The organism is Butyrivibrio sp. AE3004, from assembly GCF_000703165.1.
GTDB lineage: Bacteria > Bacillota > Clostridia > Lachnospirales > Lachnospiraceae > Butyrivibrio.
This window is the reverse complement of record NZ_JNLQ01000001.1, coordinates 1-57,671: the sequence shown is the minus strand read 5'-3', so window position 1 is coordinate 57,671 and position 57,671 is coordinate 1. Positions and strand designations below refer to the sequence as shown.

Genomic DNA, 57,671 nt, shown 5'->3' with positions numbered 1-57,671 from the left:
ACGGGATTGAATCCATCTGCATACAGATCAGAAATCTCATATGAATGTCCTGCACTCTCCAGTCCTTTGATAAAAGCTTCTTTCACTTCGTATGTAAAACTGTTTTTACTTGGATGACAATATACAATGAATACCTTCATTTCATACTCCTTTACCTATGGCTACTTATCCATCCCTATCCACTGTATGAAAGCTGTCTTATCGCTGCTGTTATACCCAGCCTTCTCATAGAAATGCATAGTCTCCGGCTTCTTTGATCCTGTCAGTAGCATCATTTTGTAACAGTTTTCCTTCTCCGCAATCTTCTTTGCATAATTCAGACATTCACCTGCATATCCGTTTCCTCTGAAATCCGCATGTGTTACCACATTCTCAACAAAAGCATATGGTCTTATATTTCTTGTTAAATTCGGGATGATCACACAAACACAGGAAGATATAATCTGACCATCAATTTCATTTACGATCAGATGGTGATTCGGATCTTCAATGATCTGATTCCATATTTTTTCAAGATGTTCATCATGCTTGGGAATACTGTCTTCATGTAAGTAAAGATACAGTTCCAAAAGTGCTTCCAAATCTTCTTTTTTTGCTTCTCGTATCATCAGCTGATAATCCTTACCTCCCTAACCCGGAATAAATTCCGATATTATGTTCTAACGATCATCTCGACAAATTCTGGATTTATTTTTCATAAAAAAACTCTATTTCTTCTCCCAGCGGTCCAAAGCAAAATGCCATTCTAAATTGATATTCAGGCAAAGAATTAATAACTTTATCATTTGGTTCAATAAAAACTTCATATCCCGCTTTTTTTACTTTATCTATAACATTGTCAACATCTTCTGTTGCAAATGCAATATGACGAATAGACCCTTTCCTATGTTCGCCATTACCAGTTACAAATACTTCAATCAGCCCGTTGCCGCTATCTATCATTATTCCTTCTGGCCATTCCCGGCAAATAGACATACCAAGTACATTTATATAAAAGTCTTTTACTCTATCTATTTCTCCAATATTGCATTTCATCGATATGTGATGTATACCTTTTACCATTTTCGTCCTCTCCTTGGTCGATGTTTTCGACAAACTCCGATTTTGTCATCGTCTATAAAACTGTAAGTTATCCTTGCACATGTAACAGATAAAAATCATCCGCATATATTCGCTCTCCCTGCACATATGGGATCAGGTTTTCCTTATTCCACCGTTGCATTCTCGATGCAAACCACTCTTGCTTACTCCACTGTTCATAATGAATTCCGAGACAATCTAACAAGGTAAGTACAAAACAGGCATCTAACACATCGTAACGGATCGTACCGCCTGTATTCCGATATCCTTCTGCCATTTGTTGCCTACGCGCCAATGATCCGCCGATATTTCCAAACAGAACAGCAAGATCATACATCGGATGTCCCATACCGAAAAAAGAAAAATCAATAGGCACAAGCCCATCCGGTGTTTGCAAGATATTCGATGCAGACAGATCCCCATGGATCATCTGAAATTCATCCTGCACGTTTTCCAATACAGCTCCGGCATGATCACAGCACTTTTGCATGATCAAAGAATACTCGTTGCTTAACCCCAGATTTTCCAGTGCCTGAAATCTCCTTTTCGTGCATTCGCAATGTTGCTTTCCATAGGTTTTTACCGGTGATACCCGGAATCCCTTTGCCTTCTGATGCAAACGCGCAAGCATATCACCTATCTGATAGCAGATTGCATCATTCAACTCAAGCTTGTCTAACGATTCGCCATCCAACCATTTTGAAACCGTAACATATGTACCATTCTGTAACTTTGTAATGAGTTCACCATAACGGTTTTCAACAGCTTCGCGTATCTGCATGCTCTGTTTCTTTAAGTAGGCTTGAAAATCAAGTTCTGACTTATATATCTCGACACGATCAACACCGTCGTAAAAAAACTCTGCTGAAACCCCCTCTGTCGGCTCATGTATTTGCAGCAAATACTCGTTTCCCACGCGATAGGTCAGATTCTCATTGTGTCTCAGCAATTCTATTTCTGTCGCTGTTATATTGTAATGAGCTAACGCTTCTAAAGCTTTTTGTCTGTATTCTATCGTCATAAGTATTACCTTAAACCGAATACCCCAAGTTAATATCAAATGGAGAAATCAGCATTTTTTGCAAAACTTTATTGTAATTATCGAAAAAGATTTTTATGGCCTTGCCATAGTTTTCTTTCGTATCAAATTCCCAGTATGAATAATACTTAACGCACTTTACAACCTTGGTTAACTCCCTCGGAGACTCGCCAAGCTCGACTCCATCTATGGTATAGAATCTCTTGAAATACTTGAGTGATATGCAGCCTTCACATTTAAACTGATTTGCGGTCATTTCCTCAATCTTAGCTTCGAATTGCTCGAGTTTATCGGGCTTTACCTGAAAGAGTTTCATCTCAATAAATGTCTTTTTCATTATGCATTCCTCTGATTATTTTTTCATTTATATCTCTACCTCAAAAGGTGATTCGTTATCAAAAATATCACTGTAGAAGCCAAACCAGCTAAGCCCCTCCACAAGGCACTTCACATTGTAGCTTTCTTCCTCATCGAAAACGAAATCTTCGCCGGAAGCCTTCTTTACCTCAAAGACATCAATGATATTTTCCATCAATACTGCATTGACCATCATTTCCAGATGCTCAAGTTCTTCATCGGTTATGGTACACTCAGTCCGGTATCCATTAATGACTGTCTGCATATATTTTTCCATATATGCCCGTCTTTCATCTGCGTCTTCATTCCAGGCAATCCACCCAAGACCATGGGACCATAAATTGGCAATATCATATAAATACCAGCAAGTACGGCAGTTATCAAAATCAAATACATTGATTTTTCCTGTATCATACTCAATGTTATAGTTTCCATCACTATAGTCAAAGTGAACCATTCCATAGTTTTCGGAGTTCCGCGGAAGTCTGCGCAGTTCCTCCAGAAATTCATGCAGTCTGTCTTTAACCCGACGCCCCATCTTCATATGTAAACAAAAGAAATCATCCGGGATAAGGCTCTCGAAATAGTCCTCATTGTACTTCTCGAAGAAATCAAAACGCTTATGTATCGGGCTGTAGCTCTTTGAAAGAGCATGTATTTTTCCTAAAACCTTGCCGGTAAGATAGAAGTACTCGTCTATCGGAACTCCATCAATATACTGGTAACCATGATCGGCTATCTGATCACCTTTTGCAATCTCGAACATGGTTACTACCTTCTCATCGATAATTTCAATTCGATTCCCTTTCCTTGAAGGAATCGAATCTGCCACGCTGGCTCCACCTTCAGAAAGATAATGTACATACTCGATTTCCGCCTCATAATCCTCAATGCTTCTATCTGAAAGAGAAGACACTCTGAGAACCAAATCATTTCCAATCAAAAATACCAGATTCCTTCCGCCTTCATGCCCGTGGACTTCCTTGGCTGAGGCAGTATCGAATCCGTAAAGCTGTGCCGCTTTGAATAAAAGATCTTTTTTCATCATATGGCTATTTTTAATCCTTTTCTTCTTGGTCGATTATCCTGAAATTGAACTAAGTCGCTGCGCGACGGCCTGCCAAGGCTGTGGCGCAGCGTTTCTTTTACTTAAAAAGCAGTAGATAGTGACGTCCTGATGATGTATCGTTTAAGTTACCACACAAAAACCAAACACTACCAAAAGCCACTACTACTGCTATGAAGAGAATATCACCTACAAACAAGCCTTACAAGTATATTCACAGAATTCGTTACCCTCCGTAACCAGTAGTAACCACATTTTTACTACTACATTTACGGAGGTTTTATTATGGACGAATCATTAAAAAGGCAGATTCATGAAGAGTGCAGGATCAGGAATCGATCTGAGGGCACTTGTAAGCAATACACATATCATATAGGTAAATTTCTGGAATGGACCGGAAACAAACCTTTCAATGAACTTACGCTTTATGATGCGCGAGAATATATCATAAAGAAGCGAAATGATGGTGTCACGCCGGAAAGCTGTAATGGCATTAATTCTGCGCTTGTTTTCTTCTACAGATACATTCTTCACATCACCTGGGACCTTGATATAGTTCCCCGAATGAAGAGAAACTGGACGTTACCCCAGGTTGCTTCCAGAGATGATATTGAAAAGCTGATTGATACTTCTACAAATATCAGAAACAAAGCAATCATCGCTCTTACCTATTCATCAGGTCTCAGAGTCGGTGAGGTTTGCAAGCTTGCTCCAACAGATATTTACATGTCTACCATGCAGGTTCATGTAAGAAATTCAAAGAATCATGGGGATCATTGGACCATTCTGTCTGAAAGAGCTCTGGAACTTCTCAAACAGTATTGGTATTCCTGTCCTGATCCACGTGATACTCTCTTTGTTACTCTCAGAAGGCCACATAAACCTTTGAAACCCGGAGCAATACAGACAATGCTCAAAAAAGTCGGAGCCGAAGCTGGTATCAAAATCCATCCCCACGTTCTTCGCCATTCCTTCGCAACACATCTCATTGAGGATGATACTAAGCGCGAGTATGTACAGTCCATGCTTGGACATAGGTCTCCCAATTCTACAGCAGTATATATAAACGTTACAAATAAATCTTTGATGGGTATAAAGAGTCCCCTGGACAGAAAAAAGAAATCCCCTCGCAAGGGCTCTTCTACCAGCGAAAAGTCTTCAAAAAAGAAGTCTGAGGGCAAGAAGGATGAGTAATGTAACTATACAGGATGTGTTTGAGCAGTTTCTTCCCACTATTGCTGACAGATCTTTTTCTGATGTGCAGCTCAATGCCATACGCTGTATCAGGAGTTGCCGGACTGCTGAGATGGGTGCACATGTCAGCGAGTGTGAATCCTGCCATTCAACTTACATCCACTATAATTCATGCAAGAACCGCCATTGTCCGATGTGTCAGGGCATGAACATAGATGAATGGATTGATCTGCGCCGTGAGGATGTGCTGGATGCCCCATATTTTCACACAGTATTTTCCATTCCAAGCCAACTTTATGCACTTGTGTATTCAAACCAGAAACTCCTATACGATGCTCTTTACCATGCAGCTAACAAAACACTCTCAGAATTATCAAAGGATCCCAAGCACTTTGGAGCCAGGATTGGTTACATCTGTGTTCTTCATACCTGGGGTTCCATGCTTAATTACCACCCACATCTGCATGTAATTGTTCTTGGCGGCGGGCTGGATAAAAACAATCACTGGAAAGACAAAGGCCATAAGTTTTTTCTTCCTGTAAAAGTCATGTCCCCTGTATTCAGGCGTTACTACTTAAGCGAGTTGAAGTTATTACATGACACAGGAAAACTCAAATATACCGGCCAATCATCCTATCTTAAAAACGATTATGAATTCAAGGAACTGATGAATAAGCTGTATGAAACGGACTGGATTGTCTATTCAAAGAGGACATTTGCTGGTGCACAGGAAGTTTTCCAGTATCTTGGAAAATATACTCATCGCATTGCCATCAGCAATCGTCGAATTGTAAATCTTTAGTTTGTCTTAATCAGTTTTAACTGAAATCTAATCAGCGAAATGAATCACTTCTACAGATTATAATGTCTTAATTTTCTCCACAACTTTTTTAAACTCATCATATCTAATTTGCTCAGAAAAGGTTTCATACCCTTATATTTTAATAGTTGAAACAAATAAGGAAAAGCCTTGTCATCAAGGCTTTTCCATTATAAAATCCATCTTTAGTTATCAGTTCTCGAATCGGCGGATTAACAAAAATATTGCGTCTTTGGGCTAACCTTCTAGGATGTCCAGTTTATCATCAATAGCTCTGGATACAAACTGGTTTATTGTGATTCCTTCATTGGCAGCATATAATGCAATTTTCTTGTGCTGTTCGGGTTTAATACGGACATTGAAGGAGCCTTTAAACTCACGCTCAGGCTCTTTACCAATCTTTTTGCAGTAATCCAGGTAATTATCTATACAGTCATGCATTGACTGGGTAAGCTCTTTTACCGATTCTCCATGAAAGTTCAGAGAATCATTGATTCCGAGAACATGACCGATAAAAATCTGATCTTCCTGGTCAAATTCTACCTTTGCATGATATCCGTTGTATTCCATCAGTGAACTTATCATTCTATCTCACCTACTTCCTTAAGAAATGCTATGACCATCTTTACATGATACCTGTACAGCTCATTGCCTGGGTGTGGACCGTCAAATTGAAGGATGCGCTTGGTTTCAACATGATAATAGCCTATTCCTGATCCTCTTCCGCCCTCGAACTTTTCGCAGCCACATTGCTTCATAAGTGCGTCCAGTTCTCTTATTGTAAAACTTGTCGGTGCGGGTTTTGACAGTATTTTTTCTAGTAATTTTGATTTCTTTGGCACAGTAATTCCTCTTGCAACTATTTTCTAGTTACAATATAACACTTTAGCCCTACCTCGTCAATTCCAACAGAGTAACAGCTAGCATTTCCTTATTTCATACATATCTTCATGTTTCAGATACAATACCTGATATGTCGGGATTATTAGTGTGTTCCATGGATCAGATATATATACTCCGCCTGTAGACGTTGCTGATTTCTTGAACTGGATCCATAGGTCATCTATCATATCTGACATGATGAAAAGTTTAAGATAAACTTTATCTGCTTCAGATTCGCCAATTTCGTAAAAACGTATCCCACCTACACAAGTAACATCTTCCAGAGTATATGACCGTAAATTTCTTTGCATTACAGGCCGGATGTTGTGTCCAAGGCAGGCTGCGCTGATAGCATCACTGGGCTCTTCGAAGCCCTGCATTATCCATGTGAAGCATATTGCGAGCAGTGTCATATCCGAATCACGGATACTGTCCACGTAATGTAAGGTGTTAACATCGTTTTCTGACAGTGAGAAAATGCCCTTGCCTATGATAGACATATATTTTGCGAATAAAAAGCAGTCAACCATATCATAAGAGTCATACTCTGCAGGCATAATACGGAAGAACTTCTTTATGCGCTCAAATGGATTATATACTACATTCTGCTGATTAAACCACGTGAAGAAACCCGCTTGAAAACAATCATATGTTTCCGGGCGTCGATCAACATACATTTTCGATATTATAGGCGTTTTATCTGCTTCTTTAGAAAGAATAGGTGAATAAAGATAACTTATATTTGAAGTGTACACTTTCCCATATTTTTCAAAAGATCTATTGATCACATCTGTATCATAAAAGTCATTTGGATTAGTCCTGCAGCAAGGAAGGGGTAATAAATAAGCATTAAATCCTGTCCCTTTCTCATACGGACTGCATCTGATTCCTTCTGCGTGATAGAAATTATGTTCAAAAACAAATCTCCCATTCGTCCCTGTTCCCGGGTGGAAAGGGCAGGTCTTTACATAATTGAACTGATGGATTATGCTATGATATCCATCTTTCAGGCATTTGGGGCATATTCGCATATGATATGTACCAAAATAAGATCTTGCAGTGTTATAATCCATATGCGCAAAGATTTCCATTTTGTCTATATACCACTGGGGCAAAATTTTATTAAGGCACTTGATTGTTTCTAAACTGTTTCTGCAATGTCCATCCATCTGAAATCCTTCTATATATTTCTTCTCGTTGGTCGCTTCAGCTCCAAGCATTTTGAGCGCATGTTTACTTGAACATATGTTGACCCTGCAAAAGTTTGCAAGAATGCTGAATATGGATTCATAAGGTCTCACCCATTCTTTATCCCATCTGTATTTTCTGGAAAAAAGTAAATCCTCTTTATTTAGTGTATTCATCATCTGATTCACCATAGCCCGAAAGCGCTACACAACTTTCAAGTTCCTTTCTCGTAGGGAATGCAATTGGACTGCTTCCCAGTTTTCCATGCATATTGAGGCAGATCACCATTGAATCTATGAAATATTTCATGGGAATATCTTCTGCCGCAATCCTCTTTTGAATCCTTACACTCTGAAATGCTTCCCAGAAGTCATTGCTGATATCAAAAAAGGTCTTACCATCTGCGTAAGGAAAATAAAAATCCACAAGTCCATCCGATAATATTTCATAGTCTGTCATGCAAACATGAAGTTTATCTACCGAAGCCATGCAGAACTGGAGCTCTTTGGGATCCTGTATACCAAAGAACTGGCTTTCATTGATCATGAAACGTCCAACTATCTGATCTTTGCCCTGAAGTTTAAAGGAATGCTTAAGATCCTTAAGTTCCCTTGTCCCGTACATGAACACAGATAACTGGATATCTTTTCCGCTAAGATTGTTATATAAATCCATAAGCCAGTAAAAATCCTTTTCCCTTAGTTTCCAGGCTTCATCAATGAACATGACTGCTTTCTTAAAGGGGGTCTCGTGAGCACGTAATATAAGCTCATTAAGAACTCGTTCTTTTAGTATTAGTGCAGTGCTGTATCTGGGACATTCATAGCCCATAGCCATAAGTATCGAGGCATAGAAGTTTCTCTCAGTTTCGGGGTGGTCAGTCACATTCCATATAATGACCATTTCACGGCTCCCATATTGATTTCTTATGGATTCAGCTACATAGTTCATGCACACCGTCTTGCCTATCCTGGCTCTTCCATAAGTAATACTCCCACAAGCTCCTATGCCGAGCCATGAATTGATTCTCCGTTCTTCATCAAGGATGCTCTTAGTCGGAAATACAAGCTTACGGGAAGTAAGATAGCGGATAGTCATCTGTGATATGAACTGTTCTGATATATTATTAGCTGATACAGCTTCTTTTGCAGAATACACGCATTAACCCTCCTTTCTGCTTTGGAACATCAACGTATAAAGGTCTTCCGGTGAAAGCCCCGCTTGAAACAGTTTGCAGCTCATGCACTCTAAGGGTGAAAGTCCATCTACCCCTTTATGGGGTGTGTTATTATACTCAGCTATGAGAACATCTATCAGTTCAGTCATCTGTTCATATGTGACATCATATTTTATTGCATTTTTTTCGGGGTTTTTTCTGACAGGATCTTTGGTATCTGACCCGGTTGTTGATGGCAGCATATGGAATCCTCTGGACTCTAGCGTTCCGAAAAATCTTTCAACAATTCCTCTTGTTTCGGGAGTTGCAACAGATCCATAGTTAACGCAGCAGCCAAGCTCATCTACAAGTTTTCCTACCGTGTATGCTGACAGATGCGATTTTGCATTATCCAGCATTATTGAATCAAAGACTGCATATTTGAAATCAGGAAACGCGATTGAATAGAAACCGCCATTAGATGGATACTGAAGTCCTTCGATGGTCAGATCCAGCAGAGTTTTCGGTATGATGGCATTTTTAATAGCATCCATGACATCATACTGGTCGTAATTAAATTCCTGAGAAAGGGAATATCCAAGGATACATCTTGTTGCTATATCTATCACGGCTATTAACCACGCCCTTGTAGCAACAACCTTGCTAACAGTGCCGTCTGTATTGGGTACATCAATTACATATTCGATATCTATGATGTGGCCGTCAATCTGTACTGTAGCAAAAGGAGCCACCGGATTGACTGTAAGCCTGTGCCCAATCCCTGTAGACGCAAGCTTCTGGGCAGTATTTTTATCAAATATTCTGGCATTTAAAGAAATGTTATCAGCTTCAAGTTTATGGACGTAGGCACACATGCTGACATATCCACGGTTTTCTGTAGTAAATGGGTACTGCCACTCTGTGATGCCAAGATTGCGGCATTCTTTAAGAAATAACCTGTGAAGTGATGTTATGTTCATGTTCCTGACAAGCGTATATTTCCTGTCACCAAAATAACACCCTATTATGAACTCTTTCAATTGAGGATACTTCTCCAGAAGCTGATCAAACTCTCTGCCATGTCCTGATCTCGTTTCTCTAAAGGGTTTACTTCCTGTTAAAAGGCCATGATATCCAAGAATATTCCCTGCATCATTTGAAGAAAGACATCTTTCTATCAGCGATACCATCCTCGAACCGGGGATACCTGTCATTTCAGTAATCTTTTTTACAGATTCGCCATCTATGTACATATCTACAGCCTGCTTATTTAGCATATACCTACTTCTTTTAGATTCAGGGACAGTACTGATAAGCGGTTCAGCCCACATGCTCCTTGCCTGGCGGAGTTCTTCGATATTATATTTTTTATTAGCCAATGGAGATCACCTCCGTATCTGCAGAGATGCAGTCTGTATTCATATTGCTCAGTGTGACCAATCCTCTATAGTACAGATCTGAAATATAATCCAGCGCTCTGTACTTTTCTAGGCGCCCCATCTTTTCAAGTTCACCGATACATATATGCCTTTTTGCCTGGATAAAACTTAGGAAGATCCTGTCTGCATTTACTCCACAAGCTGTGAATCTTCTGGCCCTGGCTGCAAGAAGCGATATATTTCGGATATAGAAAGGTCCTATTTCAATATTCTTTTCGTTTCGGAATACAAAATTGACCTCATTCTGTAAGCACCACGCCGACTGGCAGGCAACCTTCGCATGATCCTTACTATCATCAGAACTGCAAAGATATGCAACACCTTGATATTCTTCTGTTCCGTCTTTATATTTTACCCATGCATTGAATAGAACCTTTGACTCCTTCCCTCCTATATAGACAGTAGTTTCCAAAGGATATTCACAGTACCACTCCACATCAGGATTCATCTCAAGAGTAAGAATATTCTCATATTCAAGGTTAGAAAATACTGCTACTCTTCTCCGAAGTTTTCTGCTGTGAAATACCCAATAGTTACTGCCATAGCTTGAACTTCTCAGCCTGAAAATAGGTTCCTCGTATCGATACATTTTTAGTGCACCTCCTATCGATAAAATTAAGTTTATATAACGATAATATTATCGGCATAATTATATCCTTGGCACTCATATTCGGCTTTTTACACTTTTATCTTTAAAATTACGGCTTTTTACAAAAATAGCTTAAATGGTACGGCTTTTTACGATTTTTAGCTTTAAAAATTTAACCTAAATGGAGAGTAATGTAAAATGTGAAAAAAAAGAAAGCCCATGGTTGTGAGCTTTCTCGTATATGTATATTTTACTGTTTTAGGTTAATCTGACAATAGGTAACATCATATTTATTGGTTTCAAGATTCTTTACACATGATCTTACTTTTTTTGTGCATATCTCGCCCTTGGCGATTATCATGTATTTTCTTAAATCCATCTAATTTACCCTGCTTTATCTTTATACAACACTTCATACAAAAGGATATAAGATTACCAAAACTACCCCACATATTATTCCCACTGCAAGTCCCGTAAAATGACCTATTGAATCTATCTTTTTGGAAGTTGTCATGAGTGCAAGAACAACAATAGTTGGAATCATCGAGCGTAACCCGGAAAGACCCATGACAGAAAAAGCTATCACCATATATATTCCAAGAAGGCCACAGATGACACCGGATGCCCCGATGCTTACAGTAAAAGGTGAACTCTTTTTGTGGATTCTTGCTGATATGTAACCGCCTGCCAGCATAATAAGTACATAACAAGCCGCATACAGTCTTGATTTAAGAGCATGTTCAAGAATCCTGCCTATGTTGTACAGGGAGTACATGTTGCAGATAAGATGCAGAAATTCCTTCTGCGTAAATGCACTTGTGATGACCCTATAGTACTGCTTTTCCTGCACCGTATTGATATAGGATGATCCAAGCGCATATGTATCGAGCTTTTTCATATTGATAAGCAAAAATACTATTATGTTTATTCCAATTATCCCGTATGTTACAGGATAGCTCAAAATATCAAGATTACCGTTCATCGTAATTCCTTGTACAAACATTCTTTTCTTAAGTATTACTCTAAGTAACAGTAATTTTAATTTACCAACTTTTTACTAAAAGCCACAAGTACGTGTACTATTAAGGAATAACTCTACGTATATCAACAACATTGTCAAAGTACATTGGTTTACAAACAATGCCTTGAGCTTCATCATATGCCACAACGATTAGGCCATTACCAATATAAATTCCGACTCTATTTCTATAGCAAATGATATCTCCTTCCTTCATAGAGTCTAAATCTACGGCTATTCCAGCAGTACATAAACCGGCAACAGATCCAAATCCTCGTAAATTGTATCCAAAGTGTTCATATACAAGCATAACAAATCCTGGTGAATCAGTACCGTTAGTTAATGAATTACCGCCATATACGTAGGGACAGATGCCCACAAATCCTAATGCATACGATACGATCTGTCTTCCAAGGTCATTTCCGCTATCCTGGTCATCAGTGTCCTGCCCATCTTCTTTTAGCGTGGGAGGTGTTTTTATAATCAGCTTGATTTTAGCTTTTTTGCCTTTGTACTTGATTGTAATAATAGTTGTTCCTGCCTTTTTGCAGGAAATGATACCCTTTTTATTTACTACGGCAATCTTCTTTTTTGATGAAGAGAACTTAACACTACTTGGCTTGAGAACCTTTTTTCCTTGCTTGACTACAAGCTGAATCTGGTCGTCTTTTAGGGCTTCTTTCTTTAAGTTTTTTCCATAAGAAAGATTGACCGTATATTTATCATTAGCCTTTTGGGCATAAACTGGACTTGCAGGAATAAAACCAACTAGCAAAATCATAATAAAAAATATAAACAAAGCTCTAGTGATTTTCATAAGAAATGACCTCCCTAACATGCCATCTGCCTCTCTATATGAATTATTCTAGACTAAGTTTGGGTGTGCAATTATAAAAAATCTCTTAATAAAAAAGGTGCTATCGCTCTAGATGATCATCTTGAGCGAGGCACCATTTGCTTTTTAGCGGGTAGATAAAATCAGCATTTCATTGGACCAAATTTTTACTCATAACTTTTCGCTATGATCTCAAAACGCGGAAGCGTCAGTGAGACATAACCATGTTGTGATGACATAAGTAGTCCTCTTTTTATAAGACGGTCACGATATCTTGAAAAAACACTCGATGACATATTCAGCTTTTTACAAATATCACTAACCTTTGTATTTTCTTTTTTTATAGAAAGAATTACATCTTTATCCTGCTTTGACAAACTCATCCATATCTTTTTGTAGACAAAATCATCAAGCATATCATCAAGTTTGGATAAAATAGCATCCAGCTCCATTTCATCACGATACTCATAATATAAAAGCCCTAATGCCTGAAAGGCAAAGGCATATCCTTTTGTAATCTTTGCAAGGTTTCTAGCCTGCTCCTCTCCCAGTTGAAAAATCTCTGCATATTGCTTAAAAATCTGATGAAGGCTTAAAGGTTCCAATTGAATCTTAGGAGTACGCAATAAAAATGTCAGTGCCGGATCATTCTGTATTGCATAAATGTTTTCATATAAACCTGTCATAATTAGGAATACCGGATAATTTTTTCTAACAAATATTTGAAACTGACTGGCAAAATGGCGCATATTGTCATCATGTAACACCTCATCTATAGTAATAACAACTTTTTTATTATGCTTTTTGAAGGATGATAAAATCTCATCGATTATGCTCACACTATCTTTTGGTGAATCGTTTCCATCTACCCCAATTCCAAAGCCAGCGATTGAAATGCTAAAACCTTGTTTGAAAATATTAGGAAATCTTTTACACGAATCTAAAAGTCTCATCGCACAATCATCTATCAGATCCTGAGTTGAATTTAAGTCAATCACTACCCAGTCCTTGTCTTTTCCAAGTTCATTAGTTATAGAAGTCATAAGAACCGTTTTCCCGCTCCCCCTGATTCCCTCAATCAGATACGCCTGGCTGACTGGATTATCCGCTTCAAATGTACTTATAACTGTGTCTGTATTTTCATATCGTGAAATATACTCATTCGGTTGTTTCCCAAATGTAAGTGTAAATGGATTGTCCTTTTTCATAAGATGCTTTTCCTTTCATAAATCTTCATAATTTATTATACTTTCATAAATCTTCATAATTCAACTCTATTTTCATAATTCTTCATAATTGAAAAGAACTCAAGGCAGCTACAGATGCAACCGCAGCAGCTAAGGCAGCTAAGGCTGACGCTGACAAGAAGTCTGATGGTTCTACAACAGGTAAGGCTCCCGCAGCCGGAACAGAACTTAAGGATGCTACAACAGGTAAAGAAACCGGTTATGTAGTAACAAATCCTGAGAAGTTCGAAGTATCCTTCAAGGGAACAGCCGACATGTCCGGAACATGTGCAATTCCTGCAACAGTTAAGGATTCTGCTGGTAACGAGTACAAGGTAACTTCTATCGCAGCTAATGCATTTGCAGATTCTGATGTTACTCAGATCAACATTACTGGAAACATCACAAGCATCGATCCTAAGGCATTCGCAAACAGTAAGGTTAAGTACATCTCTGTTAAGGATGCTAAGCTTACAAAGGATGCATTCAAGTCACTCCTTAAGGCTAAGAAGGGAACACAGATCAAGATTACCGGTAAGAACAAGAAGACCAACATCAAGAACCTCAAGAAGTCAAAGGCTTACAAGAAGGGTAGAGTTAAACTTGTTAAGAAGTTCAACAAAAAGACAAGTAAGAAAAAGTAATAATTAAGGTCTTAAACGGACTGTCGAAAACAATTTAGTATAAGCATTATCTAATATTTTAGTCGGAGGGCTGGTATCAATTTGGTACCAGCTCTCTATTATGTATCACTAATTTATTTACACATAAGTCATGGAGTATTCGGTGAACATATTTAGAGCGGAATGTTTTCCATATTTCTTAATCGGCAGGATGCCTGTCATGTATGCCAGTGCAATATAGCTTTTATCTTTGATAAGGTCACGTAAAAAATCAAGATATGTAATCTGACCGTTCTTATCTTCCGGAAATTCTCTGAAAACAGCGTCCCACTCATCTATAACAATTACAAGCTGCCACTTGTTCTCAGCATAAGCATCTTCAATTGTCTGTATCAGATCTTTTTCATCAAAATAATCGGCATCGGGATACTTTTTCATGAGCTCTCTCGAAACCAGGCGCTGCATTTTTTCAAGCCCTTCATCTACGGAGTTTGTCTTCTTAAAAAACTTGGTCATGACTATGCGGATAACATCAAAACTGCCTAAATATTCATCCCATCTGTCTTTACCGGAGGCTGCCGAATTCTTTGACAGCTGTACTTTTTCAAATAAATCCCGGCTATCGGCTTCCCTGTCATAGTATGCACATATCATATCTGCCGCCATGGTCTTACCAAATCTGCGGGGGCGAGATACACTTACATACTTCTGTTTAGTCTTTACAACAGTATTCAGATAAGCTATCAGTTCGGATTTATCAACATAAATCTCTGAATTCACGGCTTCTTCGTATGAACTTTTACCGGGGTTTAAATATATTCCCATGTGTTATCTCCATAAGTAGGCATAATAATATTACAAATCCAGTATTTTAGGACTTTGATTTGATATTGATTTTATTATATCCTACATGGCAATTACAAACAATCAATCGGATATACTGCAGCAGTGCCACGCAAATTGTGAATTGACATCGTGCGTAATATCTATTATTATGATTTCTCGTCAGAAAACCATACCGGTTTCCGGGAGTATCTCCCATTTTTTCCATTGATTGTTTGTAGATGCGATGTAGGATATAATGAAAATAACGATATATTTTGATTATTTCTGTTTTCACAACCTTGTATGGTTTTCTGGTAGATGCTAAGAAAATGTACAAGGAGGAAAATTTGAGTAACAAATTAACAGTAAACAGCAAACATAAGGATACAGTTTTCAGGATGCTTTTTAACAGCAAAAAGGAACTGCTTTCCTTATACAATGCCGTAAATGGCACAAATTATGACAATGTGGATGATCTGGAGATCAACACACTTGAGGAAGGTGTTTTCATCAAGATGAAGAATGATATATCCTTCGTCTTCGGATTTGAAATGAGTCTGTATGAGCACCAGTCCACGAAATGTGGAAATATCTGTCTGAGATTCCTGTTTTATGAATCCGATTTGCTGGCCGGTATCGTTGCAAAAGAGGATATTTATAAGTCATCGGTTATCAAGATTCCGGTACCCAGATTTGTGGTTTTCTACAATGGCACAGGGATGACTGAAGACATTGAAACAGTAAGGCTTTCGGATCAATTTGAAAAAAAGGTAGCCACACCGGAACTCGAGCTGACTGCCACGATCATCAACATCAACGAAAACCATAATCCTAAGATCATGGAAGCCTGCAAGAGCCTTAGGGATTATTCAATTTTCGTAGGCAGGATCAGGCGATATGCTGCTGTTCCTGACACAACCATTGAGGATGCTGTTGTAAAATCAATTGATGAGTGCATATCTGAAGGAATCCTGGAGGATTTTCTTAGGAAGAATCGAGCGGAGGTTAAGCACATGAGTATATTTGAATATAACGAAGAGCTTCATGAAAAATCCATACGCGAAGAAGCTGCTGAGGAATATAATAAAATCATCGCTGAGAAGGATGCTGAGATTGCTGAAAAGGATACAGCACTTGCTGAAAAGGATGCACGAATAGCTGAACTTGAAGCCTTGCTCGCAGCGAAGAAGTAGACCACGATATACATCTAGATCCCAATGAGTGGCTGCATCTTATTCAGGAGTGTTGTAATAGTGGTATGCCTGATCACCAGTGGTGCGTGGCGAACAATATCACAAGCCACAAACTTAATATCGTATATGTTGATATAGTCTCAGAACCTGTCAGGTCTTCTTTCAATCCCCAACTCACACCTAAATGTAGTAACTCTGCAACTATAGACATAGCAATTAATGAATTCCCCCTTCACTGAAACTGGTTGGAAAAACTGGGAAAAATGTGAAAACTGTGAAAAGTGTGCACATTTTTTACAAGTTCTATTGTCTCATGTAAAAGGGGATTTTATTAGGTACTCATTATTTACCGCTTACTTTAAAAGAGTACCTGGTTGAATAATTGACTCTTATGGTCAATATCGGGTGTAAATTAGTGCGATAAAAATGTCGTTTTATCCGACGCAAAAAAGGAGAGCCGGTACCTACTGATATCGACTCTCCGAATAAATATTGATAATGCTTATACTTACTTGTCTTTCATAGTCCGTTTAAGACCTTGTTACTTTTTTAAGATTGTAAGAATTACTTAGCAGAAACCTTAATCTTCTTGCCAACCTTCTTCTGTACCTTCTTAACAGCCTTAGCTCTGTTCTTCTTGCTTACGCCCTTAAGAATGATCTTCTTAACCTTAGACTTGCCGTTCTTAAGTTGCCATTTGGTGACACAATATTTAAGCATTACCCATGAAACACGACTTACAATATAGCCTTCAGCCCTTTTCGCAAGAGCGTAAAAGATTAACTGTCTTCCAGCGCTTATAAGATGTTCCTTATCAAACTTGGAGCTTGTTTTCCAATCAATGATATGAAGTGTTCCATTTTCATCATAATGCATCAAATCGATATATCCAATTCTCACGGATTGTGGGATTGCCGTTGCGGTCTTTCGGAAAATCTGTGGTGTTAAGCCTTGCAAGAGTTCACCCTATAAGCACGTGCTTTCCTTCAAAGGCAAATCCATAGTGATGAATTATGTCTTTGCTTATTCCTTTGGCGAGAAGGTCTGCATCATAATTTTTTTCTTCTATTTGCTGAAGGGCCTTTTTTACAGTATCCTGGAGGGTCTTTTCTTCATCAGGATCAAATACTTTAAACTCCAAAATATACGCAGGATCCTTAGCATCAAGAGGCTCAAGGCATACATCATATCTTTCAAAACCGCTTTCCCTGTTTGAAGTAATATGATATCTCATTATTACTTTACAATCCTAAAAAATACCTAAAGGCTTTGAATAGGAATCCATTAAATAAAATGTTAATAATTTTACTTTTTTTCATCATCATAACGGTTTATAGTATAATCTATACTAAAATACGTAAAGTTTGAAATAATTATAAAGCATTAGGAGCTGTAATAGAGTGAAAATTACAGACGTGGAGGAAAAGACTAATGAAAGAAATGCTTGAATTTAATCACAAAAAACAGTGTGGGCTGTGGCTTATCCTTATAGGATTAGTTCTGATTATCTCAGCTGTTTTCGGGGGAAGTTTTCTTGTTAACCCTTTTGTTTTTCTTGCCGGATATTATGCCTGCTTCTTTGGAGTAAATGTAAATAAAAAGCTAAGGAAAAAGCTATCACAAGGCAGTATCTCAAAATTACAGATTAAGGTAATTTACATAAGCATCGTTGCACTGTTTATCCTGATGTTTGCCATAGCAGGCCCGTTTATCCCGGGATGGCATTGGAGACATATATGGCTTGGGGTGCTTTTGGCAACTGCTATTCATTTCCTGCTTTTATTTGTTGTTCATGGTTGGAGCATGATATTTCTTGGAATAGTCTGCATCATTATATCTATAGCCGGATATGCGTCAGCAGATATTCCGCTTCTTTGGGTTGTTGTGTCTGATGCTATAGTAAAAATGCTCTTTGGAGTATATTTGTTCTTCATTTCAAAACCCACCAAATTTTTTGGAAAACCCGAAAAGCTTTCGAATCAGGCGATTGGGGATGGAGGCTGTAATGGAAACAATTTCTGATAAGCCACATGTATGCAGCTCATTAAAAGAGGCTGTCTCATTAGTATATGGAAAAGATGTACAGGTAGCAAAAAGACAGGCTGTTCATGGCGGAGCTCTTTGGTGGATTTGCTTCAAGGTTTTATGAGGCATATTTTGAGATGATGGGTACTGTTCCGGGATATAAGGATAGGCGTGATCTGTATAACCTATATCACCTTACCAACCATCTGAATATATTTGGAAGTGCTTATTTGCCGGCTGTGGTGAGGACAATTGAAAAATATAGCTTATAATTATAATAGAAAAAGTCGGTCATTGACCGACTTTTTCTATTACTTTCCATAATCAAATTGCAATTATTTTTCTGTATTTTACTTCTGAACCTTTTCAAAATCGGCTTTCGGATGCTTACATATAGGACAAATAAAGTCATCAGGCAGTTCCTCTCCTACCCATTCGTAGCCGCATATAACACAACGCCAAACCGTCTCACCCTTAGGAGTTGTACCAACAGCCTCAGGCTTTGGCTTAATATTATTCTGATAATATTCATATGTACAGGAAGAAGTATCAGAAAGGACCTCCATCATAGTAGGCTCACATATAAAAAGAGTATGTGAACCAAGATCCACCATCTGCTCCACTTTCAATGAGAAATATGCATTGGTTCCATCAACAATGTAAGGAATCCCATTCTCAGCAGTTTTATATGATGATGTCGGAAAACTACTATCAAACTTATCAACATCTCTTCCTGATTGGAATCCAAAGTGCTTGAAAAGCTCGAATTTAGCATCATTACTGATAACAGAAATATTACACAGACCTGTTTCTTTAATCATGTCATGGGTGTAATTTGCCTTATTCACAGCAATTGAGATGCGATTGGGCTCTGAAGCCACCTGAATAGCGGTGTTGATAATACAGCCATTTTTCTTATCACCCTTAACCGCAGTACATACGAAAAGTCCATAAGATAACTTGTACATTGCCTTTGTGTTCATCTCTGCCATTTTCCTACCTCCTGAATTATTGTTAACTGATTCCTTGTTACTCACATACTTATTAACCTATATATTCATCTTCCTCACTTTTGCCTGTTTCTGAAAAAATGCAACTCCATAGCAGAATATCTGTTCATATCCGTATAATCCCTCTGCATACTTCTTATCTATAATCTGCTTAATTGCTTCATCGCAGTCCTTATCAAGATCAGCTTCGCTCCCGGATTTTTTTGCTTCTATTATGATGGCCCTGCGATTCTTTTTATCTTTAAGATAGATATCCGGTCTTCCAAGACCCTTTTCCTTATTAGATTCAACGCTATATCCACGACCAACAAAAATACCGGCAAGAAACGCATGATAATAATCCTCATGATAATCATTATAACTGATTGTATTCCACAAAAGGTCAGATATAAGCTTAGTAGCTCTAGCTTCATCACTTTGCCAAAACGCATTTATAAGTGATGTAATTGTTTCGGTATCTGCAGTTTCTTCAAAGAATTTTACAACTGTATCTTCAAATATGGATGAAATCTCCTTATTGGGAATCTTTAAGAATACTGCATTTCCACTTTCGCTTTTATCTGCTTTTGTTATATATCCTGTCATAAGAAGAACACTCCAGAGGTTGTCTTCAGAAGAGTGCAATGTATCATATGTAAGCTGATCAGTTATGGTTGCGGATACGGTTCCTCCATTTAACAGAGTCTCAAACTTGTCGGATACATCAAAATCAGTTCTCTTTACAAAGGTAAGCAGTATGCCATTGTGACTTGTATTCTTCCAGTAATTCTTTGGTAGAAGGATCTCATCCTTTCTCAGTTCAGAAAGATAATTGATCACATCCCAGGGACAATACAGATAACTTCTTCCAAATGTATATCCGTTGTACCATTGCTTGATTATATCTTTTCTATCCTGTCTTCCTGCAGTCTCAAGCATAGCATCAACTTCCTCATCAAGGAATCCGAAATACTTTGAAAATCCATCGTCAAGAACTGAGTATGATGCAAACTTGTTAGTACCTGTAAAAATGCTCTCCTTCGCAATACGAAGGCACCCTGTAATAACCGCAAATTGAAGAAATTCGTTGTCTTTTAGCGCAGTACTCATAATGCCCTTGATCACATTCAGCATTTTCCCATAGTAGCCATTTTCTGAAGTATCCTTTTCGCTTGCTTTCGCAAGCGGAACATCATATTCATCGATAAGAAGGATGACCCTTTTCCCATAGACTGCATTTAACATTCTCATCAAGGTCTTTAAAGAGAACTTCACCTCCGATGTGCTTGCATCATTTTCCATTAGTCTACGAAAAATCTGTCTGTCAGCATCATTTATCACTTTATTTTCCATGATATCAGCGATATTCTTGCATACTTCAGACAGCTGCGTCTTAAGCATACCATACGCATCTTCAAAGTTGTCTGCTTCAGCATCCTTAAAAGACACAAAAAGAACCGGATACTTATTCATCCATTTTTCACAGAAATCATTGTGTCCCATAATCGACAGACCATCAAAGATTTCCCTACTGTCTTTCCTTACACTAAAGAAATTCTCCATCATGCTCATCATCAGAGTTTTTCCAAAGCGCCTCGGTCTGGTAAATAGGCTGACTGCATTATCCGTATCATGCACTAGCTCATACAGCATCTCAGTCTTATCAACATAATAATTGCCTGCTTCTCTCATATCTCTGAAATCAGACTTACCAACACCAACTTTAAAGTCCATATATGTAAAGCTCCTTCGCTCTATCCAAATCTTTGTAATTATACAAATAATTATACTATTCTCAATAACTCCTTGTCACTCTGCTCTCTACTCTACGTCTATAATCACAACCTCCGGATGATTGAAAAATCTTGGATATGGCATTCTTTCTCGGCACAAGCCTCTGCTTACGACCATATCTGTTCCATTTGAAAGTTTATATAAGCCATCAACATATTTAGGAAGAAGTCCCTGGTTTGGCGAAGCAACCCCATATCCGGTAAAAGGAATCCTCCATTGTCCGCCATGTGCATGACCGCATACAACGAGATCATAATCATAGCGTGCGTATACGTCTCCCATTTCAGGTCTATGGGACATCAGAATCTTGTAGTTATCCGCATATTCCTCACAATATGCTTCTTCAAATTGGTGTGACCATTCGTCCATTGTCATATATGTTGGATCATCAACACCGGCAATCACAATCGTATTACCATTTACTTCCAGAACAGAATAAGTACCGTCTTCCGGAATAACATTATTTTCAGCCAGGTATTCTTTAATTTCGTCCTGTTTTCCGCTCCATAATTCATGATTCCCGGTTACATAATAGCAGGGATATCTATCGCAGATTCCCTCAATAAAAAGCTTTGTATTAGTCTCACTTAATCTATCATCAAAAATATCCCCTGCTAAAAGGATCAAGTCCGCATTTTCATCATCTATCATTTTTATAAGCTGAGACTGATTCTTTCCATAATAGCAGGAATGAAGATCTGTAATAAGTGCAATACGTATAGGTGAATTAAGCTTTCCTTCACCGCTTACTTTAATATGCTCTGTAACAGGTTGCTCAAACCATGCTGTACTTACGACCAAGACTATTATTATTAACAGTATACTAAGAACATGCTTCTTCCGTGGTTTGTTTTTGTGTTCTACTCCTTGTTTGCTCATGTTACCTCCAATACGAAATCAGCTCATACTATCAAAATTCACTTCATATACTCTTTCAAGAACATAACATATTTTTACTCATGTTTTAAAGTATATACTTGCTAATTTTTTGCCCTTTTTCCAAGCAAATAAAATACATTGTTTTAACATATATGTTGGACATAATTTAATATACTAAAATCTAAAAGATATCAATATGTTATCGGTATTATATTAAAGTTGTGAGGGTGGAATTATGAAAATTTCAAATGTTTTTGATCGAATGTCAGAGGTGAATTCTAAAGGCTATATATGTCACTTTTTATCATGAATGGCATTGGTTATGAGAGCATTAAATCTCAGGTTGATATATCCGGCCCTATTTCGGTTATCGTATTATATGGATTGTATATTGCTGCAATAGTATTTATCAAAAAGAAAAACCTGCAGGATTCTGACAAAAAACCGCAGGCAGAATTGAAAGAAGTTGTTTAATCATTGCAAAACCTGCTACTTGGCATCAAAAAAAGGATGTTTATAATACACTCTTCCAAAAAAGTTCATCATATACCCGTAATCTTCAACAGGCCCAATCTCAAAGCCATCATACCGTGTACCGTCAGGGTAAAACAGGTAATATATACCACCATCTTCAAGAAGCGGTGATTCCTGTTCATAACTGATATATCCGGAAATAACGTCTCCCTCAACGTTGCCGTGAGCAGTAAATGTCCCGTTGTTGTCAAATTCAATCCAGGTAATGTCATAATCATCATCAGTACTAAGATACCATATACCGGGAATCTGATCGGCGTGTTTACCTTTAAACAAAACTTCGCCTTCCGTAAGATATGAGTCATCCACAATAGGTGCTCCGAGAGGCGTGATTCCTGTGGGAGCTACTTTCTTCATACGCTCAAGTTCCCCGGTGATGTCCCTTACTGAGGACAGTGAACTGCAGTTATAATCTGCCACAGGTAGAAAACTGTTTACAATCCTGTCAATATCGTAATAAATTGTCTTTTCACTTCCGTAAATGTTTATCTCCGCATTTCCAGGAGGAAAATAATACATCGGAAGTATGTATCCTTTTTTCGGAGAGTAGTACATTTTCCCATACATTGAGTATTCACCCATCTCCTTAACCGAACCGTCTGCGTATGTAAATAGATGTACGGGATTCCATGGACAACTTCCATTGGATAATGCAAGCTCAGGGATATCGTCATCATCAACATATATCAAAGTGAAAAAAACATCTTGAGAATTTTCCGGCTTATCGTCCTCATCCCATTCATCTGCAATCTTGGCAGAGATCACCGGATGTTTCATGTAATCAGATAGAAAATCCGCATACGCACTTATTTCGCTTGCGGGATTTCCGATTTTATCGTTTTCCTTTTTGCCAAAGCCGAAAGCAAGGCAGAATACCATAGTAGACATCAAAAATAAAGATAATGTTTTCTTCTTCATTTGGGCCCCTCTCCTAAATGATCGAATCATTATTTTTTGAAGTTTGATAGTTACCTTTCTTAAAGTGTAAATCAAAGAGTTTCTTTTTACAATAACACGGACAATCCACACTCATAAGGGCATAATGTATCAAAAAGCGCATAAAATCAAGGAAACTTATTCACAAATCAGCGAAAAAGAGGTAAAATGGGACGTGATGGGCATTAAGCCCCGACTCACATTCTTATGGAGGTATGAAAGGTATGAATAAGACAGAACTTGTTGAAGCTATGGCAAAAGAAACAGGCCTTAGCAAAAAGGACACTGAAAAGGCACTTAAGGCTTTTACAGACGTTGTATCAAAACAGCTTAAGAAGAAAGATAAGGTTCAGCTTGTAGGCTTCGGTACATTTGAGACCACAAAGAGAGCAGCTAGAACAGGTAAGAACCCTCAGACCGGTGAAGAGATTAAGATTCCCGCTTCTGTAGCTCCCAAGTTCAAGGCTGGTAAAGCTCTTAAGGATCTTGTAAACAACTAATATTTTTTAGTAAACAGGATTGTTTTATCACTAAGAAAAAGCCGACTGATCTATTTTCATAATAGATCGGTCGGTTTTTTACAATTCTTCAAAAATCTATTAAATTTCCCTAAACCCGCACTATTTGCGGTTCTTCAACTGTATAATCATTTATAAGAACATCCGGTCACATTTAGTCACTGGCAAACATGTGCTTTTAGATGAGGAGGCATAGTCTATGGGAGCAAGATATCACGGTAAGCTCATACAGGATTTTTCTATTGATGTAGATATTTCACAGCTCCGAGAATATATTGAGAACAAAATCCTTGAAAGCATAACCAAAAATAGAGAGATTCTGGATCCTGAAATTACATTCTCTGAGATCGACGAAGAGGACAACATTCTCATACTTGAGGGTTCATATAACTGCATTGTCAAGGGAATAACCTTCGAACAGACGCCGGAAATTCTTTCTGAAGACGATATGGAAAGGCCTTACATTTATGGCGGAATAGCACATGATGTGGATTCCATGTCCGAAGTTCTGCTTTCTGATTTTCCGGAAGATATCCGGAAGCTTATCCGCATAAAAGATGTCTATGAAGGCAGCGATAATATCAGTATGGACGATGAATGACAAAGCTAAGTAATAACGCCATTCTTATTTCCCGATAAATAAGAATGGCGTTGCTTTATTCATTCCACGTTCTTTAGTGCTTCACTCATAGGGATACGTCCTATCCTCCTGTACTCGAGCACCGCTACAAATGCATAAGTTATTATGCCCATAAGAAACATTTTCACATAAACCGACGGATCAAGCCATATGATCATCCACCCGCTCATCATCCGCTTTAGCATAACCCTGAAAATCCAAACCATCACATACGACAAAATGGGATATGAAATAAGGAGCGATGCAACTACCACTATCGCAGTGGGAACTATATAAAGTCCCGCTATCTCTTTTTTGGAATACCCCAAAATCTTTGACATTGAAATTGATTGGACATTTCTCTCAATTATCAGTTTAGACAGAAGATATATCAGTACAATAAACATGATCACTGAAAAACCATCAATCATGTACATAAGATTTCCCATGGAGATCATAAGCTGCCTGGAAACCCTTGTAAGGGATTCTTCATCTACTGTAGTTCCGATATATTTGCTGTCAATATCAGTTATTTCCGTATCAGAAAAATATCCGGAGAAAAACTCCTCATCAAGCCCCATGACCTCATTTAGGTGCTTAAGTCCCATAAATACTGCAATTCCGCCGTCGTAATCATAAACCCCCGTCACCTTAAAACCATAATATTTATCCTCATAAGGCTCTTTAAGTGTTATGACATTTCCTTCCTTAAGATCATATTTATCTGCATATGCCGACGAAACCAGAACAGTCTTTTCATCGAATTTAGCATTGATATATCTGCTATCGTCCTTTACCCCGTATAAAACGACATCTTCTACTCTCGTACCGCCTTCCCCGGTGGTCTTTAAGCTGTATGCGGAAAACTTTTCAGCTGACCGGTTATTGGTACATATTTTGTTAAGTAGAAGGACATATGAAAAAGCTGATGAAAGCTCATCATCCTCATCTATGGCACCTGCAGGGATCTGCAGCATATAAATATGCTTTGCAAGCATTGTATCCGTTACAATTCCCTGATAATGAACAAGGATCGGCGGAAGCATCATTCCAAAGAATAAAAGCATATTAGCAAACAATAATCCCGCAAAAAGTATCAGGTAACTGCTCTTATTCTGAATCAGTATGCGAATCCTGAATCGGTCGAGAAATCTGATCCTTTTGTCTAAAGGAACAGCTGACTTTTGCTTTTTTCCGGAAAGATCGCGCTTGATAAGCTGTAGCGGTCCAAGTGCCAGCTTTTTTCTTAGAATAAAGTAAGTGATCACAATCATTATGATCATAGGGATTACCGTGGTCTTCAAAAAAGCTTCCACACTCCAGACAGTAACATAGGTAGGAAGTGAATAGCTTCCATAGTACATTAAGACGCAGGCCTCCTTAAAACAGGTATACCCAAGGATATTCCCGATGATCGCAGCAATAATAGTCACTATGAGTGGCATCGCCATATAGTGCCTGATAAGCTCATTTATTGTATATCCCGAAGCCCTCAAAGTTCCGATTACCGTAGCTTCCTTATGAATCGTATTATTAATGGTCACTCCGAATACAAAAGCAATAATGATAATGATGATATATAGCAAAACCTCCACCATTGCCTTATCACCCCCAAGATCGGTGCCTGTAAACGTAATGGACTGATTAAGATATCTGGGAATAAAATTCTCCAGACTGACCTTTTTTGCCATTGCGCTCATGAGATCGTCCGAGATTTTTTTCTCCTCTTCCTCATTCTCCGGTTTTTCATCATATATCCAGGCATAATTATAATGAACAGATCTCTCTTCATATTCCGAAAACTGCTTTTGTGATACTATAGCCACTCCAAAAGCAGACGAATCAAACATCATGTCATTGTTGCTGTAAAACAGTGCGCTATAATCCGATAACGCCACAAGTCCGACAATACTATAGCTCTTTTCGTCAGAGCAAATCGTATCACCCACACTCAGTTTGTTATTATCCGCATACATTCGGTCTATAGCTATCTCATAGGAATCCTTGGGAAGTCTTCCCTCCATCAAACATACTTTATCTGCCTCTTTTCTGTCGGCAAAGATTCTGAGCTTTGTGCCGTTATCGAATTCTCTTTCGACATAAAAATTGTCATAGACCGATACACCCTTTTTTTCAATCCATTTTTTCTGTGCATCAGTGAGCTCCTCTTCTGTTCTGAAATTTCCATCCTCAATGTTGTATTTTTCAAAGCTCTCATTATAGGCCTTGATCATACTCTCCCCGGCTACCAAAAAGCCGGATACAAATCCTATGGATAAAACAAGAAGGATAAATATAACTATGTATTTTCCTATATCACATGAAAGCTCCCTAAGGAGCCTCTTATTTAACGGATTCTTCATAACCCTGCCCCTTACCAGTCAAGCTCTGCTGCAGTTTGTTTTTCTTCGTTCCTGTAGCTTTTCCTTATCACTCCATCCCTTAGTTTTACAACAAAATCCGCCATATTCTTGATGGCATCATTGTGGGTTACCATGACAACTGTATTTCCATATTTTTGATTGACCTCTTCAATAAGTGCCAGGATTTCCTTTGAAGTGTTATAATCCAATGCCCCCGTAGGCTCATCGCAAAGGAGAATATCCGGATTTTTAACAATAGCCCTGCCAATGGCGCATCTTTGCTGCTGTCCTCCCGAAAGCTGACTTGGCACCTTATTCTGATGCTCAGAAAGTCCAAGGACGGATATGATTTCATCTATATTTAATGGATTTTTGGACAGATATGCCCCAACTTCGATATTTTCCCTTACCGTCAGATTCGGTATAAGATTATACATTTGAAAAATGTATCCAAGGTGTTCCCTTCTGTATGATGTCAAAGCCTTTTCATCCATCTCTGACATGCTCTTACCCCTGATAATTATCTTTCCTGAATCAGCCGTATCAATTCCGCCTATAATATTGAGCAGTGTGGATTTTCCTGAACCGGATGGTCCGAGCAGAACCACAAACTCACCCTTTTCTATTTCAAGACTTATATCTTTTAGAACTTCTATACGGCTTCCTCCTTCGCCATATGATTTCTTTATATTCTGCAATTCCAGCTGCATCCTAACTCCCCTTATATTTTCATAATATAGAATAAATTTATGAACATGATGTTAGCACAGCCTAACTATTTTTTCAAATTTATATCGCAAACAATTAACTTTCATCCTATGGTGTAATGCAGAAAGCATCATTGTAACCAATTATCGGTACATGATTTCTACACTTTACTCAATTGACAACATTCTGCGTTACTGTAAAGATATAGAGTAGATGTTTTTTGGGGAAAAAATATTAAAGGAGGGGATAAGTGTATGAAGAAAAAGATTGCATTTTTTCTGTCACTAATTTTGGTCATAGTACTGACCGTCACATCGGTACCTATTGACGCTTCAACAGTGTATGCAGCAAAGAAATCTTCATCCAGGATTTCACTTAACCACAGCACATACACCTTAAAAAAGGGTAAAAAGTTAAAGCTCAAAGCTACCACAAATCCAAAAAAGAAAAAAGTTGTTTACAGTAGTAAAAACTCTAAGGTAGCAACCGTAAACGACAAAGGTGTAGTTGTTGCCAAGAAAAAGGGCAAAACAACTATCACAGCAAAAATCGCAGGAACCAAGCAGACTGCAAAATGTACCATCATCGTAGGTACACCGGTCTCATCAGTTTCTACATCAACACCTTTACTTACCATTAAAGAAGGTGAAACATCACAAATAACAGCAACCATATCACCCTCAAATGCATCTAACAAGAAACTTGAGTATACAAGCAGCAACCCTAACATTGCATCTGTTGATAAGAATGGTGTCATCAGAGCAGCTTCTACCGGCAGTTCACAGATAACTGTTGCTGCAACAGACGGAAGTGGCAAAAAAGCCAACGTTAACGTAATTGTAGTTGCTAATGAAACAAAGGTTTCATCCATAGCCATCAATCCCGAAGAATTTTTAATAAACAAAGGTGAGAAGGCAACATTATCAGCTACAGTTTTTCCTGAAAACGCAACAAACAAAGAAATCACCTGGTCAAGCAGCAGTACTTCTATTGTGTCTGTTTCAAAAACAGGTGAAATTACAGGTAAGCGTGGTGGAACAGCCACAATAACCGCAACTGCGAACGATGGAAGCGGCATTTCAGCAAAAGCTAAAGTAACCGTTAAGTCTCTTGTTAAAAACATCAATGTAAAATCTGAGACAGGCTCTGCAAGAATGCTCGTAGGTACCTCAGCAAAACTTACCGCAGGTATCGAACCTTCCGATGCAACAGATAAATCCGTTGCATGGAAAAGTTTAAATTCTGACGTAGTTTCCGTTTCGCAGGACGGTACAATTAATGCCATCAAGAAAGGTGTCGCTATCATTACAGCAACCGCACAAGACGGAAGCGGCGTAGTCGGACAGATCAGCATTATTGTTAAGGATTATGCTACAAACGTCACTCTCGAAATCCCTACGCAGGATCTTGTTGCAGGTATTTCAGCCAGTAACAAAGCTACTTTTTATGCGCACGTAGACGGTTTTGCTGACAGCGTTAAATTATATGATTCAGCAAACAATCTGGTCGGCACCATGGTAGATGATGGTAAATACCAAAACAGTGGCGATGACATGAAAGGTGATGCTGTTTATTCATTCTTAAAAGAATACTCTAATAATGAAAAGGGAACATTTACCTATCATGCTGTTGCGATGGTCGGCAACAAGGCCATCACATCAAACAATATGAACGTCACTGTACTCGGCACAATGTCAACTGAACAGAAACAACAGATGTCTAAAACAGATACAAAACTGAAGTCAGTTGCAGATTCATTTACTGATGATAAAGCTAAAAATGCCGATCTTGTAAAGTCAGCTCTGGAAACTCTTAAAAGTGAAGGCAACATTAAGGAATTAGGTAACTATAAAGCCGGAGATCCAATCTATCCTTTCACATATACAGACGGATCTCTTGGCGGTGTGGCACTTGAACCGTTTTCAGACGATTCAAATGGCTCCGCACCCGACCGTAATCTTTCTAATAGCGGTAAACTCAATTCACTTATGAAAGAAGTGCCTTCTTCTCTTAAATTGCGTAATTCTGCAAGTACTAAGAGCATAAAAGCAGGTGTATTCTTTGGTTTTGCTAATACAAGCTTTAGAACAGGATTCTATAACACTCTGAAAACGGATTGGACCAAGCTTGGCGTAAATTATAATCAGACAAAAGCTACTGTCGCTGCCCTAAAGCAAATCGACAAATATGATCTGATAATATTCAGTATGCATGGCTCCACATATGATGGTGGTCCCGTTCTTTGCACACACGAAAGTGCAACCAATGCACTGGACAATACATATTATGCGGATATGCACAATCACAGAATCGCAAGAGTACTCTGCAAGGATTCAGAAGAGGGTACTTGGGATGAAAGATACTGGGTAAAACCTGAATTCTTTACTGCTAATTATTCATCTTCCGCTCTAAGGAATAAAATAGTTTTCTCAGAAACTTGCGAATTTATGGGTAAAGATGGAAATGTTGATAACAAAATGGCAAAAGCTCTTACAGGCATTGGCGCTGAAACTGTAGTTGGTTTCCATAATACTGTTTTAGCAACTTACAGCAGAAATCTCATGAAGGAATTCGCTGAACAGATGCTTGTAGGCAAAACCACCAAGGAAGCTCTCACAGCTGCCAAAAATGTATATGGTGCAAATGATGGTCGCAAGCCTGCTTATCCTATTCTTACAGGAAAAGAAGATGCTTCCTTCAATATTTCAACAGATTTTATAAACGGAAGTTTTGAAGAGCAGCCTCAGTTCAACGGCTGGTATAGAGAAGGAGACACCAGACTTCTTTACAGTCTGGATGAGATTTTCCCTCAGGATGGTTCCAGAATGGCTATCATCACAACCGGTGTGGGCTCACAATCCGGAAACTACGATGGAACTCAGGGCAGCTATATCAAGCAGGACTTCATCGTTCCAAACAACGCATCAACCATCAGCTTTAGCTATGACTGCGTATCTGAAGAGCCGATGGAATATGTAAATTCAAAGTTTGATGACAAGTTTGCGGCATATCTTCTTGATTCAGAAGGAAACGTTGTTAAAGAAATTGCTTCAGAAACAATCAACTCATCAACCTGGCTTAAGCTTAGCGATGTTGACTTCGAAGGCGGAGACTCAACTGCATACCATACAGGCTGGAAGAACGCTTCTTATAACATCAGCGCGTACAGAGGAAAGAAAGTCACTATCCAGTTCAAGGTATGGGATGTTGGTGATTCTGCTTACGATACTGCAGGCGTAATTGATAACGTGGTTGTAAAATGATAAAAAAACCGGATACAATATTTTTCCTTATATTGATAACCCTTTGCATCCTCGCAGGATGCAAGGGGAATTCCGAAGTATCGAAAGATTCACTTTTACAAAATTCAACACTTGCTTCAAAAGAAAGTGAATCTGATCTCTTCGATGCCAATGGCGAAGACGCAGTCAATAAAGAAGACAATTTAGGTGAAAACATGAATCCTGTTACACAGCGAATAATTAAAATTCTAACTGAGTACGGTGAGGACGAGAATCTTAATTCACTTCTCAAAGAAGAATTAGATAAACTTGTTCATGAAGGGCTACTTACCGAATATCATTTTGATGATAATGGCACTATCAAACTCATCTATCCCGATGGTTCTGAAAGCGGCATTATGACAACGCCTTTTACCACCGGAATGAATTAAGTAAGCAATTTATTTGAGGATGCCACGCTAATTCATAGCGTGGCATCCTCTATTTCCTGCTTTTTCACTGAATTTTCTTTTTTGAAAATCTCACGCGCTTCTTCGATACTTACACCATCTACATAATACTTTACAGAAGCAGCTCCGATTGCCTTCGTACCGGTTATCGCTATTCCTGAATTAATTACGCCTCCCGCAACCGGGACAAACTTTACTGCCCCATGTGCTATAGCCCTGAATATAGCTCCGGCACCTCCGGTTAAGAAAAGCGATGCCAGAAATTCTTTACCGGTATCTAAAGAAATATCCCTTCCACTAAGACCTGCTATCAGCGTTACCATAATAGCCTGAACCACTAATAAGACATACATATCAGCTATAGGAATATTGGCAAATGCAACCGCACCTGCTATGGCTGCAAACGAATTTACAATACTTATAGCCATTTTTCTTACAAGTTCATTTAATTGCAAAGCCATTCTAAATCCCATCTTTGCATCAAAATCCTGGATTGCTTCCTCTAGCTTATCCCTGAGCTCTTCAATATGATATCTGCCGTCAAAATCAATCTGCAGATTATTTATTTCAGATTGTAGCATCTCACTTATATCTGATGGTTGAACGCTCATCCCTTCTTCGTCCATCCATTCCATATAACTGGACACATCTATTATTCCATTTATAATAAGTCCGTTTTCCTGACAGATTTTCTTATAATAAGCCACAATATTTTGAAGATTCTCTTTTTTGGCAAGATTGTATTCGGATGGTTCCTTGATTCTGCTAGGCTGAACTTCATCCGCTTTATTAATTACAACTAACACAGGAACATCAACTTTATTAATATCTAAGTACTTCTGCTTAACCTTTTTTAAAAATTCAGCGTCTTTATCTATATTATCCCTATGAGTTGCTGCTAACAAAAAAAGGACAACATCCGGATTAAAGTCACTAATATCTGAAAGAAGCTGATCCTCAGCTGTTATTCTTTCATCAGTTGAAATGGATTCTGATATACCTCTCGAATCCATAATATCCATTATTTTCCGTTCACCATCATAGCATGGATAAGTTTTTGTTTCTGAAGTACAGCTTTCTACGTCACTGACTGGAGCAACATAACTGGAGCTAAGAGCATTAATCAGACTACTCTTGCCTACACCTGTCCTTCCTATCAAAAGGAACCTTGGTGGTCGATGATTTTCTATCCCTTCTATAAGTTCTTTGAGCTCTTTGTCTCCTAAGATTTTGTCTCTGATGAGTTTTTTTATTTCACTTGGAATAACATCCGGCAGTTCATCCATGAATTTATCCAACTGACAGTAGAATTCTTCAATTTTTACAAGTCGTCTTTCTATTGTGCTCTTATTATCACTCATTGTACGCTCCTCTAAAAACACATATTCAAAATACGCACGACAACATAAAGCCCCTCTACAGGTCAAATATGCTCATCTGTGTATATTTATCCGGAAGCTTTTGCATATATCCAAAGCACTCATCCGGATTTGACATGATTCCGTTCTCTTTACAAATATGACGAAATAGTCCTGTCAGTTCTTTAGCATTCGGACTTGGCAGCTCATAGTCGTTACCATATCGTTTAATGTACCGTTCTTTCATCCCGGGGAAAAACTTATCAAGTGCCGCATAATAATATTCCCGGTCACCTTCCCTGAGTGTAAGTCCCATACCAAAATTGATAATGCCCTTTACACCAAGACGAACGCATTCATTCATAATAGCTGTAACATTTTCCTTGGTATCATTGATAAACGGCAGAATAGGGGTGATCCAAACAATTGTCGGAATCCCCCTCTCCTGCATCTTTTCCAAAACCTCAATCCGCCGTTTTGTATTGCAGACATTCGGCTCCAATATCCGGCACAGATCATCATCATAAGTTGTAAGCGTCATCTGAACAACGCATTTTGCGGAACGATTAATTTCATCAAGTAAATCAATATCTCGTAAAATAAGGTCAGATTTTGTCTGAACCGCAACACCGAATCCGTTCTGATATATTATTTCCAGACATTTTCTTGTAAGCTGCAGTTCTTTTTCGCAATGCATATAAGGATCCGACATCGAACCGGTGCCGATCATACACTTTTTTCTTTTTGACTTCAGCGTCTTTTCCAAAAGCTCCGGTGCATTTTTCTTTACCTCTATGTCTTCAAAAGAATGCGTAAACTGATAGCATTTACTCCGGCTGTCACAATAGATGCACCCATGGGAACATCCACGATATATATTCATGCCGTAGCGTCCACCACTACCGGTCAGAATTCCTTTAGCATCAACAAAATGCATAGAATCCGCCTTTCTTAAGCCATTAAGCACCTATCATTCTACGCGCTCAATGGTCACGTTTTTCATCCCTGCCTCAAGCATCAGGTCTCTCATTGCTGCCGCATACCTCTCTCCCGGGAATCCCTGATACCAGTCTATGTAGAAGTGATCTCCCACCTCTGTGGTCTGCAACATGATTCCCTTCTCCTGCATGGCATGGAATGCAGTCATACGTATCTTATCACCATAATCACCTGTTCTGAGGGTTCCCAGATAGCTTACGCCAAATGAGCCGTTCATATGTGAACGCTGCTCAAGAATTATGTTATCAAGAGCACCTGCAGCAAATGCCTTCGCATAGCCTTCGCATATTCCACGGTAAACGCCGCAAAGCATCCTGATATTTTCTTCTCCTGTATATCCCTTAAGAAAAGCTCTGTATTTGGTGTTAAGTGTCTCATCATCACTTTCGGAAAGCTCATCAGTTTTAAACTCGTAGTATGCATGTACAACCTGATGAAGTAGCGAGTTTTCATTTCCCATAACCTTTCTGATACTTATAGGTGTCATCATACTGATGGGCAGCTTATTTTCAGGATTCTCTCTTTCCATCGCCTTGGCAAATAAAACCGACAGTACCGACATAGGACTACCCTTAACCGACTTCGTGTATTTCATCATTTCCCCACTTGGTACACTTATACAGTAGCCACGGCAGTTTTCTTTTTGAGCAAATATGTCATCCTGAACAGTTTCCTTAGCCACGAAAATTTTTCCACCAAGCATCTTCCCCATTACTTCCTTCGGATCAATGGGATTCGCCATAAGGTATGCATCTTCTTCCTGACCCTCTACTACGCCATCCTTCTCGGTAAAAACACCCTCCGGAACATCATATTCATGATTATCTGCATCACAGTAATAATGATAGAAAAATGTCTCCAGAACATGCATAAAGCCTGTACCGTCAAATGGTACATGGTCCGCATATATCCAAAGTGTATTCGCCATGTAACAAAAGGTTACCGTGTGGAAATTACCACTTCTTGAAAAAGGTTCTGTTATTTCCGCAGTTTCTTTTATCACAAAGGGCAATTTGTTTTCCAGGAAAACAAGCTTACCGCCGCGTGTTTCCACAGCGTAAGTAAGGTAGGGATAAACCTTAAGCGTCTTCTCCCAGGCACTCTTTATAGCATCGCTGTCAACCTTATCACGAAGGTCAAATCTGTAAGTCATAAAGAATGCCTTACCGACAGGATACGCTCCTCTTGCAAACATTCCTGCGGTAATAGGGCGGATTTCCTTAAACTTCTCTACTGCAGGATCTCCCTCAAAGGTCACCATAAGTTTTCTTGCTTTTTCAAATTTGCCGCCGTTAAGAGCCCTGACAGTATCCCATCCGTTACACTGTCCGGAGCACAGAAATGCATCGCATCTTGCCAGAATATACAGCGCATAGAAATAATTAACGGTTGTATCCTCAAGCGCATCCGAGTATGCCTTGCCCGTGTTAAGCTTTTGCTCGAATTCATAGATGATCGAGCTGTTTTTCTTTTGCATCTCTGAGACAGTGTGTCTCTCCTGGGAAATAGCCATAACCTTCCCGGGAAAAGCTGCTCGTATCTTATCGAGATTATCTTTATCTTCCGTAGCCAGGAATATCTTGTCGTATTTTCCTTCCTCCATCCAATCCTGTATTGCGGATATCATCTGATCAGGAGTCGCGTGGCGTCTGTCTCCACCCAGGTTCAAAGTAACGTAATCTGTTCCCCTGGCAAGTACTCCGAGTACCCTTCTGCCACCGAGAATAGCATCAGCATATTCTCGCATTTCTGCTGCAAAGCCTTCATCCAGAATGCTCTCATCAAAGTTGGAAGGATACTGGTTTGCATACCATGAGGTTGAAAAAACAGAATACAGGTCGCTCAGAACGAGCGTATTATCTTCTGTTGCATCCGCCGGCTTTGGATTTATATGAAAATACTTGCCCAGAAGTTCCTCCGAATATCTTGTACATCCTGGTCTTAAGAAGGTCTGCAGGCCTCTGGGTTCTCCGGCATGGGTAACGATTGATATCTGGGACAAAAGTCCGCCGATTCCTGTAATCTGTGACATTATAACTTCAATATATTTAAAGGGACCCTTTTTTCCGCCGGTAAATGCCTGCCAGAAAAACAGATTCTGGAAAGCTGCCACTGAACCCACTCTATGCCAGTCACGCTTCGTATAACCCATTTCAAAAGCGCCGGCTATAACCCTCAGAGTGTCCTTATCGGGCTCTTCAGGGAGACTGTCCACTATATGGAGGCTGTTCGTTTCTCCTATAAACCACTTGATTCTATCGTCCGTGAAATAAACAGGTATGTCCGTATGCTCAAGCGCTATCCTGGTCACACCAATACTGTACTCGTCCACTACTTCCATCTCAATCTTCTTAAACTGCTTCAAGAAATCAAGACAGATGTTATCAATGTCTGTTTCATCATAATAAAGGTATCGTCCGTAAACGGCTCCGCCGTTTGTCATCTTGGTGATAAGACCTCTTACCTGTTCCGGAAACATCATCATATTCTCGATGTATTCCAGATTGTAATCAGGCACCTGTCCCTTGGGGTCAGTCACATGAAAATGAGTTTCGCCCTTTTGAACCTCCGTCAGAGCATCATGAAAGATATTTTCACTGTGTTTTAAGGTTACATATTCTTCAGCAATTTCCGGTACAAGATTCAGCATAGTATCTGTCTCCTTTTTTCAAAAACCCGCTTTGTTCTTTAGTAAGTATACAATCATATTTTACTATGCTTTTTCACAGTTAATTCTAAAAATCAAATAAAATCCTTGTGCCATAATTCCTATAGGGCAAAAACGCTACTATTTCAGCAAAAAATATATAGCCCCTTCACAAAAATATAATAAAGATTTAATACGAGCTTAACCCGAAACTATCGGATTATCATATAAAATATAAGCATATTACTGTAAACTACGCGGAGGATCATAATATGGCAAATAATGGAAACGGCACCAAAATAGAAAGTAAACATATTACCGGTCAGTTGCTGGCAATATTACTTCCCATGGTAATATCTGCGATTGCATTTATTACTATTTTCCTGGCATTCAATGCAAGAAACATCATTATAGAAAGCGCACAGAATGGTCTCCAGCAGGAAGCAAGAAAAAATGCATCCGACATTGCAGGAAAGATGGAAGGCATTATTTCCTATTACAACGCATATGCAGATACACTTGAAGCTTCCAGTTACGCTGACGATACTGCAATTCTAAAATCTTTGGAACCCGGAATGAATGAATATCCGGGAGTAGTCAGTGATGTATACCTCGCATTTGGTAAAGACCAGTTCTATGATGGTGGCGGCTGGGTGCCTGATGCAGACTATGATCCGACCACCAGAGCCTGGTATCAAAATGGACAGGGAAAGTCCGAAATAGTCCTGGGAAGTCCTTCAACGGATTTGACAACCGGAAATATAGTTGTCTGCGGATCACGCGGTGTTACGCTAGCAGACGGAAGAACCGGTGTCCTTTCTATTGATATCGTTTTATCAGGAATTTCGGAGACCACAAGTGCCTATAAACCTCTCGGAACAGGTTCAACTATGATGTTCGATGGAACCATAATGGTCGCATCACCTGCAGCAGATCAAATTGGTAAAGATGTCTCGGACTATCCTAACGACAACTTTATTCAGGAAATTTCCAAAGTAACTACATCCGGCGGAAAAGATAACGTATTCCTTCTTCACGGAACGGATGGCGCTGATTATTACGTTTCAATCGATGCAGTCAAGGGGACAAACTGGTATCTTGCATCCTTCGTAAAGAAAAGTGATGTCCTTGCAGAATTAAACAGGTTTATTATCATCATTGCTATTATCGGTGTAATAATAGTATTGGCAGGTACTGTAGTAATGATCTTTGTTCTTAACAATATGATCGCAAAGCCTGTCAGCAGGCTTACCGAGAATATCACTCGTATATCTCATGGTGACTTTACTGTAAAGATAGCTAAGGGTACAAGCTCAAAAGAAAATGAAATCGGTCTTATGAACAACAATATGGCTGATTATGTTGTTCAGATGCGTGATACCCTGATAAAGATGAAGGATGTAACTGAAAAACTCGCAGGAGAAGCCAATAATTCCAAGAGTGCATCAAGCGACTTGAATCTGCAGGCAGATGAACAGTCCAAAGCTATGCAGCAAATACAAGGCGCTATGGATGATATGGCAGATGCAGTAACAGAACTTGCAAACCAGGCCACAACCCTTGCTCAGGAAGTTGCAAACCTTACAGATAAGAGCCAACAGACAAGAAATGTAATGGATTCTCTTGTAACGAAGGCAAAAGACGGCCAGCGTGATATGGAAGTTGTCCAAAGCGGTATGACCGGAATAGCAAAGTCTATGGAAGATATGAACGAAGTTGTTTCCGTTGTCGGAGAATCCGCCCAGAAGATCAACTCTATAGTAGATATGATCAACTCTATCTCCAGCCAGACAAACCTCCTGTCACTTAATGCTTCTATCGAGGCTGCAAGAGCAGGCGAAGCAGGAAAAGGCTTCGCAGTTGTTGCTCAGGAAATTGGACAGCTTGCACAGAACTCTGCTGATTCAACACAGCAGATATCTACTATCATCAAAGAAATAACAGTTCAGATAGAAGAACTTTCGCATAAATCTCAATCTAATATGAATGAGATTAACTCTAATATGGAGGCAGTCAATACTGCAGGCACTACATTCGAGGAAATTTTCAAGAGTCTGGACGAGACCAGCGACATAGTTGGAGATATGATCGCAAAGGTTGGCAGTGTAGACGAAATCGCAACCTCCATGGCAGCTATTTCAGAAGAGCAATCTGCAAGCACACAGGAGGTAAGTGCTACTGCGACACACCTCACCTCCAGTGCAGAGCTGGTTGCAGAGAATTCCAAAGGAGTTGATCACAGTGCTACCGCTGTCAGTGATTCTTCAGAAGAAATAGAAAACCTTATAAATGTATTTAAAGTTTGATAATATCAGTATGCTTTATTAACGTAAGAACCGGGGCTGCCGTACAAATTTGAGTGCGGCAGCCTTTTATCTGAAATATATCCCCATAAATACTCTTCTAATCAGCATCTATAGTAGATTATCTCCTCTTCGTCTCCTATAATGATTCCCCGAGGGGACACTGCGCTTATGCAGATGAAAAAAGTTTGAAACTTTAGGCGTTTCTAATATGGACAGTATGTTTGCAGGCTGCGAAAAGCTCAAGCAGTTACAGATTATTGTAAACTTCTGAAAAACTCCGTCTCATCGTCATTGCACTGCGTAGCCTCCTGAAGTCTCATATTGCAATGGAATACATGTCCCAGCTCTCCATTTGGACTTGTATAATACTTGCAGGTAAAGGGCACAGAATTTTTGATCATAACCGCTGCCATTTTAGGAAGCTCATCCTTTAAGAAATCTCCTGTCGCAGACATAAGGAAGGATGGCGGATATGCAGCTGTTATATAATTCCCTGCATTCATTACATCAAGATCTTCATCTGTCACCTTCTTACCAAAAAGATCATCCATAAGAGATCCCATATTTTCATCTGTTTCACTTACAGATTTAATTTCAAATGCAGCACAGTTAAATGCAATACCCTTAAAGCTGAATTTATCTGATACTGTAAATTTAAATTTATCAGCGTACTCCTTATTTGTAAGGAAAGCTGCTGTAATACCTATAAGAGTGCCTCCCGCAGAATCACCTACACCAAAAATGTTATTGAGGTCAAATCCGTATTTATCCTCATTTGAGACAATCCAGTTTGCAACAGCGCAGCTGTCCTCAAGACTTGCAGGGAATGTGTATTCCGGCGCAAGTCTGTAGGAATAACAAACTACTGCGAATCCTCTTTGGCAAAGGGATGCTGAATAATATTTATAAACTTCCTTATCACCATATACCCATCCACCACCGTGAATAACTACGATCACCGGGAGCTTTTGATCTTCCGGAACATTTGCCGGTCTGTATACATCCAGCATCTGCCACTCAGGGTGCTCACCCTTATTACCATATGTGATATCACTGTATCTTTTTACATCAGAGGGGATTTCAAGCCCCTCATCTCTGATTGCATCACCTTTAGCAAAATTTTCTCTGATAAAATCACTTGCTTTTGACATTTTTACACCTCTTTTACTACAAAAATTCTCAATTCTTTACTTTTTTAAAATTCTACTATTGATCTCTTAGCCTCAAGATCTCTCTGAATCTGGTCAATGTGCTTATCAATGTTCATGATGATGCATAATGCCAGAACTACAAGTGAAAGGATTGCTCCGAAGTATCCATAGCCAAAACGGATAGATGCAAGAGCTGCCTCTGTCTGAACCTCTGCTGTTCCAACATATCCACCGATAGCGATGATCCATGTGCATATAGCTGAACCAAGACCGATACCAACCTTCATACCAAAGCTTGTGCAGCTGTTTACAAGACCTTCTGAACGCACACCTGTCTTCCATTCACCATAGTCAACTACGTCAGCTGTTGTAGCGAAGATACCTGACATGATAGGACCTGTACCGAATCCCTTAACGATAAGTCCAAGAACAACAAGTGGAAGATTTGATCCTGCTGCACCGATGATCACTGAACCTATAGCCATTATAACAGCACCTGTGATCATAAGCTTTCTTTTTCCAAAGTTTGCTACCAGTTTAGGCATTGCAAGGTTTACGATCATAGCAGGTATTGTTCCTGCAACTGATGTCCATGAAAGAAATGCGATGTTACCAAGTACGCTGTTGCAGAAGTAGTATGTCATTGATCCTGTTGCAACTACGTTGATGTAAAGGAACATGAACATAAGTGCCTGAATGAAGAAATATTTGTTCTTTAAAAGTGCAGGAAGTGCTTTGGAAAAAGGAACCTGCTCAACCTTAACTGTTCCGTCTTCTTCTGCATCAACATGCTCTCTGACTCCAAGGAAGCAAAGAATGCACATTGCACATGCAATTGCTCCGTATATAACAGAAATTGATCTCCAGCCTACACTTGCAATAAGATTAGCTGTAATAACGTTTGTTATCAGTGATGTAACCTGTGTCATTACGAAACGGATGGATGCTGTCTGAGCTCTGTCCTGTACATCAAGTGTCATACGGCTAAGTAGTGCATTGTAAGGCAAATTGTTAGCTGTATAGATAATGCAGTTCTGGAAAATGTATGTAAGGTAGATGTAAACGAGCTTGCCGCTTGCACCAAGAGAAGCAGGTACATTGAATATCATAAAAAGTGATATTCCCATAAGCGGTGCTGTCCACAAAAGCCATGGTCTTGCTTTACCATATTTTGTATTAGTCTTATCAACAAGTGCCCCCATGATAAGATCTGTTATACCGTCAAATACTCTGCATAAAAGCATCATAGTACCGATTGCTGCTGCAGCGATTCCAACTGTATCTGTATAATATCCTGTTAAAAAGGATGATGCCAGAGCTACAATTACATTTGCTCCACAATCTCCTATACCATACGCAAACTTCTCACTGGCAGAGAGACGACCCTTTTTTTCCTGTTGTTGTTCATAAGCTATTGCTTCCATTGTAACCTCCTCGTCTGTAAACGAATATTTATATTTGGACTTCTTGTCCCGTTCGACGTATCTTAATATATAAAAATATGGCCGGTTACTCTTTACATTCTTTGTCATAAAAATTACGTTTTCTTGACATTTCACTCTTTATCATTATAATGAGCAATAATTGCTATTTTTATTATTTAAATAGAAATTCCTGTAAATTTTTTGCCACATAAAGGATTAATCATGTCAGATTTAAGCACTAAGGACATCTCCTATGAAGTTGTCCACTACCACACAGAACTGCCTTTCAAGATTTTAAATATTCACAAAAAGGACTTATACCCGAATAAGGATCTCTCAGCTGTCAGCGATGTTCTCGATCACTGGCATAACGAGCTGGAAATTGTCTATTCTTATTCAAATGATGGAATATACTACACAGACGGAATCGCTCATCCCATGAAGGAAGGGCTGTTCATCATCGTTAACAGCCAGAGTATCCATAAAGTAATCTCAAACAGAATAACTCCCTACGATAAGCTCCCATCCACACTTACAACCGTCCTTCAGATAAGTGACTCTTTTCTTCGTAATTACATTCCGAATTTCGATGAGCTTTACTTTATTCCTGCGTTTATTCCGAATGACAATAGACTGGCAGAAATAATGATGGATCTGGGGCAATATGCTGACGGAAAACCTCTGAACAAGTATGAAAATATGCGCCTTTTAGGTCTTGTTCACGAGCTTTTATATTATATCTGCAAGGATAATCTGAGTCTGAAAGACACGGAACTTCCAGAAAAGAGCAGAAAGAACTCTGATATATTAAGAAAAATCATTTCATATACTGAAGAAAATTATGCCGGTGCAATAAATGAAATGTCTGTTGCTAAAGCCTTCGGTTATTCAGCCAGCTATTTTTCCAGATTTTTCAGATCAAATATGGGAATAACTTATAAGGAATTCCTGACAAGAATGCGTGTCAATGCTGCCAAGGACAGCCTTGCGCAGACTCATAAATCCGTTCTTGAGATTGCCATGGATTGCGGATTCTCAGACTCAAGAGGACTTATAAATATGTTCAATAAATATGAGGGCATAACACCGCTGCAATACAGAAAAAATATACCGGGGTAATGTACAAACATCATACCCCGGTATATTTTTTCTATTTGTGTAGATTCCCAAAATTCTGAGGAAATTCAGGAATCTATATTTTATGCATCTCCCCTGCAACGTTGAGGGAATAATAGTCGCGTATCTCCGAAAGATTATCCGTCATTCCAAGAATCCACATAAGCTTTGTAAGAGCCGCTTCGCCTGTCATGTCATGAGCTTCTAATGCTCCTATCTCAAGTGCTCTTTTTCCGGTTTCGTAGACATCCATCTTAGTACCTTCATACCTGCACTGAGTGCCTACAACTACTGTGATGCCTTCCTTAATGAGCTTTTCAAGAGCACCGACAAAATCATGCTTCACATTCGGCATTCCGCCTATTCCGTACGCCTCTATGTAAATACCTTTATATCCCAGCTCTGCCAGTGACTCGATCACGTCTCTGTGAATTCCGGGAAACATCTTTATCATACAAACTTTTTCTGAATAATGATTTGCAAGCTTAAATATTCCGGTTCTTTCCGGGACAACATTTTCATTGATCTTCATTCCAAGCGAGCTTATCGTAGCAATGTTTGGATAATTGATACTCTCAAAAGCATCAAAACTTAATGATCGTACTTTCGATGTCCTGCACCCAAGCATTACTTTTCTATTAAAGGCAACAAACACACCGGGAATTTTTCTGGCAGCCATATGAATGGCACACCTTAAGTTTTCCATGGCATCAGCAACCGGATCCGTTATCGAAAGCTGAGAACCTGTAATAACAACAGGGATACCTATATTTCTTAGCATAAAAGAAAGCATTGACGATGTATATGCCAAAGTGTCCGTACCGTGTATGACCACTATTCCATCATAATCATTCCTACAGTCGCTTATACGCAGGGCTAAAGTACTCCAATCTTCAGGAAAAATATTAGCACTGTCAAGAGAGCAGAAATCCTCTATCTCAATGTCAGTATCTCCTGATACCATCTGAAGTTCTTCCAGCATATCATGTATTGATAGCCCGGGAATAAGGCCGTTTTTCCTCATGACAGAAGACAATGTTCCACCGGTATTTATAATAAGTATCTTTTTACTCACGCCTTCTCTCCTTTTCAAAAGAACAGGATTTTTAAAATTAACGAATTATACTTTTCTCATTTTATAGGCATACCAATATTTTACTGTCTTTACTCCACTTTTCTTGATCATTTTAGCGAGTGCCTTGTGCTGATTATGATAGCCCTCCATATTAACCATATTGCAAATATTTATATGATGACATACCGTTATTTTTTTGGTACTTGGGAAAGCCTTTTTATTAATGACAATCTTGCTTTTAACGCTTGTTCCTGCCTCACCGCCATTAAGATTATCAAGATCTCCTGAACCAATATAGCTGAATTTACTGCATCCTTTAAAGGCATTTTTATCAATAATGAGCTTATAATCATCACCGGTGCCTAATTGCATATTGAAATATTCAAGATGGTTGCAATTTTTAAAGCTTCCACTCATAAGCCTAAGGGTTGAATGATAATAATTATATACTCCGTTATTAGTGTAGTTGAGGTAAATCTCTATACCTTCAATTGAGCTACAGTTTTTAAAAGCATTTTTTGCAACCGAAGCTATAAAAAAGCGTTCGTCAGTCTCCGCACATCTCACATCGGAGTAGATTTTTACAAGTGATTGATTAGTTCTATCCGGATTAAATCCCAGCATTTGAACCTTGCCGTATGAGTATGTATTGTTATACTTATCGGAATACAGCGGTTTGGATTCTTCTACAACTTTATATTTGTAGTCTGAATCATAGAAAATATCTCCTTTAGATAAGTGATCCTTAGCATATGCCATGTTTTTAGAAAAGCATAACAACAGCGTAAAGAAGAGTAGTGATAACACTACGTTTGCAATTTGAGTTCCCAACTTTTTTTTCATACCATGATTTCCTCCAAAATGTTTTATTATTTGTTCCCCCTGAAATCATAATTATACAGTAGCTCGTTAATGTGGTAAAGACATTGCACTTATCCCCGGAATTAGCATGCACTCTTTGCTTAAGAGTTCTCTGTCATTACAAATTACAGATGTGACAACCAGCTCATATCCGGCTCTTCCAATTCTCCTTTGCCCTTTAAAAATAAGATGCATGAGCTTATCTTCAGTCATATATTCTTCAGTAACTGTCTGCGCTGTCTCGCTTTTTTCAAGGACACTTCGAAAATCCCCAAGAAATGCCGGAATTAAAACATTTCTCGTCTTTCTGCCTGCTCCAATCCCATATATTTTATCAATTTCACTTTGCAGTATCATATCTATAGTCATTTTCTTTCCTTTATTTTTTTATCATTACATTGACCAGTTCTGAGCAATAAGCTGCTGTTTTGTCATACTGTTATAGATGCTGTCATATCCGGCTAAGACCTCGGGACTACCCTGCTCTGCCACAACTCCGTCTTTTAACACTACTATATGGTTGGCATTAGCAATTGTTCTCATACGATGAGCTATTATAAGGATAGTCTTATTTTTTATAAGTCGTGACAGAGCTTCCTGGATCGCTGTTTCATTTTCTGCATCAAGAGATGCTGTCGCTTCATCAAGGAGAATAACCGGTGCATCCTTAAGAAATGCCCTGGCTATTGAAATTCTCTGCCTTTCACCACCGGACAGCTCACTTCCGTTTTCACCTATGTTTGTGTTATATTTCTCCGGCAACAGATTAACGAACTCTTCACAGTTAGCAAGTCTTGCAGCTTCCATTACCTCTTCGTCTGTAGCGCCGCTCTTTCCTATCCTGATGTTCTCCATAACAGAGTTGTTAAACAATGCTACATCCTGAAAAACTATCGAATACTTTGAAAGAAGAGTCTCAGGATCAATCTTTGAGATATCTTCTCCTCCAAGGGTGATCCTGCCACTGTTTACATCCCAAAATCTTGCAGCCAATCTGGAAATTGTCGTCTTTCCCCCGCCGGAAGGCCCTATTAGTGCTGTCACTTCACCCTGTTTTGCTGTAAAACTGACATCCGAAAGTACGTCGGTGTCATCGGAGTATTTGAAGCCAACGTGATCAAATACGATATCATAGCCTTTATTATTTAATTCTTCAGTACCTGTCTGTATCTCGTGAGAAAGCACTTCATCCAATCTCTCACACTGAATACCCGTAGCTATGATCGCGGCAAAATTCTGAAGTGTTATCTGCATTGGATCATACAATCTGGACACCAGCATCAGGAACATGAAGAATGTGAGAAGATCAATCTCACCCTTTGCAAAAAGAGCTCCACCAACAACTGCTGTTGTTCCGATTCCAAGTTTTAGGATGATTGATGCCGAATTAACATATACTGCCATCTTAAGTTCAGTAAAAAGAGCGAATTTCTCAACCTTTTTTATCTTACCGTCAAGCTCTTCCATATAGCGATCCTGTGCGTTATTTGCACGAAGATCCCTGATGGATTCAAGACACTCCTGAATGCCATCTGCCATTGCAAGCTTAACAGCCTGATTCTTACGGACAGCCCTTTTTTCTGCCCCTGAGCATGTAATTACAATTGTAAAAGCGACCGGTATTACCCAAAAGCTCGCCAGTACCATCCTCCAGTCAAAAAAGAAAAACATACTGATACCAACAAGGCTCACTGAAGCAACTGCCCCTATAAGCTCCGGAATCCAGTGACTTGAAGCTGTTTCTATCATAGCACAGTCACCCATGATATTAGTTGTAAGATCCGCAATATTCTTTTTCCCGAAATATGAAAGAGGCAGCTTTCTTAGCTTTTCGGCTATGGTAGTTCTTCGTACCCCGCTCTCCCTATAAGTCGTAAGAAACGTAGAATTGTACTGTATAAAATTTGTAAGAGCAATCAAAATCAAAATCAAAACAGAACTAATGGCATAAAACGATATTCTGTCATTTCCCAGCTTGTTATCTAAAAGATCTTTTATCAGCGTATAAAGAACTCCTGCTGACATCATGAAGACTATATTTGTAATGGTTACGCTGACGCTGGCTTTAATCATGTCTACAGCGCCCTGTCTTGAAAGTGCATATTTGTGTTGAAGTTTTTTTATCATCTTAAGCACCTACCTTCCACTCTATGGATCTTGTATATTCATCAAACATTCGCTTATATAATCCGTTCTTATTCATAAGCTCAGTGTGGCTTCCGTACTCGGTGCATCTGCCATCCTCCATCACAAAGATTCTGTCTGCATTCATAACAGTACTTAGTCTATGCGCTATCATAATAAGCGTCTTATTCTTTGAGAGTTCCTCGAATGCTGCCTGAACTTTTGTCTCATTATCAGGATCCGCAAATGCTGTCGCTTCATCCAATATCAGAATAGGTGCATCCTTTAAGACTGCCCTTGCTATAGCTATCCTCTGCTGCTCGCCTCCTGAGAGATATGTACCTTTTTCTCCTATAACCGTGTGTATACCCTCCGGGAGCTTATCAATAATATCCATGCACTGAGCCTTTTTCAGCGCATCCAACACTTCCTCTTCTGTTGCCTCGGGCTTTGCCAATCGAACATTTTCGAATGTGGATTTTTTGATAAGTCTGCTGTCCTGAAAAACAAATGATACCTGTCTCATAAGCTCTGAGGATGCAATATCCTTAACATTTACATCGCCTATCAGTATTTCTCCCTTTGTCACATCAAAAAATCTGACCATAAGCTCAGCAAGGGTTGTTTTTCCCGAACCGGATGGCCCAACAAGAGCCACGTGCTCACCGGGTGCTATTTTTATAGATACATCGCTTACGGCATCTCTGGTGGCATCCTTATATCTGTATGTAACATTTTTAAGCTCAATCCCATGGTCCTTTGGCTTAAAACCTGCCCCATTATCTCCCAAAGGTTCAATCTCCATTATCCTGTCTGCCCGCTTTAACGCATCAATAAGATTCATCTCCGCTTCGCCGGAATATGCTATCTTGGTAAGAGCAACTGTAACAAGGGGCGTTATGATGATGTAATACATTACATTCAAAATGTCTGCATTCTCTATACCATCCTTGGTTACTACAAATGCTGATATAACAATAAAAGCAAATATGGCATTAATACAGGTCATAAAAGCTGTCATCGGAATGCGCAACATCAATGTGTACTCTGTCGCCCACTTCCCAAACCCATCTATACAGGCCTTAAAACGTTTAAAGGAATGTACTGTCTGTCCAAAGGTCTTTACCACCGGTACACCCCTGACATACTCTGTTGCCTCACTGCTCATGGTTTCAAGAGCATCCTGATATTCCTTCATCTTTTCCTGCATATTCTTACCCATCATGGACATAATGCAGGCAAATCCGATAAGTGCCGGTATCATGCATATAAGTCCTATCTTCCAGTTGAAGGCAAACACCAAAACCAGCAATCCTATAGGTGTTACAGCTGCTACAGTTTTATCCGCAAGATTATGCGCTATATATGTTTCCGTAGCTGCAGTAGAATCATTAACAATTCTTCTTATTTTTCCTGTTCCGTCTTCGTCAAACACTCCAAGCGGCAATGTTAATATCCTGCGCATCAGTGAGCTTCTCATATTTGCCTGTACTCTGAATGCTGCGATATGTGTGCACAAAAGTGCTGCTATGTACACAAAAAGCGCACCTATAATCATTCCCACTGCAGCCCAGGCATAACCTGTTATTTTTCCTGTATCCTCCCCATTTACGGCTGTTCTTATGATTTTCCACAGCTCGTAGTATGGAACAAGTGTCATTACAGCACTTACTCCTGCCAGCCATCGTCCCAGCGTGATCAGATGCTTATGTCCTCCCGCATATTCTCTGATCAGTTTCATGTGATCATATTTTTCTGTCTTTCCCAAGGCTTTTTCTCCTCTCCTTTTACTTTTTATCTCTATATGAAAAAATTTCCATATGAGTTATCAATAGTCGCGTATCGTTAGCTATCGCTAACTCAAATTCGATAACTAACAAAAATAAAAAGAGCCTTTCGGCTCTTTCTAGTTAGCTCCCATTATTCTCAGCCATCCCGGCATAAAGAACTCCTGGACTGTATTTAAATATTTTTCAATCTTTTTATCATCATAATCATGAATGATTGGCTCAAAACACGCTGTCAAATATGCTGAAAGCAGCATATGTAATTCCTCCTCACTTAATTCCCTTACAGGATACCCATTCTCCTTCAGATATCGTATGGCCTCTAAGAATTGCTTCTGATTGTCTTCGACATAGTCATGAAGGAAGTTCTCATACTTTGTTCCACCTGAGCGTGACATAAGAAGAATAAACTCATCTCTTCTGGGAAGGATGACTTCCCTGATCATGTCGATAAAAGTCTCGCCAAAAAGCTCATCATTCTGAGCCCCACCATCCATAAGGTCATATTTTTTACTTGTGTGTCTTCCGGTCCAGTCTTTTATACTTTCAATAAGAGGTTCAACCATAGCATTAAACATAGACTCTTTGTCTTCATAATGCCTGTATAATCCGGCAGATGTCATACCTGCGCGCGCTCCTATGCTCCTTATAGAAGCATCCTCATAGCCCTTCTCCAGAAATTCTTCCTTGATAGCCTGATTAACTTTCTCATGGCTCAATGACTTATCTCTTGGCATACTGATTCCTCAAAATTATCGCAATGTAATCATTGATAGCTATCATAGATTACATCATTCTTGCCAGGTTGTCAATTAGATGTGTCTTTCCGATTCCCATAGCTTACATGTACTAGTCAGGAAAAATGGATTATAATATTATCATTAGAATTTATATATGTTCTTAAGGAGGAGAATGGTAATGAAAACAAAGCTGTTACTAACAACCCTGGCTGCAGCATTGAGTTTTTCTCTGTTTGCGCCAACCACTGTTGCGGAAGCTGCCTCACCGTCATCAACTTACACTGATGCAAACGGCAACGTCCACGTAGACAATTCTATCCAAAAAAATGTAAGAACTCTGGGCAAGAAATTACGTAACGAGGGCGATCTCAAAGCTCCGACAAACCTCACCTGGAGTACTGAGAAACACGGACTTGGAAGTTTTGAAACCGTCGACCAGGAAGCTTATTATTTTGCATGGCTTGAAGATTCCGAAGGTAACTCCCGCGGATCATGGCACATGGGACACCTCAAAGCCGGAACACATACTGTACAATTCTACCGAAATATAGACAATTCCGGAACCTACAAATTCCGTGTAAAAGCCGGTAAAAATGATCAGGACTACGATAAAGATACAGGTGCTATCAGTGAATACAGTGCTACCTATAGTTACACAAAGCCCAGTCAAACAATGGCAGTAGCAACCAATCTTGCATGGAGCAAAGATAAACCGGGAACCGCCACATGGACAACGGTTGATAATGCGGAAGCCTATCTTGTTAATCTGCTAAGGGATGATGGAACTAACAAAAAATACATCATCGGTCTCTATGTTACAGGTGACAAATCAGAAGTCGACTTCACAAAGTACCTTGGAGATTCCGGTGACCAGAAATATTATTTTAATATAAAAACTTACAGTAAAGACATAGAGGCAATCGCTAACAGCGATTTGTCTGCCAATTCTGACGCACTTGATGGCAGTAAGATTGACACTTCCAAAAAGAATGACGACAATAAGGATACCGAGTCTAAGGAAGTAACTGCCGAAAGTACCAAGGAAGCCATTGCATCAGCCTCAGATGGTAAGGCAGCCGAAACAGCGCTCGATGCATATATCGGTAAAGTAGATAAAAACGCTCTTGCTGTAGCCATGCAGACCGATTCAAGCCAGAAACAGAAGATTGTTGATATGGAAGAAGCCTACAAACAGAAGGCAAACGTATCCGTAACTAATAACATTACCGCCCGCGGAATTGACGCCTCAAAGGTAAAGCTTGTTGGTGCAGGCCTTAACGCCGGAGCAAATTCATCTGTTTCCTTCAATGTTTCAGCAACAGATGAGAATTCCAAAAAGGCCATCAATACCAACCTTTACAAAAACGTCGTTCAGTTTGACATGAATCTTTCAAACGCAAGCAAAGTAGCTGCTGACGGAACACTTGCTATCCCCGTGGAAATAACCATGCCTGTTCCTGAAGGCTTCAAGAGTGACCATACACTGCACATCCTTCATTTCCACCACTCTGATGACGGATTTGACCTGATTGATCCCAGATTTAACTCGGACGGGACCATTTCATTTACAATAACCCATTTCAGTGTATTTGCATTTGCAGATGAACTCACAATTAACGAGGTAGTCAAGGATGCTGAAGGAAATACCTACAAAGTCACAGCCGATAAAGTTGTACAGTTTGTATCTTCCAAAGACAAAAAAATCACTAAGCTTACAATTCCCGATACTGTAAAACTTGGCGACACCACCTGCACAGTTACATCGATAGCAGACAATGCTGTAAAAGGCTGTAAAAAGCTTACCACTGTTGCCATAGGAAAAAATGTAACTACCATAGGCAAAGGTGCTTTCCAGAACGATAAAAAGCTTAAGACAATAAAGATAAACAATCCTTCCCTTTCAAAAGTAGGAAAGAATGCCTTTAAGGGAATCAGCTCAAATGCAAGCTTCAAACTAAAAGGAACAAAAAAAGAAAAAACAGCCGTAAAGAAAATCTTATCCAAGAAAAATACCGGCTACAAAAAGACAATGAAAATAAAGTAACTTCCACAAAAAACTGCCGCACAAATTATGCGGCAGTTTTCCTTACGTATTTTCTTATTTAAGAGTGTTTATGTAATCAGTCAGTTCCTTTCTGTCATACAGGAAGCTAAGATCATGGATGAAGTAATCCGGATCAACTCCCTGATCGACATCATAGAACGAGCCATTGCGCATGAAGCTAAGCTTCATGTTACTGGATGTCCTGAAAAAGCTGCCATCAGCTGTTGCCATAGGTGAGATAGAGCATGCTCCGCCTCCTGTATGCTGTCCTATTAACGCAACATTGCCTGTCTGCTTGAATATAGACGGAACCAGATTACCGCATGAGAAGCTCACCTTTGAAGTCAGACAGAAAAGGTGGAGATTTTTTCCAGCCAGGGTGTCCTTATCATCGAATTTGCCGTCAAAATTGGTATCCGCCCTGTAAGTATATGTTGCCGAAGCTTGAGTCAGGCTATCCCTCATGCTAAGATTTGCATCCCCAAGAAATGCCGAAAGCACGTATGCCGCAGCAGGAGCAGATCCGCCAAGATTCTGGCTTAAGTCGAGCACTACGTTCTCAACCGGACTGTCCTTCCTGAGTATCTGGCTTAGAGAATAAGATATAATCCCTATTGTATCAGTATCTTCTGCAGTAGCAGGCTCTTCCGGATAATTCCTTGCAGGTTTCTCAAACCCGTCGAATGTAATATAAGCAGTATTGCCTATCTCTTCATATCCCGGAACTCCGTCAGGATAATACTTGCTTCTTGCATCTTTGAGCTGTGTCGCTAAAGCTGAAGTCTCCTCACGGCAAGGTCCCTGTCCGTATGCTTTAACGAGCTTTTCCTTTAATTCATATCCGCTGTAAGGCGATGAGGCAATATACACGCTGTGCTGGTCATTTATGATGTAATGTATCATTCTGTAAAGCAGCGAATCAGCGGTCTTAGGATCTGTCCCCGACATATGCTCCTTAAAACCGTTATTGTTTAAGAGTGTATCAAAACTTTTGATACCATGGTTGTCCTTAAGGCCGTAGAAGTTGTCCATCAGGAAGCACAGCTCATTATAGGTATACTCGCCAAACTCCTCGCTACGCTCTCCTTCAGGTACCGAGTAATATAGTTTCCCTAACTCCGTCAATCCATCATCGCCGTAGAAGGATATTCCCGTACACATAAAGACTCCTTCTCCATTATATGTCAATGCATACGGCTGCTCAGCTGTGAATATGTCAGCTAAAGTCTGGAACGGAACATAATACTTGTCTTCACTTCGAAACATGTCAATATCGTATGACGAAAGGTCAAATGTGATCTCATCTCCTGCCATTTCATTACTGTTTTCGGCAGTCTTAACATACCCTTCATCCATACCCATAAGGGGTATCAAGGAAGTATTCTTATCCTCTGAGAAAAAGACATTATAATCCATCAGATGTATCGTATCAGCCTTGAAATCGAAATCCATAGGGTAAACCATGTTATCGCCGAAATCTCTGTTGAGAGTAACCTTATCGCCATCTTTTTCAATTGAAAGCTTCACCGTATCACCGTCACTGCCGGCCATGATCATGGTGTAAAATTCCACCCAGTCGTCAAGTGAAACATAGGGAACATCACCACCATCTTTAAAGCAGAGATTGATTTTGACAGGGATCTTTTCAGCTGACATCAGATATACCTGTGTTTCCTTCACTTCCATCTTGTCTGATTCCGGAGCTTTTCCAAAGCCGGATATCATGCTCGTAGTCATGCAAAGTAAAAGAATCGTAGCTAACAGTTTTTTCTTCATTTTTTCCTCCTGTAATATTCGTCACATTCGAGCATCCGTTAATTTTTAAACTCCAAGTCATATATTCAATTTTAGATTATTGAATTGAAAACATCAAAAATACCAGGACTTCTGGCCACATAAAAAGTCCGCTCGCCAAGCGGCTTAGCGGACTTTTTTTTAAGTTTTATAAAACTTTTATCTCTGTATAATATTTTGAATCTTAGATGATTTCAGCTCTTATTCTGTTTTTTTGATCCGGAAGACTTGTGGCTTACTTAGGTGTCCACCAAGCTTTTGTCTGATGTAATCGTAATTATTTTCTTTATCACGCGAAAAAAGTGAATACTGTGCTAATACGATTTTACTTCTCTCCAGAGGTCATTTAAATGACGATCGGCTGTCTCTCCCAGACTAATCTGTGTCTCCAGATCATACTTAGACAAATCCGGGAAGGCAATAGGTGAGTTCTTAATGTCTTCGTCCTCGATCAGCTCTCTTGCAGCCATATTAGGAGTTGAATAAGTAATATAATCAAAATTCTTATAAGCAATATCCGCACGACATAGGAAATTTAAAAACTTTTCAGCATTTTCCTTATGCTGCGCATTTTTTGGAATCACCCAACAATCCATCCAAAGAGTTGTACCCTCCTTGGGAATTACATAATCCAGATCAGGATTTTCACGTTGGGTATAAATAGCCTCTCCTGAATAAATAACTCCAAGAGCAGCCTCATTTCCTATCATCTTGTCACGAACCTGGTCTATGACATAGGCCTGAACCAATTCCTTTTGCTGCTGAAGAAGCTTTTTGGATTCCTGTAATTCATCTTCATCAGTTGTATTAAGGGAATAACCAAGATACTTCTCTGCTACAAGGAACGCATCCCTTACTGAATCCTGCATAAGAATCTCATCCTTATACTTGGGGTCCCAGAGGATTCCCCAGGAATCGACTTTTTCCTTAACCATAGTCTTGTTATAAAGTATTCCGACGGTTCCGAACACATATGGCATTGCATAGTGATTGCCGGGATCAAAGCCCTCTGCCATCTTCCAATACTCTTTTCCAATATTTTGGTGATCGGGAATATTTTCAAAATCAATCTCCTGAAGAAGGTCATTCTCTATCATCTTTGTAATCATGTAATCAGATGGACATACGAGGTCGTAGTTTACGGCTCCGGCCTTAATTTTAGGATACATTATCTCGTTTGTCTCATATTCATCATAAACCACTTCTATCCCTGTTTCCTCAGTGAACATGGTAAGAATATCCGGGTCTATATATTCGCCCCAGTTATAAACATAAAGAGTGTTCTCATCAGTTTCTTTTGAAGAAGCGGATCCGGCGCATCCCGTCAGATTCATAAGAAGTATGAATATTAAAGCTATTGCAAAGCGTTTCCTCATCTGACACCTCCCTTTGCAGAGCTTACAATTACCTCTTTTTTGGTCGTTACCTTTATTTCTCCTACAGTCTGCTTAGTCCAGGGCTTGTAATTAACAAAAAACAGTAAAATCAGAATTGACAGAAACATTAGTGTAGAAAGGGCATACATTTCGGGATTGATTCCCTTTTTAACTTCAGAATAGATTTTTGTGGAAAGAGTATCAAAACCCGGGCCCTGAGTGAAGTGAGTAATAATAAAATCATCCAGAGACATGGTAAAACTCATAAGAAATCCTGACAAAACAGAACTCATAAGATCCGGAAGCACAACCTTAAAAAACGCATATATCGGTTTTGCTCCAAGATCCAATGCTGCCTCATAGGTACTGGCATTTAATTCCCTATACCTTGGCATAACAGACAGAATAACATAGGGGATATTGAAGGTGATATGTGCCAAAAGAACCGTCGTGAATCCCATAGTGGCTCTTGCCGCAATAAACAGAAGCATAAGGCTCACACCAGTCACTATATCAGCATTTAGCATGGGTATATTTGTGATACCCATAATTATGCTTCTACTCCTTTTCTTCATGGCCACCATACCCGTACAGGCCGCAGTTCCCACAACAGTTGCGATAAAAGCCGCTAATAAAGCCAGAATAATAGTATTCTTAAAAGCTGCCATTATCTCTTCATTTTCAAACAAGCTCAGATACCAGGAAAAAGTAAAGCCTCCGAAATGTGAACGGGATTTACTTGAATTAAATGATAGGATCATCAGTGTAGCAATGGGCGCATAAAGAAATATAAGTACAAGTGTCAGATATATACTGCCAAGAGTCTTTTTCATCTGATATCCTCCTTGTCATATTTAGCAGTAATGAGCATACTGATGACGATAAAGATCATAAGTACAGCTGAAAGACCCGCTCCTGCATTCCAGTCTGAATCCTGAGTAAAAAGCTGCTCTATTACATTACCGATAAGGAGTATTTTCCCTCCACCCAAAATATCTGAAATAACAAAGGTGGTAAGACTTGGTACAAACACCATTGTGATACCCGAGATAACACCCGGAAGACTAAGGGGCCAGATTATCCTGAAAAAGATTTCCTTGTAGCCCGCACCAAGATCCTTTGCAGCATTAATAAGATCCTTGTCTATTCTTGAAACTGAATTGTAAACAGGAAGAATCATAAACGGCAAAAAATCATATACCATACCAAGAAGTATTGCCGGTGGTTTGTTGATAATATAAAGTGGCGGAAGATTAATTGCTGTTAAAATTCCGTTGATCACACCTTTTCTTTCGAGAATATTCTGCCAGGCATATGTACGCAAAAGGGAATTCATCCACATGGGAAGAATGAATAAAAGAGACAGTATAGACGAGCTGTTACTGATAAGTGAAGAAAGTACCAGTGACAGCGGATAAGCAATCAAAAGACACAAAGCAGTCGACACTATGGAAAAGGCTATTGAAAGAATCAAAGCCTTAATATTCACATAAGAAATAATGTCTGCCACATTATCAATAGTTAATGCCCCATCGGCATTTGTAAAGGCATAATATAAAACCAGACCTAATGGAATTATTATAAAGCCAATACTCCAGATAAGATAAGGAGCGGCTACATATCTTGTGCGCTTATTATTCATATATTTCCACCGCTTTCTCGTCATCATATTCCGGTTTATTCATGATTTGTATGTCAAAAGGATCTACATGAATTCCAACTCTCGAATCTACACTGAAGCAATCAGTGGAATGTACAACAAATTCAAAACCTCTTGCCATTACGCACATCTCGTAATGAACACCTTTAAATATGACGTCAGTAACTATACCCTCGATGGTTCCTTTTTCAGGCTCTGTAAGGTCTATATCCTCAGGTCTTATTACGACATCCACAGGATTATTCTCACCAAAGCCGGTATCTACGCAGTCAAATTTAGCACCCAAAATCTCTACAAGCCTGTCTCTTATCATGATTCCGGAAAGGATATTTGACTCACCGATAAAATCAGCAACAAAGGTATTCTGAGGCTCATTATATATATCCTCAGGAGTTCCGATCTGCTGTATATAGCCCTGATTCATAACCACGATCGTATCAGACATTGTAAGCGCTTCTTCCTGATCATGTGTTACATACACAAAGGTAATTCCAAGTTCATTTTTAAGTCTGATAAGCTCGTATTGCATATCCTGACGAAGCTTCAAATCCAAAGCTCCCAGTGGCTCATCCAGCAGAAGTACCTTGGGTTCATTTACAATAGCCCTGGCAATGGCTATTCTCTGTTGCTGTCCGCCTGAAAGCGAGCCGGGCATTCTATCCCCAAAGCCCTCCATGTTAACAAGTTTTAGCGCATATTTAATTTTATCATTTATATAAACTTTAGATTTCTTATGGATTTTGAGGCCGAAAGCAATATTCTCCGATATGGTCATATGCGGAAACAATGCGTATTTTTGGAAAACAGTATTGACTTCCCTCTTATTAGCAGGAAGTGATGTGATATCTTTGCCCTGAAACAGAACAGATCCGGAGTCAGGGTTTTCGAACCCTCCTATAATTCTCAGGGTCGTGGTTTTTCCACAACCGGAAGGTCCCAGAAGCGTTACAAACTCGTTCTCTCTGATGTAGAGATTAAGATCATCAAGTATCATTGAGCTTCCATAGGACTTGGTGATGTGCTGAAGGTCTATGAGTTTATCATTCATATTTGCCCCCTCATTCTGCAAAAAAATTATGACTTTCGCTTTGTGAAAGCCTGGTCCATTACGAATACCGTATTTCTGATGAAATTTGGTAGCCTATGACTTCTTTAATACAAAAACGATATTACATTTATAAATCTATTCTTTCTTGAACGTCAAAAAATAAAAGTGCATCCTAGAATCTATATAATATTAAAATTATATCTGTTTTCCGGTTATGTAGCAAGGAATTATATCCCTGCTTGGTAACGAGCAAAAGCCCCCGCAGCAGACGCTACGGGGGCTACCATATATAAATTACTTAAACTTCGCACGAAAAGAAGGGCTGGGAATGTGCTATCGTTTACTGAAGCATCATCGCCATATCCCTTTGCCAGCTCATCTCTTGCCTCTTTGGCTGTTTTATCAACATTATATGAAACCATAAGCACATTTGCGCCTGCACTCTCACCGGTATATGAAAATGCAACCTTTCCATTTTCCTGGATAACCTCAATCTTGGTTGGATCATATTTAACGCTCCATCCATTTGCGTCTTTGCGTTCAAGAAATCATACAAAAATTATTTATTCTTCTTG

Annotated in this window: 56 protein-coding genes and 1 pseudogene (1 of these 57 running past the window's edge); 16 read left to right on the top strand and 41 right to left on the bottom strand. The window is 39.2% G+C overall.

What is annotated here, in order from left to right; all coding sequences use genetic code 11:
• The 6 genes from BV60_RS0100290 to BV60_RS0100265 all read right to left on the bottom strand — a co-directional run.
• Positions 1–140, bottom strand: the beginning of a protein-coding gene (locus tag BV60_RS0100290) for an NAD(P)H-dependent oxidoreductase (protein ID WP_029318843.1). The gene continues 454 nt to the left of window position 1, outside the view; only the first 140 of its 594 coding nucleotides appear in the window; it begins with the start codon at positions 138–140; its stop codon lies beyond the left edge, outside the window.
• 21 nt (positions 141–161) lie between these two features.
• Positions 162–608: a GNAT family N-acetyltransferase gene (locus tag BV60_RS0100285; RefSeq protein ID WP_029318842.1), complete on the bottom strand. Its 447-nt coding sequence runs from the start codon at positions 606–608 to the stop codon at positions 162–164.
• Between the two features lie 79 nt (positions 609–687).
• On the bottom strand, positions 688–1,062 hold the full coding sequence (locus BV60_RS0100280; protein ID WP_029318841.1) for a VOC family protein: 375 nt from the start codon (positions 1,060–1,062) through the stop codon (positions 688–690).
• A 67-nt stretch (positions 1,063–1,129) separates the two neighbouring features.
• Entirely contained in the window at positions 1,130–2,101 is a 972-nt protein-coding gene (locus BV60_RS0100275; protein ID WP_029318840.1) for a phosphotransferase enzyme family protein, read from the bottom strand.
• A gap of 10 nt (positions 2,102–2,111) precedes the next feature.
• The gene (locus tag BV60_RS0100270) at positions 2,112–2,456 is read right to left on the bottom strand and encodes a hypothetical protein (RefSeq protein ID WP_029318839.1); all 345 of its coding nucleotides are present in this window, start codon (positions 2,454–2,456) and stop codon (positions 2,112–2,114) included.
• A gap of 27 nt (positions 2,457–2,483) precedes the next feature.
• A complete protein-coding gene (locus BV60_RS0100265; RefSeq protein ID WP_029318838.1) occupies positions 2,484–3,524 on the bottom strand; it encodes a phosphotransferase enzyme family protein in 1,041 nt (346 codons plus the stop codon).
• 303 nt (positions 3,525–3,827) lie between these two features.
• Here BV60_RS0100265 and BV60_RS0100260 point away from each other — a divergent pair, with 303 nt between their 5' ends.
• Both BV60_RS0100260 and BV60_RS0100255 read left to right on the top strand, forming a co-directional pair.
• Positions 3,828–4,736 (top strand): tyrosine-type recombinase/integrase, encoded by a 909-nt coding sequence (locus BV60_RS0100260; RefSeq protein WP_051656391.1) that lies wholly within the window; start codon positions 3,828–3,830, stop codon positions 4,734–4,736.
• Positions 4,729–5,535, top strand: a pseudogene (locus BV60_RS0100255) (IS91 family transposase); the annotation flags it as partial. The gene BV60_RS0100260 and the pseudogene BV60_RS0100255, both read left to right, overlap by 8 nt.
• A 258-nt stretch (positions 5,536–5,793) precedes the next feature.
• On the opposite strand, the gene BV60_RS0100250 reads toward BV60_RS0100255, so the two are convergent.
• The 10 genes from BV60_RS0100250 to BV60_RS0100205 all read right to left on the bottom strand — a co-directional run bounded on the left by BV60_RS0100250 (position 5,794) and on the right by BV60_RS0100205 (position 13,871).
• Positions 5,794–6,141 carry a type II toxin-antitoxin system HicB family antitoxin gene (locus BV60_RS0100250; RefSeq protein ID WP_029318835.1) on the bottom strand — a complete coding sequence of 116 codons (348 nt, stop codon included), beginning with the start codon at positions 6,139–6,141 and terminating at the stop codon, positions 5,794–5,796.
• Complete coding sequence (locus tag BV60_RS0100245; protein ID WP_013282470.1) at positions 6,138–6,398, bottom strand: type II toxin-antitoxin system HicA family toxin; 261 nt, start codon at positions 6,396–6,398, stop codon at positions 6,138–6,140. The genes BV60_RS0100250 and BV60_RS0100245 overlap by 4 nt, the downstream gene beginning before the upstream one ends.
• A gap of 78 nt (positions 6,399–6,476) precedes the next feature.
• A complete protein-coding gene (locus tag BV60_RS0100240) occupies positions 6,477–7,805 on the bottom strand; it encodes a hypothetical protein (protein WP_156035890.1) in 1,329 nt (442 codons plus the stop codon).
• Positions 7,786–8,784, bottom strand: coding sequence for an ATP-binding protein (locus tag BV60_RS0100235; RefSeq protein ID WP_029318833.1), 999 nt, complete (start codon positions 8,782–8,784; stop codon positions 7,786–7,788). The genes BV60_RS0100240 and BV60_RS0100235 overlap by 20 nt, the downstream gene beginning before the upstream one ends.
• 3 nt (positions 8,785–8,787) lie before the next feature.
• On the bottom strand, positions 8,788–10,161 hold the full coding sequence (locus BV60_RS0100230) for a DDE-type integrase/transposase/recombinase (RefSeq protein WP_051656390.1): 1,374 nt from the start codon (positions 10,159–10,161) through the stop codon (positions 8,788–8,790).
• Positions 10,154–10,810 carry a hypothetical protein gene (locus BV60_RS21470; protein ID WP_051656389.1) on the bottom strand — a complete coding sequence of 219 codons (657 nt, stop codon included), beginning with the start codon at positions 10,808–10,810 and terminating at the stop codon, positions 10,154–10,156. Before BV60_RS21470 ends, BV60_RS0100230 begins: the two co-directional genes overlap by 8 nt.
• A 250-nt stretch (positions 10,811–11,060) precedes the next feature.
• A complete protein-coding gene (locus BV60_RS23945; RefSeq protein ID WP_255358065.1) occupies positions 11,061–11,189 on the bottom strand; it encodes a hypothetical protein in 129 nt (42 codons plus the stop codon).
• Positions 11,190–11,222: 33 nt separating this feature from the next.
• Positions 11,223–11,792 carry a rhomboid family intramembrane serine protease gene (locus BV60_RS0100215; RefSeq protein WP_029318830.1) on the bottom strand — a complete coding sequence of 190 codons (570 nt, stop codon included), beginning with the start codon at positions 11,790–11,792 and terminating at the stop codon, positions 11,223–11,225.
• A gap of 100 nt (positions 11,793–11,892) precedes the next feature.
• A complete protein-coding gene (locus BV60_RS21465; protein ID WP_051656388.1) occupies positions 11,893–12,645 on the bottom strand; it encodes a C40 family peptidase in 753 nt (250 codons plus the stop codon).
• A gap of 185 nt (positions 12,646–12,830) precedes the next feature.
• The gene (locus tag BV60_RS0100205; protein WP_029318828.1) at positions 12,831–13,871 is read right to left on the bottom strand and encodes an AAA family ATPase; all 1,041 of its coding nucleotides are present in this window, start codon (positions 13,869–13,871) and stop codon (positions 12,831–12,833) included.
• A 293-nt stretch (positions 13,872–14,164) separates the two neighbouring features.
• Between BV60_RS0100205 and BV60_RS0100200 the strand changes: the two genes are divergently transcribed.
• On the top strand, positions 14,165–14,533 hold the full coding sequence (locus BV60_RS0100200; RefSeq protein ID WP_029318827.1) for a leucine-rich repeat protein: 369 nt from the start codon (positions 14,165–14,167) through the stop codon (positions 14,531–14,533).
• 117 nt (positions 14,534–14,650) lie between these two features.
• Here BV60_RS0100200 and BV60_RS0100195 read toward each other — a convergent pair whose 3' ends face one another.
• Positions 14,651–15,337 carry an AAA family ATPase gene (locus BV60_RS0100195; protein ID WP_051656387.1) on the bottom strand — a complete coding sequence of 229 codons (687 nt, stop codon included), beginning with the start codon at positions 15,335–15,337 and terminating at the stop codon, positions 14,651–14,653.
• Between the two features lie 347 nt (positions 15,338–15,684).
• Here BV60_RS0100195 and BV60_RS0100190 point away from each other — a divergent pair, with 347 nt between their 5' ends.
• Positions 15,685–16,530 carry a hypothetical protein gene (locus BV60_RS0100190; RefSeq protein ID WP_051656386.1) on the top strand — a complete coding sequence of 282 codons (846 nt, stop codon included), beginning with the start codon at positions 15,685–15,687 and terminating at the stop codon, positions 16,528–16,530.
• 564 nt (positions 16,531–17,094) lie between these two features.
• On the opposite strand, the gene BV60_RS0100185 is transcribed toward BV60_RS0100190, so the two are convergent.
• Positions 17,095–17,430, bottom strand: coding sequence for a PD-(D/E)XK nuclease family protein (locus BV60_RS0100185; protein ID WP_197029463.1), 336 nt, complete (start codon positions 17,428–17,430; stop codon positions 17,095–17,097).
• Between the two features lie 61 nt (positions 17,431–17,491).
• The gene (locus BV60_RS0100180; RefSeq protein WP_029318823.1) at positions 17,492–17,764 is read right to left on the bottom strand and encodes a PD-(D/E)XK nuclease domain-containing protein; all 273 of its coding nucleotides are present in this window, start codon (positions 17,762–17,764) and stop codon (positions 17,492–17,494) included.
• Between the two features lie 197 nt (positions 17,765–17,961).
• Here BV60_RS0100180 and BV60_RS0100175 point away from each other — a divergent pair, with 197 nt between their 5' ends.
• Genes BV60_RS0100175 through BV60_RS24425 form a run of 3 tightly spaced genes read left to right on the top strand, consistent with a single transcriptional unit; the run spans position 17,962 to position 18,827 of the window.
• Complete coding sequence (locus BV60_RS0100175) at positions 17,962–18,552, top strand: DUF6609 family protein (RefSeq protein ID WP_197029459.1); 591 nt, start codon at positions 17,962–17,964, stop codon at positions 18,550–18,552.
• Positions 18,536–18,679 (top strand): hypothetical protein, encoded by a 144-nt coding sequence (locus tag BV60_RS23370; protein ID WP_197029458.1) that lies wholly within the window; start codon positions 18,536–18,538, stop codon positions 18,677–18,679. The genes BV60_RS0100175 and BV60_RS23370 overlap by 17 nt, the downstream gene beginning before the upstream one ends.
• On the top strand, positions 18,639–18,827 hold the full coding sequence (locus tag BV60_RS24425) for a fructosamine kinase family protein (protein WP_081846504.1): 189 nt from the start codon (positions 18,639–18,641) through the stop codon (positions 18,825–18,827). The genes BV60_RS23370 and BV60_RS24425 overlap by 41 nt, the downstream gene beginning before the upstream one ends.
• Before the next feature lie 78 nt (positions 18,828–18,905).
• Here BV60_RS24425 and BV60_RS0100160 read toward each other — a convergent pair whose 3' ends face one another.
• From BV60_RS0100160 to BV60_RS0100150, 3 genes are all read right to left on the bottom strand, one after another.
• Positions 18,906–19,538 (bottom strand): flavin reductase family protein, encoded by a 633-nt coding sequence (locus BV60_RS0100160; RefSeq protein ID WP_029318821.1) that lies wholly within the window; start codon positions 19,536–19,538, stop codon positions 18,906–18,908.
• Between the two features lie 66 nt (positions 19,539–19,604).
• Positions 19,605–21,278 (bottom strand): AAA family ATPase, encoded by a 1,674-nt coding sequence (locus BV60_RS0100155; protein WP_029318820.1) that lies wholly within the window; start codon positions 21,276–21,278, stop codon positions 19,605–19,607.
• 87 nt (positions 21,279–21,365) lie between these two features.
• Positions 21,366–22,217 (bottom strand): metallophosphoesterase, encoded by an 852-nt coding sequence (locus BV60_RS0100150; RefSeq protein WP_029318819.1) that lies wholly within the window; start codon positions 22,215–22,217, stop codon positions 21,366–21,368.
• Positions 22,218–22,508: 291 nt separating this feature from the next.
• Between BV60_RS0100150 and BV60_RS0100145 the strand changes: the two genes are divergently transcribed.
• Complete coding sequence (locus BV60_RS0100145) at positions 22,509–22,691, top strand: hypothetical protein (RefSeq protein ID WP_029318818.1); 183 nt, start codon at positions 22,509–22,511, stop codon at positions 22,689–22,691.
• Between the two features lie 15 nt (positions 22,692–22,706).
• On the opposite strand, the gene BV60_RS0100140 is transcribed toward BV60_RS0100145, so the two are convergent.
• Positions 22,707–23,669 (bottom strand): hypothetical protein, encoded by a 963-nt coding sequence (locus BV60_RS0100140; RefSeq protein WP_029318817.1) that lies wholly within the window; start codon positions 23,667–23,669, stop codon positions 22,707–22,709.
• A gap of 242 nt (positions 23,670–23,911) precedes the next feature.
• Here BV60_RS0100140 and BV60_RS0100130 point away from each other — a divergent pair, with 242 nt between their 5' ends.
• Entirely contained in the window at positions 23,912–24,187 is a 276-nt protein-coding gene (locus BV60_RS0100130) for an HU family DNA-binding protein (RefSeq protein WP_029318816.1), read from the top strand.
• A gap of 217 nt (positions 24,188–24,404) precedes the next feature.
• Positions 24,405–24,806, top strand: a complete 402-nt coding sequence (locus tag BV60_RS0100125) for a hypothetical protein (protein WP_029318815.1) — start codon at positions 24,405–24,407, stop codon at positions 24,804–24,806.
• 59 nt (positions 24,807–24,865) lie between these two features.
• Here the strand turns inward: BV60_RS0100125 and BV60_RS0100120 are convergent, their stop codons facing one another.
• Together BV60_RS0100120 and BV60_RS0100115 are read right to left on the bottom strand one after the other, a co-directional pair.
• Positions 24,866–27,187, bottom strand: a complete 2,322-nt coding sequence (locus BV60_RS0100120) for an ABC transporter permease (protein ID WP_029318814.1) — start codon at positions 27,185–27,187, stop codon at positions 24,866–24,868.
• 11 nt (positions 27,188–27,198) lie between these two features.
• On the bottom strand, positions 27,199–27,897 hold the full coding sequence (locus BV60_RS0100115; RefSeq protein WP_029318813.1) for an ABC transporter ATP-binding protein: 699 nt from the start codon (positions 27,895–27,897) through the stop codon (positions 27,199–27,201).
• A gap of 252 nt (positions 27,898–28,149) precedes the next feature.
• On the opposite strand from BV60_RS0100115, the gene BV60_RS21460 reads away from it, so the two are divergent.
• On the top strand, positions 28,150–31,158 hold the full coding sequence (locus tag BV60_RS21460; RefSeq protein WP_051656385.1) for an Ig-like domain-containing protein: 3,009 nt from the start codon (positions 28,150–28,152) through the stop codon (positions 31,156–31,158).
• A complete protein-coding gene (locus tag BV60_RS0100105) occupies positions 31,155–31,568 on the top strand; it encodes a hypothetical protein (RefSeq protein ID WP_029318811.1) in 414 nt (137 codons plus the stop codon). Before BV60_RS21460 ends, BV60_RS0100105 begins: the two co-directional genes overlap by 4 nt.
• A gap of 32 nt (positions 31,569–31,600) precedes the next feature.
• Here the strand turns inward: BV60_RS0100105 and BV60_RS0100100 are convergent, their stop codons facing one another.
• The 3 genes from BV60_RS0100100 to BV60_RS0100090 are packed head-to-tail and all read right to left on the bottom strand — an operon-like array spanning position 31,601 to position 36,593.
• A complete protein-coding gene (locus tag BV60_RS0100100) occupies positions 31,601–32,947 on the bottom strand; it encodes a GTPase (RefSeq protein ID WP_029318810.1) in 1,347 nt (448 codons plus the stop codon).
• A 55-nt stretch (positions 32,948–33,002) separates the two neighbouring features.
• Positions 33,003–33,881 (bottom strand): SPL family radical SAM protein, encoded by an 879-nt coding sequence (locus BV60_RS0100095; protein ID WP_029318809.1) that lies wholly within the window; start codon positions 33,879–33,881, stop codon positions 33,003–33,005.
• Between the two features lie 33 nt (positions 33,882–33,914).
• Positions 33,915–36,593, bottom strand: coding sequence for a hypothetical protein (locus BV60_RS0100090; RefSeq protein ID WP_029318808.1), 2,679 nt, complete (start codon positions 36,591–36,593; stop codon positions 33,915–33,917).
• A gap of 269 nt (positions 36,594–36,862) precedes the next feature.
• Between BV60_RS0100090 and BV60_RS0100085 the strand changes: the two genes are divergently transcribed.
• Positions 36,863–38,896 (top strand): methyl-accepting chemotaxis protein, encoded by a 2,034-nt coding sequence (locus tag BV60_RS0100085; protein ID WP_051656384.1) that lies wholly within the window; start codon positions 36,863–36,865, stop codon positions 38,894–38,896.
• A gap of 254 nt (positions 38,897–39,150) precedes the next feature.
• Here BV60_RS0100085 and BV60_RS0100080 read toward each other — a convergent pair whose 3' ends face one another.
• Together BV60_RS0100080 and BV60_RS0100075 are read right to left on the bottom strand one after the other, a co-directional pair.
• Complete coding sequence (locus tag BV60_RS0100080; protein WP_029318806.1) at positions 39,151–40,047, bottom strand: alpha/beta hydrolase; 897 nt, start codon at positions 40,045–40,047, stop codon at positions 39,151–39,153.
• A gap of 44 nt (positions 40,048–40,091) precedes the next feature.
• Entirely contained in the window at positions 40,092–41,471 is a 1,380-nt protein-coding gene (locus tag BV60_RS0100075; protein ID WP_029318805.1) for an MFS transporter, read from the bottom strand.
• A 222-nt stretch (positions 41,472–41,693) separates the two neighbouring features.
• Here BV60_RS0100075 and BV60_RS0100070 point away from each other — a divergent pair, with 222 nt between their 5' ends.
• Positions 41,694–42,590, top strand: a complete 897-nt coding sequence (locus BV60_RS0100070) for an AraC family transcriptional regulator (protein ID WP_029318804.1) — start codon at positions 41,694–41,696, stop codon at positions 42,588–42,590.
• Between the two features lie 73 nt (positions 42,591–42,663).
• On the opposite strand, the gene BV60_RS0100065 is transcribed toward BV60_RS0100070, so the two are convergent.
• The 6 genes from BV60_RS0100065 to BV60_RS0100040 all read right to left on the bottom strand — a co-directional run bounded on the left by BV60_RS0100065 (position 42,664) and on the right by BV60_RS0100040 (position 49,171).
• Positions 42,664–43,662: an asparaginase gene (locus BV60_RS0100065; protein WP_029318803.1), complete on the bottom strand. Its 999-nt coding sequence runs from the start codon at positions 43,660–43,662 to the stop codon at positions 42,664–42,666.
• A 45-nt stretch (positions 43,663–43,707) separates the two neighbouring features.
• On the bottom strand, positions 43,708–44,505 hold the full coding sequence (locus BV60_RS0100060; protein WP_029318802.1) for a hypothetical protein: 798 nt from the start codon (positions 44,503–44,505) through the stop codon (positions 43,708–43,710).
• Between the two features lie 66 nt (positions 44,506–44,571).
• Entirely contained in the window at positions 44,572–44,892 is a 321-nt protein-coding gene (locus tag BV60_RS0100055; RefSeq protein ID WP_029318801.1) for a hypothetical protein, read from the bottom strand.
• 24 nt (positions 44,893–44,916) lie between these two features.
• Positions 44,917–46,650 carry an ABC transporter ATP-binding protein gene (locus BV60_RS0100050; protein WP_029318800.1) on the bottom strand — a complete coding sequence of 578 codons (1,734 nt, stop codon included), beginning with the start codon at positions 46,648–46,650 and terminating at the stop codon, positions 44,917–44,919.
• A gap of 1 nt (position 46,651) precedes the next feature.
• Positions 46,652–48,388, bottom strand: coding sequence for an ABC transporter ATP-binding protein (locus BV60_RS0100045; protein ID WP_029318799.1), 1,737 nt, complete (start codon positions 48,386–48,388; stop codon positions 46,652–46,654).
• A 165-nt stretch (positions 48,389–48,553) separates the two neighbouring features.
• Positions 48,554–49,171: a TetR/AcrR family transcriptional regulator gene (locus tag BV60_RS0100040; protein WP_029318798.1), complete on the bottom strand. Its 618-nt coding sequence runs from the start codon at positions 49,169–49,171 to the stop codon at positions 48,554–48,556.
• A 181-nt stretch (positions 49,172–49,352) separates the two neighbouring features.
• On the opposite strand from BV60_RS0100040, the gene BV60_RS0100035 reads away from it, so the two are divergent.
• The gene (locus BV60_RS0100035) at positions 49,353–51,218 is read left to right on the top strand and encodes a leucine-rich repeat domain-containing protein (protein WP_029318797.1); all 1,866 of its coding nucleotides are present in this window, start codon (positions 49,353–49,355) and stop codon (positions 51,216–51,218) included.
• 54 nt (positions 51,219–51,272) lie between these two features.
• Here BV60_RS0100035 and BV60_RS0100030 read toward each other — a convergent pair whose 3' ends face one another.
• The 5 genes from BV60_RS0100030 to BV60_RS0100010 form a co-directional block, all read right to left on the bottom strand.
• Complete coding sequence (locus BV60_RS0100030) at positions 51,273–52,994, bottom strand: S41 family peptidase (protein WP_029318796.1); 1,722 nt, start codon at positions 52,992–52,994, stop codon at positions 51,273–51,275.
• A gap of 332 nt (positions 52,995–53,326) precedes the next feature.
• Positions 53,327–54,388 (bottom strand): ABC transporter substrate-binding protein, encoded by a 1,062-nt coding sequence (locus BV60_RS24420; RefSeq protein ID WP_029318795.1) that lies wholly within the window; start codon positions 54,386–54,388, stop codon positions 53,327–53,329.
• Positions 54,385–55,221, bottom strand: a complete 837-nt coding sequence (locus tag BV60_RS24415; RefSeq protein ID WP_197029457.1) for an ABC transporter permease — start codon at positions 55,219–55,221, stop codon at positions 54,385–54,387. Before BV60_RS24415 ends, BV60_RS24420 begins: the two co-directional genes overlap by 4 nt.
• A complete protein-coding gene (locus BV60_RS0100015; RefSeq protein ID WP_029318793.1) occupies positions 55,218–56,030 on the bottom strand; it encodes an ABC transporter permease in 813 nt (270 codons plus the stop codon). Before BV60_RS0100015 ends, BV60_RS24415 begins: the two co-directional genes overlap by 4 nt.
• On the bottom strand, positions 56,023–57,096 hold the full coding sequence (locus tag BV60_RS0100010; RefSeq protein ID WP_029318792.1) for an ABC transporter ATP-binding protein: 1,074 nt from the start codon (positions 57,094–57,096) through the stop codon (positions 56,023–56,025). Before BV60_RS0100010 ends, BV60_RS0100015 begins: the two co-directional genes overlap by 8 nt.
• A 390-nt stretch (positions 57,097–57,486) precedes the next feature.
• Between BV60_RS0100010 and BV60_RS23600 the strand changes: the two genes are divergently transcribed.
• Positions 57,487–57,671, top strand: a 185-nt coding sequence (locus BV60_RS23600) for a hypothetical protein (RefSeq protein ID WP_207641767.1), incomplete at its 3' end; no start/stop codon positions are given.

What these genes read in the sequence shown, in the direction of transcription:
- BV60_RS0100090 (WP_029318808.1), bottom strand. Translation starts at nt 36,593, where the DNA reads ATGCTGAATCTTGTACCGGAAATTGCTGAAGAATATGTAACCTTAAAA.
- BV60_RS23945 (WP_255358065.1), bottom strand. Translation starts at nt 11,189, where the DNA reads ATGGATTTAAGAAAATACATGATAATCGCCAAGGGCGAGATATGCACA.
- BV60_RS0100050 (WP_029318800.1), bottom strand. Translation starts at nt 46,650, where the DNA reads ATGATAAAAAAACTTCAACACAAATATGCACTTTCAAGACAGGGCGCT.
- BV60_RS0100045 (WP_029318799.1), bottom strand. Translation starts at nt 48,388, where the DNA reads ATGAAACTGATCAGAGAATATGCGGGAGGACATAAGCATCTGATCACG.
- BV60_RS0100250 (WP_029318835.1), bottom strand. Translation starts at nt 6,141, where the DNA reads ATGATAAGTTCACTGATGGAATACAACGGATATCATGCAAAGGTAGAA.
- BV60_RS0100100 (WP_029318810.1), bottom strand. Translation starts at nt 32,947, where the DNA reads ATGAGTGATAATAAGAGCACAATAGAAAGACGACTTGTAAAAATTGAA.
- BV60_RS0100205 (WP_029318828.1), bottom strand. Translation starts at nt 13,871, where the DNA reads ATGAAAAAGGACAATCCATTTACACTTACATTTGGGAAACAACCGAAT.
- BV60_RS0100195 (WP_051656387.1), bottom strand. Translation starts at nt 15,337, where the DNA reads ATGGGAATATATTTAAACCCCGGTAAAAGTTCATACGAAGAAGCCGTG.
- BV60_RS21465 (WP_051656388.1), bottom strand. Translation starts at nt 12,645, where the DNA reads ATGAAAATCACTAGAGCTTTGTTTATATTTTTTATTATGATTTTGCTA.
- BV60_RS0100145 (WP_029318818.1), top strand. Translation starts at nt 22,509, where the DNA reads ATGTCACTTTTTATCATGAATGGCATTGGTTATGAGAGCATTAAATCT.
- BV60_RS0100115 (WP_029318813.1), bottom strand. Translation starts at nt 27,897, where the DNA reads ATGCAGCTGGAATTGCAGAATATAAAGAAATCATATGGCGAAGGAGGA.
- BV60_RS0100125 (WP_029318815.1), top strand. Translation starts at nt 24,405, where the DNA reads ATGGGAGCAAGATATCACGGTAAGCTCATACAGGATTTTTCTATTGAT.
- BV60_RS0100040 (WP_029318798.1), bottom strand. Translation starts at nt 49,171, where the DNA reads ATGCCAAGAGATAAGTCATTGAGCCATGAGAAAGTTAATCAGGCTATC.
- BV60_RS0100105 (WP_029318811.1), top strand. Translation starts at nt 31,155, where the DNA reads ATGATAAAAAAACCGGATACAATATTTTTCCTTATATTGATAACCCTT.
- BV60_RS0100285 (WP_029318842.1), bottom strand. Translation starts at nt 608, where the DNA reads ATGATACGAGAAGCAAAAAAAGAAGATTTGGAAGCACTTTTGGAACTG.
- BV60_RS0100075 (WP_029318805.1), bottom strand. Translation starts at nt 41,471, where the DNA reads ATGGAAGCAATAGCTTATGAACAACAACAGGAAAAAAAGGGTCGTCTC.
- BV60_RS0100200 (WP_029318827.1), top strand. Translation starts at nt 14,165, where the DNA reads ATGTCCGGAACATGTGCAATTCCTGCAACAGTTAAGGATTCTGCTGGT.
- BV60_RS21460 (WP_051656385.1), top strand. Translation starts at nt 28,150, where the DNA reads ATGAAGAAAAAGATTGCATTTTTTCTGTCACTAATTTTGGTCATAGTA.
- BV60_RS21470 (WP_051656389.1), bottom strand. Translation starts at nt 10,810, where the DNA reads ATGTATCGATACGAGGAACCTATTTTCAGGCTGAGAAGTTCAAGCTAT.
- BV60_RS0100150 (WP_029318819.1), bottom strand. Translation starts at nt 22,217, where the DNA reads ATGAGCAAACAAGGAGTAGAACACAAAAACAAACCACGGAAGAAGCAT.
- BV60_RS0100275 (WP_029318840.1), bottom strand. Translation starts at nt 2,101, where the DNA reads ATGACGATAGAATACAGACAAAAAGCTTTAGAAGCGTTAGCTCATTAC.
- BV60_RS0100010 (WP_029318792.1), bottom strand. Translation starts at nt 57,096, where the DNA reads ATGAATGATAAACTCATAGACCTTCAGCACATCACCAAGTCCTATGGA.
- BV60_RS0100060 (WP_029318802.1), bottom strand. Translation starts at nt 44,505, where the DNA reads ATGAAAAAAAAGTTGGGAACTCAAATTGCAAACGTAGTGTTATCACTA.
- BV60_RS0100130 (WP_029318816.1), top strand. Translation starts at nt 23,912, where the DNA reads ATGAATAAGACAGAACTTGTTGAAGCTATGGCAAAAGAAACAGGCCTT.
- BV60_RS0100240 (WP_156035890.1), bottom strand. Translation starts at nt 7,805, where the DNA reads ATGATGAATACACTAAATAAAGAGGATTTACTTTTTTCCAGAAAATAC.
- BV60_RS0100035 (WP_029318797.1), top strand. Translation starts at nt 49,353, where the DNA reads ATGAAAACAAAGCTGTTACTAACAACCCTGGCTGCAGCATTGAGTTTT.
- BV60_RS0100215 (WP_029318830.1), bottom strand. Translation starts at nt 11,792, where the DNA reads ATGAACGGTAATCTTGATATTTTGAGCTATCCTGTAACATACGGGATA.
- BV60_RS0100030 (WP_029318796.1), bottom strand. Translation starts at nt 52,994, where the DNA reads ATGAAGAAAAAACTGTTAGCTACGATTCTTTTACTTTGCATGACTACG.
- BV60_RS0100095 (WP_029318809.1), bottom strand. Translation starts at nt 33,881, where the DNA reads ATGCATTTTGTTGATGCTAAAGGAATTCTGACCGGTAGTGGTGGACGC.
- BV60_RS0100120 (WP_029318814.1), bottom strand. Translation starts at nt 27,187, where the DNA reads ATGAAGAATCCGTTAAATAAGAGGCTCCTTAGGGAGCTTTCATGTGAT.
- BV60_RS0100265 (WP_029318838.1), bottom strand. Translation starts at nt 3,524, where the DNA reads ATGATGAAAAAAGATCTTTTATTCAAAGCGGCACAGCTTTACGGATTC.
- BV60_RS23370 (WP_197029458.1), top strand. Translation starts at nt 18,536, where the DNA reads ATGGAAACAATTTCTGATAAGCCACATGTATGCAGCTCATTAAAAGAG.
- BV60_RS0100155 (WP_029318820.1), bottom strand. Translation starts at nt 21,278, where the DNA reads ATGGACTTTAAAGTTGGTGTTGGTAAGTCTGATTTCAGAGATATGAGA.
- BV60_RS0100055 (WP_029318801.1), bottom strand. Translation starts at nt 44,892, where the DNA reads ATGACTATAGATATGATACTGCAAAGTGAAATTGATAAAATATATGGG.
- BV60_RS0100140 (WP_029318817.1), bottom strand. Translation starts at nt 23,669, where the DNA reads ATGAAGAAGAAAACATTATCTTTATTTTTGATGTCTACTATGGTATTC.
- BV60_RS0100085 (WP_051656384.1), top strand. Translation starts at nt 36,863, where the DNA reads ATGGCAAATAATGGAAACGGCACCAAAATAGAAAGTAAACATATTACC.
- BV60_RS0100070 (WP_029318804.1), top strand. Translation starts at nt 41,694, where the DNA reads ATGTCAGATTTAAGCACTAAGGACATCTCCTATGAAGTTGTCCACTAC.
- BV60_RS24415 (WP_197029457.1), bottom strand. Translation starts at nt 55,221, where the DNA reads ATGAAAAAGACTCTTGGCAGTATATATCTGACACTTGTACTTATATTT.
- BV60_RS0100180 (WP_029318823.1), bottom strand. Translation starts at nt 17,764, where the DNA reads ATGAGATATCATATTACTTCAAACAGGGAAAGCGGTTTTGAAAGATAT.
- BV60_RS0100270 (WP_029318839.1), bottom strand. Translation starts at nt 2,456, where the DNA reads ATGAAAAAGACATTTATTGAGATGAAACTCTTTCAGGTAAAGCCCGAT.
- BV60_RS0100015 (WP_029318793.1), bottom strand. Translation starts at nt 56,030, where the DNA reads ATGAATAATAAGCGCACAAGATATGTAGCCGCTCCTTATCTTATCTGG.
- BV60_RS0100160 (WP_029318821.1), bottom strand. Translation starts at nt 19,538, where the DNA reads ATGAACACAAAGGCAATGTACAAGTTATCTTATGGACTTTTCGTATGT.
- BV60_RS0100280 (WP_029318841.1), bottom strand. Translation starts at nt 1,062, where the DNA reads ATGGTAAAAGGTATACATCACATATCGATGAAATGCAATATTGGAGAA.
- BV60_RS24425 (WP_081846504.1), top strand. Translation starts at nt 18,639, where the DNA reads ATGGCGGAGCTCTTTGGTGGATTTGCTTCAAGGTTTTATGAGGCATAT.
- BV60_RS24420 (WP_029318795.1), bottom strand. Translation starts at nt 54,388, where the DNA reads ATGAGGAAACGCTTTGCAATAGCTTTAATATTCATACTTCTTATGAAT.
- BV60_RS0100260 (WP_051656391.1), top strand. Translation starts at nt 3,828, where the DNA reads ATGGACGAATCATTAAAAAGGCAGATTCATGAAGAGTGCAGGATCAGG.
- BV60_RS0100175 (WP_197029459.1), top strand. Translation starts at nt 17,962, where the DNA reads ATGAAAGAAATGCTTGAATTTAATCACAAAAAACAGTGTGGGCTGTGG.
- BV60_RS0100080 (WP_029318806.1), bottom strand. Translation starts at nt 40,047, where the DNA reads ATGTCAAAAGCAAGTGATTTTATCAGAGAAAATTTTGCTAAAGGTGAT.